The organism is Candidatus Propionivibrio aalborgensis (assembly GCF_900089945.1).
Taxonomy (GTDB): Bacteria; Pseudomonadota; Gammaproteobacteria; order Burkholderiales; family Rhodocyclaceae; genus Propionivibrio; species Propionivibrio aalborgensis.
In genome coordinates this window covers 1-46,090 of record NZ_FLQY01000112.1, presented here as the reverse complement: position 1 = coordinate 46,090, position 46,090 = coordinate 1, and the positions used below count along the sequence as shown (strand labels likewise).

Sequence of the window (46,090 nt, the reverse complement as noted above, 5' to 3'; positions counted from 1 at the left end):
GCTACTTCCAAGACCGGCGCGTCAGGTATGCCGCTTAATACTTCATCGGGCCGAAGCAATAGAAACTTATCTGAAAGCAATCGACTCAGATCCTTGCCTGACGGAGGACTGATTGGAGGCGTCGGCGAAGTTGCTCCGAAAGATGCACCAGCACCAAGAAAGAGGATCGTCTTGCCAGCACGAATCTGCTCTATTAGGTGATGAGGTATATCCACTGTGTCCTCCCAAATTCTTGTTCTCGCTTCAGCACCCTGAGGAGGCGCAGCCAGTCGTCCTAATTGTACGTCAGGACGTGATATTGGTTCCCGATGGAAGACTGGGCGGCATGGGTCGGGTCCGGCTGTAGCCTGATGTGCCACGAGGTCAGTCGGTGTGACTTCCCGCCCTGTGACTGCTGACCTGCCCATTGCTGACGGTATCGGGCCGGATTTTTGATGGCGGTTCAGGTCGAGGAACGGGCCGACCTACTACGGACTGAGCGGCCGTTATCAAATCAGTTATCTGCCGTTCGCGAAGCTCGATTCTTCGGAGCTGCTACGGCTGGCCATGGCCGAAAGTGACGGTAGGCAATGCGTCCGATAACGGACCTTCGCTTGAGGAGCTAGATTACTCCATGTCGGCTTTACGGAGCAATGACGTAAGCGTACTATCGGCCACTAGCAGCCATCCAAGACTTGGCCCAACAGTAGTCATTGAAGCTTACTGGGAGTATGCCTATGCTCTGTTTGTGTGAAAGCCGCTTCTAACGGATTCTGGTCCTGTATGAGAACAGTTGCCAAGCGGTGAAAAACCACTTGCGAAGGGGCGTTCCGCGCAAATGTGACGGCAAGTTTTGGAGCAGGCGCCGGAGTCATATAGCAAAACTGCTACCGACAAAAAAGTCACCGATGTTCGGCGTAAACCTTCCCGGTGTTCAACAGTATTTTGAGAACAAGAAATGACCAATCAACGCGTATATCCCTCAAACGACTATATGCAACCATCGGAAGGTGAACCGATTCGTTCAGTTATCGTCGAATCAGAACACTCAACTATTGTGGCTTGGCACGTCGAGCCGGGACAGAGAATCGCGCCACACACCCATCCAGAAGGTCAAGACACTTGGACAATACTTTCTGGGCAAGGTCTATATCAAGTCGACGCGCAAGGCCTCACTGTTTCAATTGTTACTGGTGATGTTGTCGTTGCTCAAAAGGGTCAAGTGCATGGTGTTCTTTGCACAAGCGGTGATCCATTGCGTTTCATTTCAGTTGTTGCCCCGCTTGCTGCGGGCTATGAACCAATTTGAAGGGTCAATCGCTCGCTTTTGTGCATCGCAAATCTAATACCGTAAGCATGTCACAGCATTGAAACACACACTGCTGTCTGAACTGGTCGTTTACCTCTTTCAGTCGCTGGGCGCCGCTTTTCTGACCGTCCGCTTTCCCATACCGCGAACTTCGGCTTTGGGTCGGATCCGGCTGTAGCCTAAAGTGGCAAACGGTCATTGACCGCCATCAGCATCTGTACGGCAGGTAACCGTCGCATTGCCGCCCGACACAGACCGCAGGCTCACGGTCGGCTTTGGCCGACTACGGGATATCGGAACACTATTCAGTTCTTCAAGAGAAGTCCCTGTTTATGAGCGCAATCCGACAAGCTAGAGCTGGAGGCTAGTTGCTGGTGTCTGCCTCGTTCTTGGTATTGAGCCCCACCGTGTAGTGACCGCCCTCCGCCTTTTTTAGCGCCAAAAGGTCGTAGGTCTTGAGCATATCCAGCAATCCGGAATGCCCATAGGTGGTTGGAGAAAATGCGGGATCCGTGCGCTTCAAATACTGACCCAAGGCACTCAAACCAACTTTGCCTTCGGATGTATCGCTGGCAAGCAGGGACACTGCCTCAACGACGAATTTTGGCCGACGTTTTACAACGGGCACAGGTGGAGCCTTTACTGGATCAGGCTTCGCTGTAGCGACTTTGTTTCCGTTATGTTCGCTCCCATCTGAAGCCGGCTCGGAGGGCTGCCACTCAAAAAACTGATCGGATGCATTTCGTAGAGCGTCAGGAGTCTTGATCTCGCCAACGATGCAAACAGTTGCCCCCCGCTCGCGGAGTTTTCTGCACAAGTAAGCGAAATCGGAATCGCTGGTTACCAGACAAAAGGTATCAGCCCGGTGATCAAACATCGCTTCTATCGCATCGAGAGCCAGAGCAATGTCTGCAGTATTCTTGCCCGAGGCGTACTGATATTGAAGGCAAGGCGTGAAGGCCAATCGAACGAGAGCCTCCTGCCATTTATTCGCGAGCGTGGAGTGGTTTCCGTAACCCCGGCGCAGCACAACGCGGCCGAATTGCGCAACAACCCGAAGTGCGAATTCGAGAATTTCGGGGCTTGTATTGTCACAATCGACCAGAACAGCAACGCGAGACTCGCCGGGGAGGGTAGACGCAACCATCCTTCATACTCCAAAAGATAGAACTGTCATGATATACGTCAGTGTTTGAACGCGGAAAAAATCCATAACATAAGTGCCCGATTCAGATGCATTCGTTCTCAAAAAGGGATCGTTCCTCCCATACAGCTGCCAGCATGCGCGGCAAACCGCCATGAGCACGGATATTGAGCATATCCAGATCCTCAAGCACATGCCGCGCATCGACCTCGATCCACCAATAACCACTGAGGTCTTGCCGTTTCTCCACGTTGACCGCATTCGAGTGGCAAACCTCAATCAGCAACACAGGTATTCCCTCGCCATCGAGGAGAGCCAAATCAGCCCGACGCCCCGATTCCGGACATATCCATTCATCAAGAACGCGGCAGGCTCGTATAAACGGCGACACCAGGCGGGGTCCGCTTGGTGTTGAAAACAGGAACAGTGGCATGGGCACATGTCCAGCCATTGCTTCAGAAAAACGGACCGCCAAAAGGCGAATCGCAGTCTGATGAACGCTCGTGCCGTGACGGCCGAACACACAGCCATCTGCACCACTGTTCCGAAAGTGTTTGAAGTGTTGGCGACCTCGCTTGCTTCTGGCAACGGTGAGCTCTCGATCACAGTGTTTGTCAGTACAGCGGTACCGTCCACGCTCACCCCGATACTCCGCACGATCGGCTCTCAGCCAATCGCCGGTCTTCATGTCGATGGCCCACGGAATCCTCATGGCAGATCTTTCCGCAAGAGACGCCCGCGGGTAGCGAGATCACTTCTTACGCGTGCCACGCTCGGTTGTTTGATCACCCAGTTATTGAATTCGGCCTGCCAGTAGCCGCAGCCCCGACAGATCGGCTCGACAATTGCGCGGATACCTTCGTTATAAGGATGCCAAACCGCCATGTCGCCCGAGGGCAAAGTCCGCGTATAAACTGGAACACTTTGAATCAGATACACTTGATGCATAATTTTGACTCCGTTGTTGAACACGAAGTCAGGTTAGGAAGAGGTTGCAACGAATATCACTGACAAACCCTCTCCTTACCCTAATAGAGAGGGATTTATGTCACTAAATCAATGCACTACGGATTCAGAGACGCCGCCCAAAAAATCTAACCTAGAGCAGGTTGCCCGTTGCCTTCTCGACTATCTGAATGTCCACGGCAAAAACTCACAGATTTATCAAGTGCTGCGATTCCTTGCTGAGAACACGTTGAGTCGCCTTGCCGAAGGGAAAGATGCGCGATTTAACTACTACAACATCCGGGAAGGTGTGATTCGGGAAACGGAAGGCGATGCGAGCGCCTGGTTCAGCCGCCACTGGAAATCATTGAACGGTGATTTCCGGCAGCGCTGCGAAGAGGGAATGCAGAAATTCGCAGCCGACCAAGGACTCGACGTTTATCCGTGGGTAGAGAAGCATGAAAGCGATGGCGGTGCCGGAAACCAAGCTTTGATATCTCTGATCGCGTTGCCGATCCCTGGTATCTCAACTTCCATCGACGCGTGCGCTGACACAGCGCCTCATGACATCACTTATATTCCGGCGGAAAAGCTCAAGCTATCGTGGTGGGCCCGCTGGTTGTTTGACAAGGATCAGGTAGCAGAAGGATGGCGAAAGTGGCTGCTAATCTGGCCGACGATTTTGTATGTGGCGCTTACCGCAGCCGGGAGCGTATTCGTCCTTTTCGCTCTATCGCTCAGCAAACACCCGGTCACGACCAGCGATCTTGCAGCGATGCTCATCATTGTTTTGTTCAATTGGCCAGCCTATCGATCCCTGCAGCAATTTATTCGATTGGTCGATGATCGGATCATCATGGCATCGGACTCCATGCTAGGGTTTCGTGAATTCGGCGCCTGCCTCGAACTTTTCAGGCCGAATGCGCGGGAAGCAGGAGCGCCGAAGAAAGCTCGTATGATTAAGTACGCTGCACAATGCCCAGTCTGCGCCGCCCAGGTGCTACTCGACGCGGGCGAACCGGACTTCCCCCGCCGAATTGTCGGGCGCTGTCAGGAAAGCCCGAGAGAGCACGTGTTTAGTTTTGATCGGGTTACCCGCGGAGGTTATCGATTGCGATAGTCGCTTCGCCATGTTCGAACTGTCGCAAGAGCGGATCGCTCTCTATCGGACAGGCGCACGACTGGGCGTGCTCAGATTTCTTCTAGACCCTAACACTACACGTCGCTAGCCGGCTAGCGGCTTTGGCCAAGTCTTGGTCGTCGGCCTTATGTTGAGCTCCACATAAGGCCGAGATCCAGTCGATCATACTTGCCCCGTGCGCGGTCAAGCAGCCCATCAGCAAATCTGGACTTAGGCTATTTCAGTCTGACCTGAATACTAGAAAATCTGCTGTAAGAGAAGTCCTTACGGCGCCGACGCGCTCACGGGTGTAGAGGCCGGTCCCCGGAATGCCCGTGTTCAGGTACGCGCCGCGCCGACCGCCGAAGGTCATGGAAGCACCCCTGGGGCCAGCGGAAAGACTCAGCCCGCTGCCGCTGAGATTGAGATTCAGACCTGGCGCAAGCTTGATGCGTCTGCGGAACCTAATACCCATGCTGTCCCCTCCCGTTGTCGACCGTTTGCTAGCTGGGCGGTCTTATTGTGGGGGACAATTTGCGGGAATGCCGAGGGTACGTCCACTGGCGCTTCTGGACGGATGATGCTCATACGCATGCTGGGCATCAGAAGCCGAACAGGCGATTTCCCTTCGCCAAAACCACTGTCGCAGCCCCCAAGCTGTACGCCCCCGACGACTGGATATCACCTAGCCTTCTGTCAACTTCCGACCGTTCTGCTTAAGCAGATGGTCACCGCCCAAGCGAGTGTGAGCAAATTCATCTCTTCAAATACTCCGGGGGTCTCGCGACCCCTGGATCAAGCTGCTCGCGTGGTTTTGTCCAAGGCGCGGCGGCAGACCTACAGGTGCCTCGGGGCGAGGTTTTGGTCAAACATGCGACAAGACAATTATCTTGTCGCAAGTTCGATGCAGATCCGAGCATCCACATTCGCCTCTTACCTCTATGCGCACTTCGTGATAACGCTGTTGCACTTCAGACTTGAATACGCCCCGTATTCCGTCCAAGCGGGAGCGGAATAACCTCAATCCAGTGCCCAGCCTCGTCCGCTATAGCGCGCCAAAACCCTTCTGCTGCAAGGATTCCAACGTTTTCAGTGTTGGCCCAACCCTTGGGCCAACCCTAGCGAGCCTTACTGACTCCCTACACACGACGTTCGGCTCATGATTTGTCAGGATTCAGTCTCAGCATCAGCGTCATCGGATGTAAAGGCGACGACTGAAACCCGTAGTGTTCGTAGAACTCCCTGGCGCGGTCGTGCAGTGCATGCACCAGCAGCGCTCGGATTCCGACGTTTTGAGAAACGACCACGACGCGATTTACGGCGTCTTGCAGCAACGATGCGCCAAGCTTGATGCCTTGGGCGCGCTCGTCAACAGCGAGCCGTGCCAGAATCATCACCGGAACCGGGTCGGGCATGTTCCGACGCACAGAACGGGTTGCCATCTGGTGCAAGACGGCGCACGCAGCCATTGCGTAGAAGCCGTAAACGCGGCCGTCTGGATCTGCCACTACAAACGTCCGGCTGGCCCCGCTCCATTGGTTGGTCATTGCGCGGCGCTTGAGCCACTCGTCGAGAACGCCCTCCCCGCACTCAAATCCATCCAGTAGATGGCTGGCAGCGAGCGGCTGCGGCGCGCTGAGTTGCAAGCTTATGCCTTGCCAGATGCCCAGGGGGGCGTCACGGCCATGAGACGCTCAAGCCCTGGATTGGCGCTGGGCGGACCGTCGAGCATGGCCGTGAATTGCTTGAATCTTTCGGCATCCAGACTGAAAAAGACCTGATCAAGCACCACCGCCTGCGCTTTGTCGCAGGCGGCCTCAAGCATGAAGTCCGAGCGGTTCTTGCCCAACAGGGTCGCAGCGTGATCAATCAAGTCTCGCTGCTCGGGCAATGCCCGCAGGTTGATGGCGGCGTCGCGCATAGGAATCCCCTTTTGCTGCATACACAATAGATACACGGAGCGTAGTCGCCTGTGTAGCTGTTGTCAACACGCCATTTGCCTTGATCAGTATGGCTGGCGGTCGCCCCTCCCCACCCCGTTATTGCAGCATGAAGGTTTCGTACTCGAGCCGGCTCAGGCGACGGTCGAGGAGTGCCAGCGCAGTGGCCAGGGTGACGAGTACGGAAAAGGCAAAACCGTAGCCGTAGAGCGCAGCCCCCCACCATAGTGACACCCCGGTGAGCAGGATGTTCAACAGCAGGAATTCGCTGCAGAGCAGCAGGATGATGCGGCGCTGGTCAAGATAGAAGAATACGTTGAGCACCGACAGCAGCACGACCTGCAGGCTGGCGCCGATAACCTGAACGTACAGCAGCGGCAGATACAGCTCGGAGATGTCGAGCGCCTGTAGCAAGAGCGGCCCGGAGACGAAAGTTACGAGTACGGCGAGCGTCTGGATCTTGCCGATCTCGGCCATCCCCTGCTTGATCGAGTAGACCATTTCGTCGCGCATGTCCTCGATGTATTCCAGCGAGCCACCACTGCGCACGGCATCGTAGAACTTGTCGTAGTACTCGACGAAATCGGTTTCGATGCGCACCATGAATACGGCCATGCCGGGGATGATCGACAGGTAGGCGAGGAAGACCGGCAGGTCGTAGATGATCGAGGCGCGCAGGGCGCCGATGATCGGTTCCGAGGTGTCGGGGAAGAACCAGAACATGAACTTGTCGGCCCAGATGCCGAGGTTGTAGAGCAGACCGATGGCGAGCAGGCTGGAAAACATCGCCCCGCGTTTGGCGAAATCGAAGGCGATCAGCTCCTGCGGACGAAACTCGCGCATGGTCAGCACCCACATGCCGCCGAGCAGGGCGCTGTGGCCGATGACGAATCCGGCCATCAGCCCTTCCAGCCCGAGCGGACGCAGCAGCAGCGCCAGCGATACCGTGATGGCATAACCGATGGCGAATAGCGCGACGATTGCCTTGTAGCGCTTCATGCCCGACAGAAAGATGGTAACGATCCAGATTGCGCACATCAGCACGAATGCGGCGAGCATCAGGATGCGATAGACGACCCCTGTTCCGGGGAGCAGCACGAACAGCCCGATGATGCCGACGACCGATGCGGCGATGATGACCAGCAGAAGGATCCCGTTGAGGTTCGGCGAGATGACTTCGTCCTTTTCTTCGAACAGGCGATCGGAGACGAAGCGCGTGAAGCCCAGTTGCAAGCCGCCGGTCAGGATCAGGCTGATGGCGATCAGATAGGTTACTGAAGTCTGGAACTGCGTCACCAGGAACGATGGCACGACAACCGTGCTGCTCAACAAGCCGATGATCAGGATGCCGAGGATGGACAGCACCCAGGGGCCCGAGCCGATGATGCCGGCGAAGGTGTAGGCCTGCAGCAGCCCGACCAGCGTGTCCTTCTTCAGCAGCTTGCGCAGTTCGAAGCCGATGCCCGCCATCAGTCCGCCCCTCCAGCCGCCAGCGCCCGCTCATAGACCCGGCGATAGGCGCCGAACATGAGGTCGTCGGTGTAGTAGCGCTCGACGCGGGCGATCCCCGCCCGGCTCGCGGCGGTCCAGGCCTCGGGGTTGCCGAGCAGAGCGAGTGCGGCATCGGCCAGCGCCTGCGGGTCGGCGATATTGACGACGGCACCGGAAACGCCCAGTCCGCGGTCTTCGTCGTCCAGCCCTTCGATCAGTTGCCGGCACGAGCCGACATCTGTGGAGATGGTGGGAACGCCAGCGGCGTAGCCTTCGAGGATGACCAGCGGCAACGCTTCGCTGATCGACGAGAGAATGGTCAGGCCGATCTTCGGCATCAGGTTCTCGATCTTCTGGAAACCGAGGAACTTCACCTTGTCTTCAAGGCCCAGGCTGGCAACGAGATTGCGACACTCCTCGGCGTAGGCGGGGTCTTCGTCCTCCGGGCCGGCGATCCAGCCTTCCGCCGCCGGCATCTGGTTCGCCACCCGGCGCATGGCGCGGATGAAGGTCTTCACGTCCTTGATCGGCACCACTCGTCCGATCAGGCACAGTACCGGTGGCGGCATTTCCGGCCGCAGCGCGCGCAGGGGTGCGAAACGCTGCAGGCTGATACCGTTGGGGACATTGAACGTCCGCTCCGCCCGCGCTCCGTCGGCGATCTGGCGCAGCCTGTTGGCTTCGTAAAGCGCAATGATCGGATCGGCCGATTCGTAGCAGAGCCGTCCCAGCCATTCAAAGAAGCGAATCCACATCTGGCGAAAGTAGGAGAGTTCGGTCGGGTCGCGCTGGAAGATGTTGCGGTTGTCGCGAATCCACTCGCTCTTGAACAGGTCGATCTTCCGCTCCTTGGTGTAAATGCCATGTTCGGAGAGGATCAGCGGCCGCTGTCGCGTCTGTCGCAGCATGGCGCCAAGCAAGCCGGCATAACCCGTTGAGACCGAGTGGAAAGCCTTCACGGGAATCAGGTCATGGGCAATGCGGGCAAGCGTCCAGACCGGGGCATGCATCATGCGCACGGTCCAGAAGAAGTCGACGAATGAGGGATCGGTGCAGTTCTGGCGATAGCGGTCGCCGATGATGCGCCAGGCCTCCTCACTGTGCAGAAAATCATCTTCCGGCAGGCGTCCGCCGGGCATCAGATCCCGGATGATTTCGCTGAACGCAGCGCAGGCGCCAGCCGGTGCCTCATCGCGCAGGAAGCCGTCGTGCAGTCTGTCGGAGAGCGCGAAGGCATCTTTTGCTCCTCGTCGTGGTTTCGGCTTTTCTCCATGACCGACGAAGTCATAGAGGTAGTGCGCCTGCATATGAACGACGTTCTCCGGCAGGGCGTATTTCATTTCACCGTAGTCTTCCCGACGGCTGCCGATGAACACGATCGCAAAGCGCAGTTCCGGAAAGGCAAGAATGATCTGGTTGACCCAGCTCGATACACCGCCGCTGACATACGGGAAGGTACCCTCAAGAAGCAACGCGATATCGGCTTCGCGCGCCTGCGGGAAAGTCATGCCCGACTCCAGTAAGCGATCACCGGCTTGAGGCGCGGCAGGGACTGCCAGTTTCCAAGATCGGACATCAACGCACGCACCTCCTCGTAGCGCCCGGTCTCGAACGCCACTTCCGCGAGATACGGCACGATACGGGTTTGCGGCATGCCCAGCGCCAGCGCCCGGTCGTAAGCCAGGCGGGCTTCCTCCGGCTGGCGAAGCGCCTGCAGCAGGCGGCCGAGGCGCAGATGCAGTGCCGCATCATCGGCCGATTCGGCCGATTCGGCGAGAGCGATCCGGGTGTAGCGAAGCGACTCGCGCAGGGCGTGGGTGCGCAGATCCCCCTGCGCCAGTTCCTGATAGACAAGCTCCCAATACAGGTCGGCGAGCCGCCGGGCGCCCTTCCACCGGGCATCGCTTCCTTCAACCGCCGCCTGATAGCTTTGCGAGGCACGGTGGATGTCGTCGTTGATCACCTTCTCCTTGCTGTCGAGCATGCCGTAGGCGAGCAGGCGGATATCTTCGGAAGAATCGGTGAGCACGTCACGCAGAAGCGGCGAGGCAACGTGCCCGGGTATCTTCTGCAGAGCAATGAGTGCGCGCTGGCGGGCCGCCACAGGCGCCCGTTCGTTGCTGATGAAGGAGCGCATGCCGGCCTGACGAAAACCCTTGCCGGCTCGCTGGTGGGGGTCCATTTTCGGCAGGGACACCGCCTCGAACTGGCCTTCCGGTTTGGCTGGCGGCAGCGAATGAAGCATGACGACGCCGAGGATGACGGCGACAAAACCGAGGATGGGGACGGCGAAGCCGGTAGCGGAAAGCAGCAGCAGAACGGGCACTCGCCTGCGGCGCAGGCCGGCGGGCAGAAAGGCGATCATTGCGAGGCCAAGCAAAAAGCTGGCGGCCGCATGAGCGGCAAGATAGGCAAGCAGCGCCGCATCGCTGGTGCTGCCGAGCAGCAAGCCGACCCAGGCCGTCGACTCAAGCGTCAGCGCGTAGAGACCGAGCTTCGGCTGGAACATTGCAGATTTCGAACAACTGGTTGAGCAGCGGCAGCGGTGCTATTTCGTTGACATGCAGAACGTGCGGGAAGACACCGGCCTCGCTCAGCGAACTGCCGCTCATTTGGCGAACCCACTGCTCGATGCGGGCGATATAACCTTCCGACTCCGCCGCACCTGCCAGAGGCATCAGCGTCACCAGCACCTTGCGCTGTGGGAGATCGATAAGCCAGGTGACGTCCAGGGAGCGGCGCTGCCGGCCGATCTGGAAGGCCAGATCGTCAAGCTCCGGACGCGGCAGAAATTCGAGAACGGTGATGCTGCTGCCGGTCAGCGACCCTTGCCGGACACGCCACAGCCGCTGCAGCTCTGCGGCAAAATCGTCGGGGCAGGCAGGGAATTCGCTCTGGATCTCTGCCGCCAGTTTCCGCGCGTCGAGTCCGTCGACGTAGTAGCTGACAAGCAGATTCAATGTCTGCAGCATTTCTTCGTTCAGCGCGAAGAAAGGCACGCGCTCGACGGCCAGCAGGCCGATCAGCTCGTCATCAAAGGTTTTCATCGGTACGGCTATGGCATAGCTGCTGGGCGAAGCACCGGCGGCCAGCGCAGCAGCCAGATGCGATAGCGTGCCTGCTTCAACGGCATCGCGAACCAGAGGATCGTCAGTGTCGAGCCGACCATTGTTTCGAGCCTGGCCGATTGTCGCGAGCGGTTCGGCCTTGATCTCCCCGTCTGCTGCGGAATGGATCGTCGCAATCTCCAGCTGGCAGTATTGCGCCAGCAGCCGCAGCAGTCCCTGGGCACCGGGCAGGGGCGATGCGGCGGCGCCGGGTTCGTCCCTAATCAGTGAATGCAGCGTCGACAGCGCATCACGCATGGCCATCGGGCGGCCGATCAGATCCTGCTCCAGGCGGTCGTGCGACAGGCGTAGCAGGTAGTACTGGTGCGTCAGATATTCCAGCCTCTGGTCGAGGTACATCTGGATGCCCTCGGCGCGCCGGGCGCGTGCCAGCCAGATACTGGAAAACTCGCCGGCGACCATGACCAGGATCAAGCCGCCCAGGTAATTCAGTTTCGGGAATTCGCCGACGATCCAGCCGGACGTGTTGAAGGCGAACCAGGCCAGCAGCAGCACACTCGCCCCTCCCAGCCCGGCGAATGGTCCGTAGCGCATGGCGAGAATTACCGGAGCAAACCAGGCCCACGGAAAACTGGCCTTGATCCACAACGGGTCGAGCGGATTTACCCAAATGCCGATGGCTACCGCCAGCAGCGGCAGTATCAAGGTTTCTCCGGCGACGGCCCAGGGGTTGCCGAACGGGCCGAGATGACGGAGCAGCGAATCCTTGACGGTCAAGACTGCTTTTCCGCTCAGTCCTTGCGCGCCGAAAGGCCATCGCCGATCAGCTTGCGCATCAACTGCTGTGCAACGGCTGCAAGCGAATCCCGGCTCCAGCCGGCCTTTGCCCCGACACCGCTCCACAGGGTTTCCCCGGTTGGCACATCGATGATGGACACGGCAATGCCAACGGCAGGCTCGCCGTCGACACCGACTTTGTAGCGCCACTCCTCGACGCTGCCAGTGAGCGCGTAACGCGCGCCCTCGGCGCGCGCCCATTCAAGCGCCGCCTCGTACTGCTTGCGATCGCCCGGTTCGAAAAGCGCTTCCTGCTGCAAAGCAGCCGGGTAGCGACGTAGCTTCGCGACGCCCTGCGCACGCAGCACGCCTTCCGCAACCGCCTCCGCCCGACTGCCGGCCAGTGGTGTTTCGGTGAAGTTGGCGAAAGGCAGCAAGACCCATTGTGCCTTGCTGCTGAGGACGGGTGCCTCGCTACGGTCGAGCGTGGAGCATGCGGCGAGAAGCAGGATCGCTGCCATTACGGCGAAGCCTTGGACAGTGCGTTTCATGGTGAGCCTCCTGTGGTTGATCCGTTTAATCCGTTCGTGTTCGTTCTAGTCTAGAAGTGCAAGCGATAGTTGAAGCCGAATTCTCGCACCAGTCCGTCGGTGTTGGCGCCACCGCGACTCAGTCGCCAGCCGAGATTGAGGTGATCGGCGCCGAACACACTGCCGGCGATACCTGCGGCAAGGTCGTAACCCGGCCCTTCGTCACTGTGCCAGGTGCGGGCAATACTGGCATACGGGCGCCACGCACGCGTGTAGTCCTCTTCGAAATTCATGTCCGTCGACAGGCGGATTCCCTTGAAGTTGAAATTGGTCGGAACGAAGAAGGTGCCGACACTCGACGGGCTGTACTCACCCGCCGGGAACAGCGGGGCCAGTTGCGGGTCGTTGACGTAGGATTTCTGGCTGTAGCGGTGTTGCGACCAGAAGACGCTGGCCTCCAGACTGCGTGGCTCGGTGCGCAACGCATGGCCGTATTCGAATTGCCAGACATGCCCGCTGCCAAGCTCGGCACCGGTCTGGGCATAGAAACGATCATAGCTGCGTTCGACCATGAAGCGGTCGAAACGAGTCAGATGGTAGGCAAGCGATACCGAAGCCATATCCTTCATGCCGCCGACGCGCAGCGCGGTCGACTCGTTGGCCGGCTGGTCGTGACCGAGCGCGAAGGATGCCGTCAGCCGCCTGTCCAGATTCTGCTCGTGCTCGATCAGCAGCGGATGGTACTTCTCGAAGCTGTTGCGTTCGGCAACGGTGAGCTTCGTCTTGCCTTCGTCATGCAGCCACACCATCCGCGCACTGCGAGAAGTCTCATCCGGTGTTTCCCCCATGGTCGCGGGATCCCGGTTGTGGCGCGTGATTTTCCCCATTTCGAAATCCATCGTCAGGCGCGGCGAGATGGCGATGTGGGCGCTGACACCGCTGTTTCGTTCGTCGACCGAGCCAATATCGTTCTGCCAGACACGGCCACCCACGTGATGCGAGTGTGCCAGCAGCGTCTCGCCCAGTTGCAGGTGCAGCGGATCGTCTGCCGGCAAGTCGGTCTGCGCGTCGAAGGCTTCGCTCTGGGCCAGCCGCACATCGCCGGCCAGGCGTGCGGCCTCGATGCGGTCGTTGCGCGGAATGAGCGGCGCAAAATCATCCAGCAACTGGCCGGACAGCGCGCGGTCGCCGGATTCTAGGGCGAGGCGCATTTCCCCCCACAGTGGCCGTGCCGCCGTTTTCGCATACTGCTGCCAGAGCCAGCCGCGCGCCGCGTCGTACTGCTCGGCGTCGAGCAGCCAGGCGAAGGCCGCATCGCGCGCCGATGGCGACAACTGGCCATCCGCAGCACGATCGAGCCTGAGCATTTCGCGTAGCGTCGCATAGGCCGGGTCACCGGGCCTGGCTTGCATCAGCAGTCTTGCGCGCGCAGCCCGCCGTAGCGCGACCATCTCTCGTGGCAGTTGTTCGGCAGCGGCCTGCTGTCGTTCGCGCATCTTTTCATCGAGCAGCAGTTGCTTGCGCAGTCGCCAGGCACGATCCAACTCCTGATTCTGCTCAAGCGCATCGGCATAGTTCATCAGCCACAGAAAATCGTCGCGGTGCGCGGCGAGCCTGGGGGTCAGATAGCGGCGCAGGGCAACGTCCGGAATCGACAGCGCGAGATTGGCGGCCGCCAGTACATCGTGCATCGCTGGGTCAGGCTGCCAATCGCGTTCGTGCGCGGCCATCACGTTGCGCAGGCGCTTCCCTTCACCGCTCTCGACCAAGAGCCAAAGCAACGCCTGCTGGACGTCGGCGTTGTCCGCGGAGAGCGCAAATGCCGCATCCAGGTCGGCCAGCGCGAGGCTACGCTGACCGATAGCCATCCGGTACTGGGCCGAAAGGCGGAGGAAGCTGGCCTGTTGGCGAAGCTGGGCGGATTCTTCTGCCGACAGCGTGCTCATCAGCTTGCCCATGTCCTGCCAGCGCCCCGCCGTGGCATAAAGACTGAGCGCCTGCAACAGCAGGTTCGAGCTACGGAAGCGCAGCCAGCCGTCACTGCTGACGCGGGCAGCTTCGAGCGGGTACTCGTCAAGCAGCAGTCTGGCCAGATTCTCGTGATCGCCGGCAACCGCCTCCTGCCCGGCAAGCACATGACGATAGGCGGCGGTGGCCTTCTTGTCGTCACCGAGCCGCGCAGCGATGTCACCGCGCAGTCGCCAGTAGGCGGTGCCGGCAGTGTCACTCTCGTCGGCATCGTCGGCGCTTTCAAGTACCGCCAGTGCGCTGGCCTGCTCGCCGCGTATCAGGTAGAGCGTCGCGACGTGGACCGCCTGCGCCGCTGTCAAGGAGTCCGCGGTCATGAAGCTTTGCCAAAGCTCCAGCGCCGTCTTGTCTTCCCCCATCCGTCCGGCCAGTTCAGCCATGACGGCCAGCAGTTCCGGCTGTTTTCGCTGGCGGTATAACTGCTCGAGAACGCGCATCGCCCCCCTGGGGTCGCCCAGGCGTTCGAAGGTCGCGACCAGTTCCACTGCCAGTGCCGGATTGGCGGGTTGCTGGCGCAACTGGTGTTCAAGCGCTATCAGCAAGGCATTGTCGTCAAACAGCCCGGGGGAGAGCCGCAGTATTGCCTGCCACGCTTCGTCGCTGCCGTTGGCGCGCGCCAGATACAGCCAGTGGGTGAGCGCGAGCGCCGGACGCCCGGTCCATTCCGAAACACGTGCCAGCCGTTCGCGCCAGGCCAGATTGTTGGGCGCCTGGCGCACCGCAGCGGCAGCCACCTGCCAGGCATCCTCGAGTTTCCGGTTGTCGAGGAAGGCTTCAAAGCCAAGGGTGTAAATGCGGTCATCGAACGGCAGTTGCGGGCCACCCTTTTCGCTGACGGGTTGCCAACGGATACCGTAAACCTGCGCAAGCTGCTGCTGTTTCCACTGTCGCAGTAGCGACAGACGAAGGAGCTTGCGTGCATACTTGTCGGCCAGGTCCGGGCGTTTGACCGAGCGCGCAAAGCGCACCAGCAGTTCCAGCACCTGCGAGCTTTCACCCAGGGACGGCGTCACGGCCAGCTCCTCTTCCGCAAGGGCCAGCGCCTCCTTCACCTGATTGCCGGACTGGAGCGCGAGCATGCCATCAATGAAAAAGTTTCGTTGTTCGACGGACAGACTCGTACGCCGCACCGCGATCAGGAAGAACTTGCCCGCCGCAAGGTATTCGCCACCAGCCAGGGCGGCGCGTGCTGCCTCCGCGTACCAGTCGGCAGAACGCCCCTGACCGCTGGCAGCGATCCGCTGCAGCAGTTCGATGCCAAGCTGGGTATCGCCGAACTGCAATGCCAGGCGGGCAATCTCGATGGTCCTGTGCTCGGGCCAGTCAAGGGCGGCCAGTGTACGCAGCCTGGTGCGCAGCTGCGCCATTCTGTCGGCCTGTTGCAGTGTCCCGGCGTCCATGCGGTGAAAGCGCTGCTCCGCGGCGCGCCAGCTCAGCCACGTCGCTTCCAGGCGGGTTTCCTCGTCGGGTGACTGGAGCAACCTGTCCAATGTGATATCCAGCTTGTCATAGAGGCCGCTGCCCAGTTGATGGCGGGCCAGCGTGAGGCCGAGTTGCGGGTTCCCGGAATCGGTTCGCAGCAGATTGACAAGATACGAATCGGTGAGATCATTCTGCGGTGCTTCGATAATGCGGTTGACCAGTGCCTTGTGCGGATAGATGGCGACCAGCACGGCAAGCACCAGCGTGCCCAGCAACGCGATCGACCACGGCGGCGCCAGCCGCGGGCGCTCAACGGTCGCGGCAGCGAGTTTCGATCGTTGCAGCAGCATCGCTGATACCGAAGGATTGAACGCCGCCGGAGCTCTTCCGTGGCGTCAGCGCTCGCCCATTGGCAAGTACACTGCAGCGGCTGGCGTTGGCCAGAGAAAACTCGATGGCTTGATATCCCTTGAGGGAGAAGCGCAGCCCGGCCCCGAGCGACTGCCAGTCGGACACTCGGGCGTTGGCGTCGGTAAGATGGACGGCGCCGGTCCGGGTTGCAGCAAAGCGCAGAAACGTGTCGCCACCGGCCAGATGAATATAGTTGCCCTCGTTGCCGGCGACATACCCGGCGACACCCTTGGAGGCCGGGCGGTCCGGGTAGCCCATTGTTGGCGGCGCGCGCAGCGTTCGCAACTCACCGTTGCCGCGGACGCGCCAGCCGCCGTCTTCCCGTGCCAGTACGATCGTCTCGAAATCGAGTGCCTTGCGGATGAAGTCGGAGGCATGGATCAGGTTGGGCGACTGTGCCAGCGACCAGTCGTAGACCTTGTGCAGCGCTTTCAGCGACGCCTGCTTGCTCGCCGAGTAAGTGTGATAGTAGATGTCGATCGGCTTCAGCCGTCGCGGGAAATCGGTCATCTGGAACGTCTCGATGACCCGCTCGAAGCCATAGAACGGGCCTCGCCAAAGGTTGGTGTAAACGTTCTCGTTCATCACCGGTGCGAAGGTCTGGAAGATGCCGTCGATTGCATAACCGAGAGGGGAAACGGCGGTCAGGCTGGGGAACGAACGGGTGATGACGGTATTGCCGCCGTTCATGTTCAGCAGGCCGGCATTTTCGGCTATACGCAGCGCCTGCGCCTGCGGTGCTGCGTCGCCGCTCCACAGCATGATCCGTACGGGTTTCCCGGGCGGCACCAGATTCTTGCGAATGTAGTCGACGGAACCGACGATTTCCCGTTCCAGATTCATTTGGTAGCCGGGGATCTCCAGATGGTAGCTCTCGTCGTCCTTCTTCTTGGGCGCGGCCAGCTCGGCGCGACTCCAGTCGAACGGGTGCGAAAAACTGTGACTGGCGATCTCGATGTAGGGCAACGCGAAGGTGCGCCGGGCAATCGCCTCCATCTCGGCGGAGAGGGCCGGGTACAGTCCGTCCGGCGCAACCTCACCTTCGATCACCGACATCGTCGTCGGCAACCGGTAGCGCTGCAGTACTTGCGTCAGCAGGGCTTCGCCGGCCAATGGTGTGCCTGGCAACTCGGCACGAGATGGGTAGCCGTCCCCGTCGATGTGAATGAACATCAGGCGACGGCCGTTCTCGGTCGTCGTATCGGGCAGCGGCAGATCGGGCAGCGCCAGCGCCTGCTGCATAAAGGCAAAGGGGTCGACGATCCAGCGCGACTGTTCGGTGCCCGGCAACCCGACCACGGCGTAGGGGTCGAGGACGTACCCACCCCAGCGGGTTAGCGCGGCGGCGTCGAAAGTCTGCCCCCGAGCGTCGGCCAATTTCAACAGTGATCGACCTTGTTCGTCGGCCAACTGCAACGTCGTCAGATTGCGACGGTCGGGTTGGAGGGGCGCCTCAAAACCCATCATCGCGTCCTGGCTGGCGACCGTCAGACGGCCGGGAGTTCCCGATACCGCCACCGATCTCAAACCAAGGCGGCTAGCCAGCCTGCCTTCTGCGGCAAAGGGAAAGCTACTGAATATGGCGACTTTCATGCCCTGATCGATCTGCTGTTGCAGCCAGTCTGCTACTTGGCGGCCACGCGCAACCGGAGCATTGGCCCAGATCACGATGCCGGCGTAGCGCGCCGCTAGCGAGCCGGCGGGCAGCGGCTTGTTCAAGTCCCGGAAATCGATCGTGTAACCCATGTGCTGGATCGGCATGGCGGCAAAACGCAGCGCCGGGTGCTCGATCAGCAAGCCTCCAGGGCTGCCGTCGTAGAGCATCAGCATGCGTCGCGGCACGATTTCCCGGCGCCCGATGCCAACTGTGCCGATCTGCCCGTCGGTGACCCACGGCTCGATGCCGAGCGCGCGTATGCGCTCGGCCGTTTCGCGCATCTGGCCGCGCGCCTGTGGTGGCAGATAGTCGATGGCCAGCACCGGTACGCCGAACTCGTCACGCACCCGACGTAACTGGCCGAGTAGCCACTCGCGATCACTGGCCGGTACCTCCACGTAACGGCGCGCGGCCGCGTTCCAGCCACGAAACAAGGACTCGGCGGCGACCATGCTTATCTTGTCGCGAACGGCCGGCACGATCTCGAAACCACGGTTGAGAATCAGGCGAATGCCCGGAAAACGCCGATGCAGTGTTTCGATAACGGCAATCAACCCTTTCTGTTGCGCCGCTTCGTCGATGCCGCTGACCAGGCGGTAGGAATCAAGCGTGTCGAGGAAAAAGCCCCGATAGCCCTTTTCCCAGAGCGGGCTGACGATCGCGTCGGCGACGAAAACCGGCAGCTCCGGCCAGCTCAGGTCGATGACCTTGGACCCCCAGTCCGTATTGGTGGTCAGGAGGCGTTTGGCCGGGATCGCCGCTGCATAGTCGCGCGAGGGCTGCACTTCGCCAATGGCGATGTAGGCATATAGTTCGCTGTAGGGCTTTCTATAGCGCTTCGGGTCAAATCCGTGATCCGGTTCGACGACGACGATATCGAAGGCTTTGAGCTCTTCCAGCGGCGCGTCGGCACCGTAGTGCAGCGCGACAGAAGGAGAAGCCGCTTGTACGCAGACCAGCCACCCGAACAGGCAAGCGGAAAGTGCGCACCGAAGCAGCAACCGCACAGAACCCGTGGTACGGGGTGCGAGGTTGCCGAGAACGAGGGCATTCAGCTCAGTTGGCAAACGGTACCTTTCCCGAAAAAAGCTTCCGGCGCAGCGGTTGGCGGTTTTCAGGCGCTTGTAGCCGGAAATTCTAACGTGAAACACCTGAATCGGTGCAAGTTTGCACCGATTCAGTGCTGGCCCCGCCCATAGGTCGCCGGACCTTCTGCCGCATTGTTCACGGATTCACACGCGCTTCGAAGCGACCGCGCGGGCGAGATATAGAAAAACCACGCTGAACGCTACACGCCGCGCGAATAGATTTCCTTGGGATTTTTCAATACCGGATCGGCCGGAACCCATCGTTCGCCTTGCAACTCCAGAAAGAAGCAGCTTTCCCGGCCGGTGTGGCAGGCGATCCCGCCGACCTGCTCGATAGAAAGCAACAATACATCGCCGTCGCAGTCGGCGCGGATGGACAATACCTTCTGAAAATGCCCGGATTCCTCGCCCTTGCGCCAGAGCCGCCCGCGCGACCTTGACCAGTACACTGCGTTGCCGCTGGCAACCGTTTCCCGCAACGCATCCCGGTTCATCCAGGCGCACATCACCACCCGGCCACTCGTTGCGTCCTGCGCGATGGTCGTAATCAACCCGCTCTCGTCCCACTTGAGCGCGTCGAGCCAGTTCAGACTGGTGTCCAGATCGCTCACAGGCGCACCTCGATACCGCGCTCGCGCATGAACTCTTTGGCCTGCAGAACGGAGTATTCGCCGAAGTGGAAAATGCTGGCCGCCAGCACCGCATCGGCATGGCCTTGTGTCACTCCATCGGCGAGATGCTGAAGATTGCCGACACCCCCGCTGGCGATCAACGGGATATCGATGGCATCGGAAACGGCGCGGGTCAGCGGCAAGTCGAAACCATTCTTCGTTCCGTCGCGATCCATGCTGGTCAGCAGGATTTCGCCGGCACCGAGCTGTTGCACACGGCAGGCCCACTCGACAGCATCGAGGCCGGTTCTTTTCCGCCCACCGTGGGTAAATACTTCCCACCGGCCCGGCGCCACTTGCTTGGCGTCGATGGCGACGACAATGCACTGGTTGCCCACCTTGTCCGACGCCTCGGCAACGAGGTCGGGATTTTCGACTGCTGCGGTGTTCATGCTGACCTTGTCGGCGCCTGCATTGAGCAGACGACGCACATCAGCCACGGTGCGCACGCCACCGCCAACAGTCAGCGGAATGAATACCTGCGCTGCGCAAGCCTCGACAATGTGCAGAATGATGTCGCGCTGGTCGGACGATGCCGTGATGTCGAGAAAAGTGACTTCATCGGCACCTTGATCGTCATAGCGACGGGCTACCTCGACGGGATCGCCGGCATCGCGCAGATCGATGAAATTGGTACCTTTGACAACCCGACCCGCGGTTACGTCAAGACAGGGAATAATTCGTTTAGCGAGGCCCAAAGCGGATTCCCCTGCTTTCGTAGGAAAGGTGAAACGTTGGTTGTGAAGCGTCAGATCTGCGTCGCGCGGTCGGCCTCTTCCTGCGCCTCTGCGAAATCAAGCGAGCCATCGTAAATGGCTCGACCGGCGATGGTTGCGAAAATGCCTTCATGCTCGACCGCGCAGAGCTGCCTGATGTCTTCCATGCTCGACAAGCCGCCGCTGGCGATCACCGGAATCATCAGCGCTTGCGCCAGTTTGACCGTTGCCTCGATGTTGATTCCGGAGAGCATTCCGTCACGACCGATATCGGTGTAAATGATGCCTTCGACGCCATAGTCTTCGCATTTCTTGGCCAGATCGATGACATCGTGCCCGGTCAACTTCGACCAACCATCGACCGCCACCTTGCCATCCCTGGCGTCGAGCCCGACGATGATTTGCCCCGGAAAAGCGCTGCAGGCATTATGCAGAAAACCCGGATTCTTGACCGCGGCTGTCCCGATAATGACGTAGCTGACGCCATCATCCAGGCAACGTTCGATGGTATCGAGATCGCGGATTCCACCGCCGAGTTGAATCGGGATTTCATCGCCGAGCGCCTTGACGATTTCCTTGATCGCGCTTTCATTTTTTGGTTTGCCTGCAAAAGCGCCGTTCAGATCGACGACATGCAGGCGGCGCGCACCCTGTTCAAGCCAGAGTGCTGCTTGTTCGCCAGGAGACGTGTTGAAAACGGTGGCATCGTCCATGAGCCCTTGTTTGAGACGGACACACTCCCCGTCCTTCAGGTCAATCGCAGGAATGATCAGCATTTTGAAAAGTGAAAGGTAGTGAAATTAAAGAGTCAACGAGAATGGTGCCGGCGTACCCGTTCAGGGCTTCCATTGAAGGAAATTGGATAACAGGGCGAGCCCCGCTTTGGCACTCTTCTCCGGATGGCATTGGATGGCGAAGATATTATCTCGTGCCACCACACTGGTAAAGGGGGTACCGTAGTCCGTCATGCCGGCGATGCAATCGGCATCGCCAGGAGTCACGCAATAGCTGTGCACGAAATAAAAGCGCGCGCCGTCGGGAATTCCACTCCAAAGCGGGTGTTGTCTGATTTGCCGCACTTCATTCCATCCCATGTGCGGCACCTTCAGCTTTTCGCCTGATGCGTTAACCATCCGTTCCGCTGCGAAACGGCGAACATTCCCGGCAAATACACCCAGACCGGACACATCGCCCTCGTCGCTGTGTTCAAAGAGCATTTGCAGGCCAATGCAAATTCCAAGAAAGGGCTTGGTCCTTGCCGTCTCCAGCACGACCTGCCGCAAACCGCGCGCATCGAGCTCGCGCATGCAATCAGGCATGGCGCCCTGACCAGGGAAAACCACCCGCTCGGCCGCAGCGACTACCGCCGGGTCGGCGGTAACGACCACGTCACGGCCATCGGCCACATGGACCAGTGCCTGCCACACCGAGCGCAGATTTCCCATGCCGTAGTCGATCACTGCAATACTGCCCGCAGTTGATGCCATCAAAGGCTTCCCTTGGTTGAAGGGATGCTGCCCGCCGCCCGCGGATCGGCTTCCACCGCCATGCGCAAGGCGCGGCCGAAGGCCTTGAAAACCGTCTCGGCCTGGTGGTGCGCATTCTCGCCGCGCAAGTTGTCGACATGGATGGTCATCAGGGCGTGATTGACCAGCCCCTGGAAGAACTCGTGGGTCAGATCCACATCAAAAGCGCCGACCATCGCACGTTTGAAGTCGACGTTGAATACCAGTCCCGGTCGTCCGGAAAGGTCGATCACGACGCGCGACAACGCTTCGTCAAGAGGCACATAGGCGTGCCCATAACGTCGCAAGCCGTTCTTGTCACCCCACGCCTTGACGAGGGCCTGACCGATCGTGATGCCGATGTCTTCAACGGTGTGATGTGCGTCAATGTGCAGATCGCCCTGCGCCTCGACCTCAAGATCCAGCATCCCGTGACGTGCAATCTGGTCGAGCATGTGATCGAGGAAGGGGACACCGGTCGCCAGACGGCTTTGTCCGCTGCCATCAAGGTTCAATCGAACCGTGATCTGCGTTTCCAGGGTGTTTCTGCTGATTTCGGCTTGCCGCATGTAATTTCCGTCGCAAAGTGGCAAAAATCGATTAATCCGACCATCGGTTTGAACCGTTGAGGCTCGCTCCGGCCAGATAAAGCCAGTGCTTGCGCATGATACCATTTACCGCTTCCGCTGCATTCGACCTTGCGAGCCTTTGATGAATCCGTTCTGGAGCACCCTCGTTCACAACCTGTCGCCCTACGTTCCGGGCGAGCAGCCCAAAATGCCCGATCTGGTCAAACTGAACACCAATGAAAACCCCTATCCGCCGTCGGCCCGCGCGGTCGATGCGATGCGGGAGGAATTGGGAAGCGACGGAGCCAGCCTGCGACTCTACCCCGACCCCAACGCCGACCGGCTCAGGGGAGCAATCGTCAATCACTTCGCAGATCAAGCGCTCACGCCGGCTCAGGTTTTTGTCGGCAACGGCTCCGACGAGGTGTTGGCGCACGCGTTCATGGCGCTCCTGAAACACGATGCGCCGATCCTTCTGCCCGACATTTCGTACAGCTTTTATCCGGTGTATTGCGGGTTATACGGCGTGGATCACATCACCGTTCCGCTCAACGAACGCTTTGAAATTTGCGTCGACGACTTCCGGCAAGGCAACGGTGGCATCGTCATCGCCAACCCCAACGCACCGACCGGCCACCTGCTGCGGCTGGCCGAGATAGAACGTCTGGTGGCTGCTCATCCGACGTCAGTCGTGGTCGTCGACGAAGCCTACATCGACTTCAGCGAACAGGTCGTTCCCACGGCCATCGCGCTGATCAATCGTTACCCGAATCTGCTGGTGATCCGGACGCTTTCCAAATCGCATTCGCTGGCCGGACTTCGCGTCGGTTATGCCGTTGGAAATGCTGCCCTGATCGACGCCCTGGAACGCGTCAAGAACAGCTTCAATTCCTACCCGCTCGACCGCCTGGCCATTGTCGGCGCCACCGCCGCACTGGGCGACAAACCACACCTTGAGCAAACGCGACAAGCCGTCATGCAAAGTCGTGCCTCACTGACCGACGCCCTTGAAAGACTGGGCTTCGACGTTCTGCCTTCGGCGGCCAACTTCATCTTCACGCGGCATCCGCAGCACGATGCCGCACAACTGGCCACCGAACTTCGCCAGCGCAAGGTCATCGTCCGTCACTTTAAATTGCCGCGCATCGATCAGCACCTGCGCATCACGGTTGGAACCGATACGCAGTGCCAATTGCTGGTTGATGCGCTTAGGGAGATTCTCGGCTAAGCGCCAAGCTCGTTCACCGGAACGCCCAAGGCATTGGCAACGCCTTGTCCATAGGCCGGGTCGGCTTTCAGGCAATTGCGGATGTGGCGCAACTGAATTTCCTTTGGCGCCCCACCCACCGAGCGTGCCGTATTCTCGAACAAAACCTGTTGCTGTGCCGGGCTCATCAGGCGGAAGAGATTGCCTGGTTGCGAGAAGTAGTCGGTGTCTTCGCGGTGGTTCCAGTGATCGGCCGCGCCGTCGATGCTCAGCGGCGGCTCGGAGAAGTCCGGCTGCTCGGCCCATTCGCCCTGGTCGTTGGGTTCGTAACCAAGCGTACCGCCGTGGTTGCCATCCACCCGCATACTGCCGTCGCGGTGATAGCTATGGACAGGGCAACGCGGGGCGTTCACGGGAATCTGATGGTGATTGACGCCCAACCGGTAACGCTGCGCATCGCCGTAGGAGAAGAGACGCGCCTGCAGCATCTTGTCCGGCGAGAAGCCGATCCCCGGCACCACAGCGGCCGGATTGAAAGCTGATTGCTCGACTTCGGCGAAGAAGTTTTCCGGGTTGCGGTCAAGCTCCATCACACCCACTTCGATCAACGGGTAATCCTTGTGCGGCCACACCTTGGTCAGGTCGAAGGGGTTGTACGGTACCCTTGCGGCATCCGCCTCCGGCATGATCTGTACGTACATCGTCCACTTTGGATAGTCGCCATTTTCGATGCTCTCGAAGAGATCGCGCTGATGACTCTCGCGATCCTGGCCGATAATCGCTTCGGCCTCGGCGTCGGTCAGGTTCTTGATGCCCTGCTGCGACTTGAAGTGGAACTTGACCCAGAAACGCTCATTTCGCGCATTGATCAGGCTGAAGGTGTGCGAGGCAAAGCCGTGCATGTGACGATAGGTCGCCGGCAGGCCACGGTCGCTCATGACGATGGTCACCTGATGCAATGCCTCGGGTAGCGATGTCCAGAAATCCCAGTTGTTCTTCGCACTGCGCATGTTGGTGCGAGGGTCGCGTTTGACCGCGTGGTTGAGGTCCGGAAACTTGAGCGGGTCGCGCAGAAAGAATACCGGCGTGTTGTTGCCAACCATGTCCCAGTTGCCTTCTTCGCTGTAGAACTTGACGGCAAAACCGCGGATATCGCGCTCGGCGTCGGCGGCGCCTCGTTCTCCGGCCACCGTAGTGAAACGGGCGAAAAGATCGGTTTTCTTGCCGACCCGAGAGAATACCTTCGCCCGGGTGAATTTCGTAATATCGTTCGTCACGGTGAACGTGCCATAGGCACCAGAACCCTTGGCATGCATGCGCCGCTCGGGAATGACCTCGCGGTCGAAGTGCGCCAGTTTTTCGAGCAGCCAGACATCCTGCAACAGGACCGGCCCGCGCGGTCCCGCAGTCATGCTGTTCTGGTTGTCAACTACCGGGCAACCTGCGGCAGTGGTAAGTTTGTTGCTCATATCGAGACTCCTTTCGAGGTTGAAAACGGTGATAGCTCAAATGGGCAGGTCGTCGAGACGACGTGTTCAAACTCACTGTAGACAATGTGGCTATAATTCCTAAATGAATAATATTTTGACTGTTTATCGAATATCTCAATAACGCGCCGAGCACACCATGATGCCATTGCCATCGCTCAAGCAACTCCAATACCTGGTCGCCCTCTCCGAGCAGCTCAATTTCACACGCGCGGCAGAAGCCTGTTTTGTAAGCCAGCCAACCCTGAGTGCCGGACTCAAGGAGCTGGAAAATATTCTCGGAACGCAACTGGTCGAGCGCGACAGGCAGGTTGTTCTGATGACCCGCATCGGGCTGGAAATCGCTCGCCGGGCACGCGTCATACTCGCCGCAACGCACGATCTGGCCGACCTGGCGGCCGGGGCGTTGGAGCCGATGACAGGGCGACTGCGCCTCGGCGTCATCCCGACAATCGCCCCCTTCGTGTTACCGCTTTCCCTGCCCTTGTTGCGCGAACGCTATCCTGAGTTGCAACTGGCACTGCGCGAGGATGTGACGGCCAATCTGCTGCTGCGTCTGGAAGACGGCCAACTCGATTTTGCCCTGATCGCCCTGCCGTATGACACGGCAAACCTGCTCGTAGAGACGCTCTTCGACGACGCCCTGTGGCTCGTCGGGCGGAAAGACGATCCGGAAGTTCAGCCGAAAACGATCCGTGTGTCGCCATCACTGACCGATCACCTGTTGCTCCTCGAAGAGGGGCATTGCCTGCGCGATCACGCACTGTATGCCTGCGGAGAATCAAGCCATCAATCGTCAACGGACATGGAAGCGACCAGCCTGCTGACCCTGGTGCAAATGGTCGAATCCAGGCTTGGTATCGCGCTAGTGCCGGAAATGGCGATAAGGAGCGGACTGGCGAAAAGCCCCGGTCTGGTCGCACGCCCGATGAGCGAGCCCAGCCCCAAGCGCACCATCGCCCTCGTCGCGCGGCGCTCCACCTCGCGCATGGAAGAACTCAGAATACTGGCGGATATTATACGAACAGCATTCTGACGTTTCTGGTGCGACCGGCTCCGACCAGCATGAAGTTGCCTGCCGGAAGGCCTGCTTCTTCTGTTGCGCAACAGAGGCTGGTCGATTGAAACACCTTCCATCACGCGCGTTGGAATGAGTAATATTCTTGCTTGCCTAAAGCAATTGCCTGTCTGATAATCCGCCGATGCATCCCGTTCGAGGGATGCTCATGCGACACGCGTGGCGACGTCCAAGACGAAGGGCAAAATCCAGGGCTATGAACGACTACATTCTTGAAACGGATAATCTGGTCAAGGAATTCAAGGGATTTGTCGCTGTCGATAACGTCAGTCTGAAAGTCAGGCGCGGGCATATTCACGCGATGATCGGCCCGAATGGCGCAGGCAAGACCACCTGCTTCAACCTGCTCACCAAGTTTCTCCAGCCCACCCGCGGCGCCATCCGATTCAACAACATCGACATCACGGGCGACCCGCCGGCAAAGATCGCGCGGCGCGGGATCGTCCGTTCCTTCCAGATTTCGGCGGTATTTCCGCATCTGACCGTGCTTGAGAACGTACGCATCGCCTTGCAGCGGAAGCTCGGCGGTTCATTCTATTTCTGGCGCTCGGACAAAACCCTGTCACGCCTCGACACGCGCGCCATCGAATTGCTGGCCGAAGTGGGCCTGGATGCTCAGAACCGGATGGTTGCCGTCGAGTTGCCCTATGGCCAGAAGCGCGCTTTGGAAATTGCCACGACACTGGCTCTGGAACCCGAACTTATCCTGCTCGACGAACCGACCCAGGGAATGGGCCACGAGGATGTGGACCGCGTAATGCAACTGATCAAAAAGGTCTCGGCGGATCGCACCATCCTCATGGTCGAACACAACATGAAGGTCGTTGCCGGCATCTCGGACACGATCACGGTTCTTGCGCGCGGCTCCGTACTGGCCGAAGGGCCCTATGCCGAAGTCGCCAAAAATCCGCAGGTTATCGAGGCCTACATGGGGACGGCCGAGAATGAGGCTTCCGGGAGTCAGGCGTGACGTCGGCCGTTGAATATTTGCGCATCAGCGACCTGCATGCCTTCTATGGTGAATCGCATATCTTGCATGGCATGGATTTGCGGGTGAACCGCGGCGAGTGCGTATCGCTGCTCGGCAGGAATGGTGCCGGCCGTACCACCACGCTGCGCGCCATCCTCGGCCTCACCGGCAAAAGAACGGGGTCGATCATGCTCAATGGACGCGAAACCGTCAGCATGGCAACGCACCGCATCGCACAGCTAGGCGTAGGTTACTGCCCGGAGGAACGCGGCATTTACGCCAGTCTGAGTTGCGAAGAGAATCTCCTGCTTCCGCCCAAGGTTGGCAGCGGAGGCATGCGTCTGGACGAAATCTACGCAATGTTTCCGAATCTTGCCGAGCGCCGTCATAGCCAGGGCACACGCCTGTCCGGCGGGGAACAACAGATGCTGGCCATGGCGCGCATCCTGCGCAGCGGTGCGCAACTGTTGCTACTCGACGAGATTTCGGAAGGACTTGCACCAGTGATCGTGCAACAGCTTGGACAGGTGATCGGCGACTTGAAAAGCAAGGGGTTCACGATTGTTCTGGTCGAACAGAATTTCCATTTTGCGGCGCCGTTGGCGGATCGCATGTACATTGTCGAGCATGGACAGATCGCTGCCGAAATTGCTCAAAACGAGATTGAAACCAAGCAGGAATTGTTGCAGGAGTATCTTGGAGTCTAAGGCGTTTCAACTGTCGGATTGCATTATCCGGCGCACAACAACCACAGGAGACAAAACCATGAAATACAAACTGCTTAACGTCGCGCTTGCAGCGCTACTGATTCCGGCCGCCAACTTCGCCTCGGCAGAGGTGAAGCCCGCCGCCATGAATATCTCGGGCAACATGGTCAAGATCGGCGTGCTTACCGACATGTCCGGCGTCTACTCCGACCTTGGAGGTCAAGGCGCGGTTTCTGCGGTGCAGATGGCGATCGACGACTTCAAGGCGCAGTACAAACCGAAGTTCGCCATCGAGATGGTTTATGCCGACCACCAGAACAAGGCCGACGTCGGCTCGAACAAGGTGCGCGAATGGTACGACACCGAGGGCGTGGACATGGTGACCGACTTGCTCAATTCCGGCGTGTCGCTGGCCGTTGGCAAAGTGACGCAAGAAAAGAAGCGAATCGCGATATTCGTCGGCTCCGGTTCGACGCGGCTGACCGATCAGGATTGCACGCCAAATACGGTGCATTACGCCTATGACACTTATGCGCTGGCAAACGTCGCCGGCAAGGCGATCGTCAAGAATGGCGGCGACACCTGGTTCTTCCTAACCGCCGACTATGCCTTCGGGCACTCGCTGGAGAAGGACACCTCTGACGTTGTCAAGGCCAACGGCGGCAAGGTTCTGGGCTCGGTACGGCACCCTCTCAATGCCTCGGACTTCTCGTCCTACCTGCTGCAAGCACAGGCATCGAAGGCCAAGATCATCGGTCTGGCCAATGCCGGCGGCGATACCATCAATTCGATCAAGGCAGCCAGCGAATTCGGTATCACCAAGAATCAGCAACTCGCCGGACTCCTGATGTTCATCACCGACATTCATGCCCTTGGTCTGCAAACCACCCAGGGCATGCTGCTGACTTCGGGCTTCTACTGGGACAAGGATGACGAAACGCGCAAGTTCAGCAAACGCTTTTTCGACAAGACCAAGCGCAATCCGACCATGGTGCAGGCGGGAGACTACTCGGCGGTCACCACCTATCTGAAGGCGGTCATGGCAGCCGGGACGGATGAAGCGGCAGCGGTCATGGCGAAGATGAAGTCAACTCCGATCAATGACTTCTTCGCCAAGAACGGCAAGATCCGTGAGAATGGCCGCATGATCCACGATATGTATCTGATGCAGGTGAAGAAGCCGTCCGAGTCGAAGTACCCCTGGGATTATTACGACATCAAGGCTGTGGTTTCCGGCGAAGATGCGTTCCAGCCGCTGTCGGCATCACAATGCCCGCTTGTGAAAAAATAACAGTCTTGGCGACACGGCGTACTTCGCCGTGTCGCCGTGATGAAACGCCATGACTGCACTCTTCGACATACCGATCCAGGCGCTGATGGGCCAGCTGATGCTGGGCCTGGTGAACGGTTCGTTCTACGCCGTACTCAGCCTCGGTTTGGCGGTTATCTTCGGCATGCTCAACATCATCAACTTTGCCCACGGCGCCCTCTACATGATGGGCGCATTCCTGGCCTGGATGGGTCTCGAATACATGGGAATCGGCTACTGGCCTGCGCTGATCCTGGCTCCTCTGGCCATCGGCGTGTTCGGCGTTCTGATCGAACGCGGCATGCTGCGCTGGCTCTACAAACTCGATCATCTCTATGGCCTGCTGCTGACCTTTGGCCTGGCACTGGTCATTGAGGGCTTGTTCGTCAATGCTTATGGCGTCTCGGGACAACCGTACCAGATCCCCGCTCAACTCGCGGGCGGCTTCAACCTGGGCTTCATGTTTCTGCCCTACTATCGTGGCTGGGTCATTTTCGCTTCGCTGATGGTCTGCTTCGCCACGTGGTACGGCATCGAGAAAACCCGCCTGGGCGCCTATCTGCGCGCCGCCACCGAAAATCCCCAGCTGACCCAGGCCTTCGGCATCAACGTGCCGATAATGGTAATGCTGACCTATGGCTTTGGCGCAGCGCTGGCCGGGTTCGCCGGCGTGCTGGCAGCGCCGGTGATTCAGGTCAGCCCGCTGATGGGCTCGCATCTGATCATCACGGTCTTCGCCGTGGTGGTCATCGGCGGCATGGGCTCTATCCTGGGCTCGATCATTACCGGCCTCGGCCTTGGTGTGATCGAAGGGATAACCAATCTGCTCTACCCGGCGGCGTCCAACACGGTGGTCTTCGTCATCATGGCGATCGTGCTGATGGTACGACCGGCCGGATTGTTCGGAAAAGAGAAATGAACCGAACGGTAATCGCTTACCTCGCCCTGCTTGTACTGGGCATCGTCTTGCCATTCTTTGTCTACCCGGTCCTGGTCATGAAGGTGCTCTGTTTTGCGCTGTTTGCCTGCGCCTTCAACCTGCTGCTCGGCTATACCGGGCTGCTCTCATTTGGTCATGCCGCCTTCTTCGGAACCGCCGCCTATGTTGCCGGTTACGCGATCAAGGGGTGGGGTTTCCCACCCGAACTGGGAATTCTCGCTGGCGCTGCCGCATCTGCCCTGCTCGGCTGGGTGGTCGGCAGCCTGGCGATCCGTCGTACCGGAATCTATTTCGCCATGGTCACGCTGGCGCTGGCGCAGATGGTGTATTTCTTCTTTCTGCAGGCGCCCTTTACCGGCGGAGAGGACGGCCTCCAGGGCGTTCCCAGGGGCAAGCTCCTCGGGCTGATCAGTTTGGCCAACGACCTGAATCTTTACTATTTTGTGCTGGCGATTTTCGTCTTCGGTTTCTGCCTGATCTATCGCACTATCCATTCGCCTTTCGGCCAGATCCTGAAGGCGATCCGCGAGAACGAACCGCGGGCGATATCCCTCGGCTACGATGTAGCGAAATACAAGCTGCTCGCCTTCGTCCTTTCCGCCGGGCTGGCCGGTCTGGCCGGTGCGACCAAGATGCTGGTGTTCAAGTTCGCGACGCTTACCGACGCCCACTGGCACAGCTCGGGAGAAGTGGTCCTGATGACCATCCTCGGCGGCATGGGCACGGTGCTGGGCCCAGTAGTCGGGGCTACGGTGATCGTGAGTCTGCAGAACGAACTTGCCGACAAGGTCGGCTCGCTGGTCACCGTCATCATGGGCACCATCTTCGTGATCTGCGTCCTGCTCTTCCGCCGGGGGATCGTCGGCGAAATATCGGCGCTCTACAAGCGCATGGTTGGCTCATAGAAAGGCAAATCAAACGCATGAGCGACGCCAACACGGACCGGACATCTTCCAATCGGGCCGCTTGTCGCCACCTCCATCACGATTGCGAACTATCCGGCCCGGCCGTCGCAAGTCATGCTATTTTGCCTGCCCCTACCCGGAAGCACTGCGCGTGACGCTTAATCACCTGATCAACATACTCGCTCTGACCACCCTGTCAGGCACGCTGACTGCCTGCTCGTTGTTTGGGTCGCAGCCGGCGACATCTTCTACCCGCTACGAAGTCGTCAAAGGCCGCCAGCAGCAGTTGAATTTCAAGCTCGCCAGCGGTATCTATCGTTGCGAGCTCGGGCAAAAGGTTGAAGTTCAGCGCGATGCGCGCAATGCCAACCTGATCGAAATCGATTGGCAGAGAAGTCACTACACTTTGCAGCGCTACGACTCCACCTCCGGCCTCCCTCGCTTCGAGGACCGGAAGAATGGTTTGCTGTGGATCGACCTGCCCTGGAAAAGTGTCTTGATGGACACCAGTAGTGGTCGCCCCTTGGCCAATGAATGCAAGGCGATGACCAGCTGATACAGACTTGCTGGCGGGCACATGCGGCCTCGGAATAAAGTTCAGTCAAACCAGTGCCGACCGGCCAGATGTGCGCTAAACTGAATCAGCCGTAAGGCTTCCAACACAGTATCTCAGCTCATAAAGGTATCCCGAATGAACCTATCCGTACGCAATGTATTACAGTTTTCCGCGCGCAGCCTTTCCGTGCTTGCACTTTCCGTGGCGCTTGGCCTGGGGTTATCAACAGGCGCGAGCGCTGATGAAGCAGATGCCAAGCGACTGCTCAAGGCCATGTCGGACTATCTGGCCGCACAACAAACCCTCTCGTTCAACTACGACGCTACCCTTGAGGTCGTTACCGCCGAGGACCAGATTCTCGGGATAGCGAGTTCGGGCATGGTCGCACTCAAACGGCCCGATAAGCTTCACGCTACTCGCTCAGGAGGATTTGCGGATGTTGACATGACATTCGACGGAAAAACGTTGACCATCCTGGGCAAGAATCTGAACAAGTACACGCAGATTGAAGCGCCTGGGTCTATTGGGCAACTGGTTGATTTGCTTAGGGACAAATACGGCCGCCCCCTTCCCGCTGCTGATCTTCTCCTGACCAATTCATACGATGAGTTGATGCGGGACGTCGTTGATATAAAGGATCTTGGCAGTGGCGTGATCGGTGGCGTCGAGTGCGATTCACTGGCCTTCCGAAGCAAAGAGGTCGATTGGCAGATCTGGATCGCTCATGGCGACAAGCCCTACCCTTGCCGGTATGTCATCACTTCCAAGAGCATGCCCAATGGGCCGAGTTACAGCATCCAGATCAGGGATTGGAAGACCGGGAAGGCCGTTGCCGCAAGCAGCTTCGAATTCAAGAATACGAGCAAAGCCAGCATGGTCAAGCTTGAGGATCTTAAAGGTACGGGTGACTTGCCCGAGCACTTCACCAAAGGAGAAAGAAAATGACCAAGCTGAAACCAGTGGCAATTCTCGCGATTGCCACCGCAATCATCATTCTCGGATCTGAACTGGGCGAACAGCTCTCGGTGCCCGGGATTCACGGCGTCATCCCAAGCGCCGAAGCCATCGTCGGCAGGCCTCTTACGCCGGTGAGCTATGCCGGCGTGGCCCGTCGTACCGTGCGACGTTGCGCCGTTGGGGTCTATTACTGCTAGGCAAGCAACTCCCGAAGACGGAGCGCCGCATCACGCTACTCCACCTTCGGCAAGGCAGGCGCCACGCGCAAGCTGGCCAACGGTGAATCAGCCAGCACAACCCGTCCCGGACGGAGTTGTGCCACGCGTCAAGAGGTCAGAAGGTGGGTTCAAAAGGGGCTGGGTTCGAACCAACCAGGGGTCGCCAGTCGGGACGACAAGAGCATGCCTGAGAACCGCATTATTTCCGGGTGCGTTGCCGTACAAATTGGCGGTCTCCGTGTAGCGCGGCTGCCAAGGAATGGTCAGCGAAGCTGATCAGGCCGGGGTCGCTCGCAACGCTGGGCGCAACGCTGGGCGCTTGCTCCAGCTCGCTCAGCGATGTATGCTCTTTCAATCGCACACGGCTCAATTCTCGCCGAAGCTCACAAATATAACCCGACTTGCTTCAGCAGTATTGATCACTATCAAATACAGAAATGCGCGTCGCTGGTATACCTCTCCAAATCGCTTCCAGGGCAAGCACCGCCTACTGCTTGATTGAGGTATTCATTTTCGATCACACCGTGACTCCCGAGTGGCAGCAGCCCAACCTGGATTCCGGTCCGCGTGACCTGCCTGCATGAAATCACTACCCTTTACCGGAGCCAATTGTGACCACTAAAGAGCGCCCCTCAGCCGAGCCCGTCCAGGAAAAGCCTTCCCAATGCCAGGCGCAACTTGCGTCAGCCGATCCTTCCGCACCTGGCATAACGACCACTCGCCGCAGCTTTCTGAAAGCGGGCGGAGCCCTCAGCATGTCGTCGCTGATGGGTGCTGCGGCACTGATGGTCCAGTCCGACGATGTCGAGGCCGCCATCGAATGGGCCGAGCACTTCCAGAAGAACTATCGTCTGATGACGCCCGAGGAGAAAGCCGAAGCGCGCGCCCGGCTTGAAAAGCGGTATTCCGCTGAGTACGACAAGAAGGTCACCGTCGATGGCACCGAGGCGCAGCCGGGCGTACTCATGGGCTACGCGCTGAACATCCGCAAGTGCATCGGCTGCCGCCGTTGCGTGCATGCCTGCGTCGAAGAGAACAACCAGTCGCGCGGCACGCGGCCGGGCGAGAAGATCGAGTGGATCCAGGTGCTGCGCATGGAGCGCGGCGAGTTCTCGCAGGACAAGATGAACCACGGCTATCCCGAGGGCCTGGGCATCCAGGTCGGCGGCAACGCCTACTCCCCCGCCGGCCAGGTACTCGAAGGGCAATACTACTACGAGCCTGAAGCGGTCCCGGAAAAAGACGCTACATACATGCCGATCGCCTGCATGCAATGCGAAAAGCCGCCCTGCGTCAAGGTCTGCCCGGTACGCACAACCTTCCGCGAAGGGGATGGCGTGGTCGTCATCGACTACAACTGGTGCATCGGCTGCAAGATGTGCATGAATGCCTGCCCCTACTGGGCGCGCCGATTCAACCTCACCACGCCCGTCCTGCCGAAGCAAGCGATGAACCCGGTGACGCACTACATGGGCAACCGGCCGCGCATGCGCGGCGTCGTCGAGAAGTGCCACTGGTGCCTGCAGCGCACCCGCCACGACCGCTACCCGGCGTGCGTCGAGGTCTGCCCGGTCGGCGCCCGCAAGTTCGGCAACCTGCTCGACCCGGAAAGCGAAGTGAGCCTGATCCTGGCCAGGAAGAACGTATTCCGCCTGAAGGCCGAGCTCAATACCTTCCCGAAATTCTTCTACTTCTACGACTGAGGAGCGAGCCGTGCAACAACTGACCAGTTTCGCTGCAGATTACACACGATACGTCCTCAAGGGAGGTACGAAGTTCTATGCCTGGATGGGCTGCCTCGGGATGCTCATGCTCGCCATGATGTACGTGTTCTACCTGCAGAACACCGACGGCCTGATCGTCACCGGCATGACCAGCCAGATCAGCGACGGCCTGTACTTGGCCAACCTGGTGTTCCTGGTGGGTGTGGCCGCCGGGGCGGTGACCATCGTCTTCCCGGCCTACGTTTATCATCACGAAGGCATGCACAAGGTGGCCGTTCTGGGCGAGATGCTGGCTATCTCGGCGGTGATCATGGTGATGGTGTTCGTCTTCGCCCACATGGGCCGCCCCGACCGCCTTTGGCACATGATTCCACCACTGGGCATCTACAGCTTTTCGTCGATGCTGGGCTGGGACGTGCTGGTACTCAACGGCTATCTCGTTCTCAACGCCATCTGCGGCTTTTACTACCTGTGGTGCAAGTACACCGGCAAGCCGGTCAACAGCAAATGGTTCATCCCCCTGGTCTATGTCGCCATCGCCTGGGCTCTGTCGATTCACACCGTGACGGCCTTCCTGATGGCCAACAACCCGGCGCGCCCGATGTGGTTCCATAGCATGATGCCGATCCGCTTCATCGCCACCGCTTTCGCCGCCGGCCCCTGTCTGATCATCCTGATCTTCCTGATCATCCGCAACAACACCAGATTCTGGGTCGACGACAGCGCGATCAAGCTGCTCACCACGATCGTCCAGTTCTGCCTGGGTATCGCCATCTTCCTGACCATGTCCGAAGTCGTCGTCGAGCTCTATGCCCGCACCGAGCACGCCAACGGCCTTTACTACCTGATGTTCGGCCTGCACGGCCTGACCGGGCTGGTGCCATGGTTCTGGAGTTCGGTGGTCCTGATGATCGTCGCGTTCGTGATGCTCTTCATGCCGTCGTTCCGCAATGACTTCAACAAGCTGCAGATTCCCTGCACGATGGCCTTTGCCGGCATCTGGATCGAGAAGGGCATGGGCTTGATCGTCCCCGGCTACATCCCCTCGCCGATCGGCGAAGTCACCGAGTACCACCCAAGCTTCGTCGAGTGGCTACTGACCCTCGGCATCTGGGCCTTCGGTTTCTTCATCCTGACCATCCTGTTGAAGGGCGCCATCGGCATCCTTCTGGGCGAAATAAAATACGGCGGCACCCAGGCCGTTGCAGCGAAGTGAGGCAACGATCATGAAAAAACTTGCTATTTATTCTGTGGTTGTCGCGCTGTGCGGCAGCACCCTCTACGCCGTCTTTGCTGCGGAAAAACCGGCAGCTGCAAAAGAGGCCGCGGCGCAGGCGGAACCCGCCAAGGAGGAAGCTGCGAAAGAGCCGCTGGTCTGCTTCGAAAGCCGCAAGGGCGCCTCCGAGATCACCCAGAAGGACGTCAAGCCCGGCTGGCCCAACGTCAAGTGCTCGCCGACCACCGGCGCCGCGCTCTGGTACGGCGACCCCTTTGATAGCACCGTGCCGAAGGACAAGAGGCCGGCGCCGATTCCGACCATGGCCGCAATGGTGCCCGACCTCGCGAACTTCGAGCACGGGCGCGGCCGCATCTGGTGCATGGACTGCCACCACACTACGCAGCGCAACAAGCTGGTCGACCACTTCGGCGATCCGATCAGCTTCGACCAGCCGCAGCTCTTGTGTGGCAAGTGCCACGGCGACAAGCTGCGCGACTGGCGCGATGGCATCCACGGCAAGCGCATCGGCGAGTTCACCAGCACCGGCAAGAAGCGCTGGTTCACCTGCACCGAGTGCCACAACCCGCACAACGTGCAGGATGGCGCGCGCAATCGCGGCTTCGTCAAGCTGCAGCCGGAGCCGCCGCCCCAGCTGTCGAGGGGCATGAAGGACGCCGGGCACGAGAAGCTGCATCCGATTCCGCACTGATGTAGCGCTGATGTCGGACTCATCCGAAAAACCGGTCAGGGGCGACCCCACCTGGGTTGCCCCTGCCCTTACGAAGTCGGCAAAAACCAGAGTTGTCGGAAAGACCAACGTCTTCTTCGGGCCTCCGCTCGCGATTCTCGCGGAGGGGCAAAAGAACACCATGGAAATCAGCGGCAAGCTCAACCGCACAGCCGAACGATACATGGAAATTCTTAAGCATCACGGATTGGAACTCACCGAACCCGAACGTCTGTGCCTTGCCCATATCTGCCAAATTGGTTTCATGTCGCCGCTGGAGATCAGCGAGCTACCATTCGAGGTCGGTCTGACCAGATTCGAATGCGATGGGCTGGACAAGGTGGCTCTGGCAACAAAGCTCGAAGCCGTCAGCTTCGCCGACCTCGTCGCCGTGGTCGAGTCGCTTGGATTTTGACGAACGGGAGATTGGCCGTGCCGAATCAAGTGCAATGGAATCCACGCTACAGCGTGGGGAATGAAATTCTCGACGATCAGCACCAAGCGATTCTGGCGCAATGCAATGCCCTTGCCGACCACGTCGTTGGCACCGACCCGGAGAGCGACCTGAAATTCCACACGCTCTTCAACGAGCTTACGGCTCGAGCGCGCGAGCACTTCTCGAGCGAGGAAGACTTGCTCGTCGATTGCGCCTGCCCCACGCTCGAAGAGCACAGGAACGAGTGCGACGAATTCGAATATCTGGTGGCCGAGATCGTCACGACGGATAACTTCGACAAACTCGAACTCCAGAAATTTCTGATTTTCTGGTGGGTCGGACATATCCTGGACTCCGCCGAGAGGTATCGCGCCTGCGCCGCCAGTTCGCCAACCGACTAGAGCCCGCGGCGCTGAAAAAGCCGCGCCCGAAACAATCGAGATGATCTACGCCGCAATTGCCCACGGCGTTCTGGGCTCGGTACAACTGCTATCCTCGTGGTCTACCGTAGCGCACCTACGCCGTTTCATCGCGGCAAGTCCAAGCCAGTGAAGCATTTCCCGACATCCAACTCGTTGCCGGCCTTCACCGCCTGATACTTCTCGAAGAACGAGTTGTCGATCTCGCGCAGGTCGGCTCGCAGCTTCGGCTTGCTGATGCGCGTCAGATGACCTGGCCCACCGTTATAGACCGCGTAGGTACCACGGGCGAGATTATCGGCATCGCCGACAGCGGTGTGCTCGCGCTTTCCGATCGCGTAGTCGCGCAAGTAGTGATGCAGGATTTCGGCGCCTGCGCGACCGTTATAGCCGACGTCGGTCTGCAGCCCGGTGACATCGTAAAAGCCGCGCCAGACGACCGGGTATACCTGCATCAGCCCGACCGCTCCCACTCCCGACTGGATCGGCTGCACCTTTCCCTTCCGGCGCACGAACTGACGCCAGCAACTCTCCTGCCAGGCCGTGGCGAGCACCAGATGGCGATAGAGCGCGTGGAACGGCTCGGCAAGCGCGCGCCCCGCACTCTCGCGCTGCTTGAGCGTAGTATCGGCCGTGCGCTGTAGCAGTGTGCGCATCTCGAGCAAATAGTCAGGCAACTCGCTTGGCGTCGGCAGCCAGTTGTTCAGACGCTTGGCCAGAGCAGCCGTCTCAGGGTCGAACGGCAGCGGAGCTGCGAGTGGCGCCGCGAAGGCCGTCGGCATCAGCCAGCTCAAGGGGTTGCTCGGTAGCGAGGGCAGACTGACGCTGAGCAGCAGGCTTGGCTCGGCAGGCGGTAGCGGGGCGCCGAAGCCGAAGACGCGGCGCAGCTCGGGGTCGAGAGCGAGATCGTAGGCGAGCGGGTCGCCGGCCTTCGCGGGCAGGACCAAGCGGGCCAGTTGGCGCAAAGTTTCCGGTGTAATGTGGATGCCCAGAGAATCGCCGAAACCTTGCGCCTTCTTCAAGGCATCACCGGCTTCCGCGAGTGCCCGAAAGGGATTCGCCGCTTTCGCGTCAAGGTCGCCGGCTAGATTCCGAAGGGCCGGTGCGAGTCGATCCCAGCTCAGCACAAAAAGCTCCCGCAGCGGGTCGGAAACGGGGGCCTCGCTGGCCAGCATCGACAAGCCGTCGTATCGGCCGCTGAGCAAGACGAACAGGAACTCCTGGCGCCGGCTCGCATCACCCGACTCGCCCGCAGAGCGCTTGACCACATTCGTCAGAAAGGCATCCCACAACTCGGACGCCTCGACCTTCGAGACCGGCGCGGCCGGGCGCGCAGCGTCCACCGGTGCCGGCTTGCCCTTGCGCAGCACGTCGCCAAGCACCTCCCAGGGATTTGGCCCGGCGTCGCGCGCCTGACCAGGCGTCACCAGACCCAAGAGCAGAACGAGGAACAGCGGAACGAGAGGCTTCATGGCGATATTCCCAGGGTCAGTAATCTCACGGCCGCGTCACCATAGTGGTAATTTCAGGGCCCGGCCCTGAGTATTCTCAAACACCGGACCCCGGTCAATTTCTGTTCGAATTGAGTATCATCGACCGCCGTGCTCCGGTCAATGTCTCGTTTCAACTCAAAATCCCCCATGGCGTCTGAATCACAACCCACTTTATGGTAATCGCTGATCACCCACCCCTCTTCCGGAGCCAAGTGCCGCTAAACAGCCAGATCAACCTGTTGCAGCGTACCGACGCTGCCGTCTTCGCACAGGTAGATGCCGCTCGCGCGGATCTGCGCAAGCGGCCGGTTGTCGCTGTCGGTGAGCGAGAAGGGCGTCTCGGCCGAACCCAGATAGAGCGCGCCGACACCCTTGTCACGCAAGGTACTCAGCATATCCTGCCTGACGCCATCAGGCTGCCAGATGCGCAGAGTGGCGAACGCGGCGTCGGCCTCGTCGAGCCAGTGGTTGCCGTCGCCGTCGAAGGCCGCAAGGTCGGCAAAGCCGTTTCCGGAGCGGGTGCCGAACAGTTCACTGCCGTCATTGATGCGGCCATCGCCGTTGCGATCGATGGCCAGGTAGCCGCTGCAACTGCCCAGAGTGTCAATCGATTCGCTCTTGCCATCCGCGTCGAGGTCGAACGCGAAGCGCTTCCCCGACAGCTCGGTGGCCTTGCCGTCGAAGTTGATCACCAGGGGGTCGCGCAGTACTACCGCCTTGCCGCTATCGACAGCCTTTCGCTCGCACTCGAAGTTGCGACACATGGCCAGTTCGAGCTTGAAGTCGAGCGAACGGCCATCGGCCGTACGGATTTTGCCTGTCGATGAAAAATCGGAACGCTCGTGTTCGCGAAAGATTTGGGTGAATTCGTTATTCCATTCCATCTCGAGCGCCCGTAGCGGACGTCCGGCGCCGCCTTTCGGTATCTCCGTTCCGAGCAGCGCGCACACGTCGCTCATCAATGAATTATGCTTGCCGGAAATCAATGCCAGTAGTCGGGCAAGAAGGGCCTCGATCATCATTAGGAGACGAGTCTGGCGATCCGTTTCGCCACTCGCCGGCGATTCTCCGGTCTGCGCCACGCCATCGAAAAGAGTGCGGAAGCTGATTCTGGATTCGAGCCTGGCCTCGTATTCGCTGGTGAGCCGATGGTCGGCATTCATCGACACGGCGGATTGTTCGATCTTCATTTCTCACTCCTTGCTAGTCAGGGGAAACAGACTGCTGCAAGGTGCATGCCATCGCTTGAGCCATCAGGAAATCATGGCCCCGCGCAGGTCAGGCGATAACGTGCGGCAAACTTCGCCGGTCGGGCGGCAACGGCGGCGGGATCGGTGGCGAAATACACCGTCTGCAACGTGCCGATCGCGATCAGACCGGCAAGAGGAGTGGTCGTTCACTGAATCGCCGGATTGAGGTCGTTTGCCCCTGAGCGGCTGGTGACCGTCTTTACGAGCAGGGTTTTCGTCGTCTACGTCTTCGTGATGCTAGGCAGCCTTCGGCAGCGCCAGCACCACTCGCAATCCGCCCAGCGGTGAAACCGCCAGCGCGACCCGCCCGCCGTAAAGGTGTGCCAGATCGACGCTGATCGCCAGACCGAGACCGGATCCGGGCACGCGTTCATCCGCCCGCTCGCCACGGTTCAGGACTCGCTGCTGTTCCGCTTCCGCGATGCCGCGACCGTCGTCGTCGATCATGATCAGGAGTTCGTCAGCCGCGACTGCCAGCGACACGTCAACGCGCTTCGCCGCCCACTTGCAGGCGTTATCGAGCAGGTTGCCCAGCATCTCCTGTAGATCCTGTTCTTCTCCGCGGAAGTCCGGGAGCTCGTTGTGTGGGCGTACGATCAGTTCGAGGTTGCGCTCCGCATGGATTCGCCGCATCACCCGCACCAAACCGTCGAGCACGGGCACAACCGACGTCCGTGCGCCGGGAACGCGTACCGAAGCGGCCAGTCTTGACCGGCTCAGATGATAGTCAATCTGTTTTCTCGCCACTGCGACCTGCTCCGAAACCAGTTGCGCCGTGTCGTCGGCACGGGAACTGGTTGCATTGGCGATAACGCTCAACGGCGTCTTCAGAGCATGCGCCAGATTTCCAGCCTGCGTTCGCGCCCGCTCAACCACTTCGGCGTTCTGCGTCAGTACGCTGTTGAAGTCTTCGACCAGGGGCCGGACCTCCTGCGGGAATTGGCCTTCCAACCGGTTTGTTTGCCCACTGCGCACCGCCGCCAGGGCGCCCTGCATTCGCCTGAGCGGCAACAGCGCGATCAACACCTGAATCACTGCGGAGAGCGCCAGTCCGCCGCCCAGCAGACCCAGCGCCAGCCAGAGCATTTGGTCGAAGTGCTCTATCGGCTCGGCCATCTGGTGTTCATCGGCGGCAACGATCAAGCGGAACGTTTTGGCGGATTGATCCGGCGCGTCGGCAAGGGTAATCACGCGCTCGACCATGCCCAGCATTTTCTTTCCGGGGCCGGGAACGCGATGCTGATGAATCTCGCCATCGGCCAGAGTGTCGGACGGCACCTTGAGCACCTCGTCCCAGAGCGACCGTGAACGCAGAATGCCCGCGGCACCGCCCGGCATGACACCGATTCGATCGACCTGCCAGTACATGCCCGAATGCGGTTTGCTGAAGCGCGGATCGCTTGGCGTGGCAGGCAGGGACAACTGCCCTGCCTGATCGACCGCAAGATGTGCCGCGAGCTGATCGAGATGCGTATTGAGTTCGGTGTGAAACTGCCGCGCCACGTGTTGCCTGAACAGGCCACCCAGCATCCAGCCGGCGACGATGATCGACACGGCGATCCAGACCAGTGTACCGAGCAACAGGCGCAGGCGCAGCGAGCCACGCAACGCCATTGTGTTGTATTTCACACCTTCGCCCGTACTCGCACCCTTCATGGCACGACGAGACGATAGCCGAGACCACGCACCGTTTCGATCGCGTCTGCGGGCAGTTTCTTGCGCAATCGAGCGATGAAGACTTCGACCGTATTGGAATCGCGATCAAAGTCCTGGGCATAAATGTGTTCGATCAGATCGCTGCGCGAAACCAGCTGTCCCGGGTGATGCATCAGATAGTCCAGAACGCGGTATTCGTGGCTGGTCAGCGTCAGCGCTAGCCCACCCACGGTGACGCGACTGTGCCGGGTGTCGAGCACGATATCGCCGCACACCAGTTCGGCGCTGGCGTGGCCGCCTGCCCGACGAATCAGCGCACGCAGTCGAGCCAGCAGTTCTTCCATATGAAATGGTTTGGTCAGGTAATCATCGGCGCCGGCGTCAATCCCGGCCACTTTCTCGTGCCAGTTGTCGCGCGCGGTGAGAATCAGTACCGGCATGCTTCGCCCGGCGGCCCGCCATTTCTTCAGAACGGTGAGCCCATCCATCTGCGGCAGGCCCAGATCGAGAACAACTGCATCAAAAGGCTGGCCCTCGTCGACCGCCTGCCAATGCGCATCGACTCCATTGTCCGCCACATCGACCGCATACCCGGCAGCAGTCAGTGCCTCGCTGAGCTGTGCCGCAATGCTGGGCTCATCCTCAACAACCAGAATGCGCATTCGTCCGTATCTCCCGATCAGTGATTTGCACGCGGACCATAATCCCGCTGCTTGATGACCGTTCCATCACGGGCATCAACCAACAGCTTGATCAAAACGCCACCCGAACGCAACAACCGGATTTCATACACCCAGCGCCCGTGCTCGCGTTCCAGCTCGACCTCCATGACGCGGCCCGGTGTATCCCTGGCAACCCTTTCAAGCACCGTATCCAACGGCAGAATCTCGCCGGCTTCAAGCGCCCGGCGTGCGCGATCATGGTCGCGCCGACCGTCGCGCCAATCGTCGGCGTGGCCGGGCAGAATCGGGGCAAGGAGCAGTCCGGCCGCCAGCGCCGCCAGTACCTTTCTGCATTTGCCTGTCGCTCCCATCGCGCCTCCTGAATTGTCGATCAACTGCCCCCTTGTAACCCGGCGAAGCTGAACTGCTGATGAACAGACAATTCAGCCTGTGTTCAGGCACGGCACGGCAAAGTACGTACAACACCATGAAAGGAGTACCTCTTGAACCCAGCATTTGTCACCGTCGCACTGATTGCCTTGATGCTGCCTGTCGCCGGTCTTGCCTCGCCACGCGAAGAACTGTTGAGCCAGTATGCCGCCGCAGCCAAAGCGGCATCGCCGGGATTTTCGGGCTTTTCTGCGTCACGTGGCGAGAAGCTTCATTTCGCGACGTTTCATAGCGGCAAGCCGGATACGCCAAGCTGTACGTCCTGCCACGGCAACGACCCGCGCCGTGCCGGGCGAACGACAACTGGCAAGCCAATCGATGCAGTCGCCATCTCGGTCACGCCCACCCGTTACTCCGACCCGGCGAAGGTTGAAAAATGGTTCAAGCGCAACTGCAATGACGTTCTCGGCCGCGAATGCACAGCGCTCGAAAAGGGCGACTGGCTAAGCTACATGATCAGTCAATAGACGAAAGGAAACCACCATGAATATTCCCTATCGCCCCATCGTTCTTGGTCTTCTTGGCATGGTCTGCTCGGGGATTTTCCTGCAACGGGCGCTGGCTGGAGGCGAGCATTACTTCCCGCCGGTGACCGACCCGGTCGTGCGCGAGGAATGCGGCAGTTGCCACCTCGCCTATGCACCGTCAATGCTCCCGGCCAGTTCCTGGAAGCGCATGATGGGCGAACTCGACAAGCACTTCGGCACCGATGCCAGTGTTGCTCCAGCCACCGCCGAACGGATCACGGGCTACCTCGTCGAAAATGCCGCGGATACCGGCGGCCAGCGCTATGGCGGAAAACTGATGCGTGGCGTGTCCTTGGAGAATCCTCCATTGCGCATTACCGAGCTGCCGAAGTGGGTGCGTGAGCACAACGGGATTTCAACCCGGACATGGAAGCGCAAGGACGTGCGCACCAAGTCCAATTGCCTGGCCTGTCATGTCGACGCCGAGCGCGGTTACTATGACGAATAACAAACCTGAATAAGAACACACAATGAAGACCATCCTTATTTCCCTGCTGGCGGTCGTTGCTGCCGCCTGGGGACTGGCACTGACAGTAACGAATTTTCCGGAGCACAGCGCTCTGCCATGGATCCTTCGTCAGCAAGGACTCTATCTCACAGGGCTGTTCTCGATTTTCCTGATGTCGCTTTCCATGCTTCTGGCCACCCGCCCGGACTGGCTGGAAAAGCCGCTCGGCGGACTGGACCGCATTTATCGACTGCACAAGTGGTCGGGCATCCTGGCCATCGGTTTTGGCGCCAGCCACTGGCTGATCAAGCAGTCGGGCGGATTGATCAAAACGCTTATCGGCGCGCAAGGCCGCTTGCCGAAAATCAGATACACCGGATTGCTCGAAGTGTTGCGCGAGTTTGCCGCCGACCTCGGCGAACCGGCGCTGTACATCGTCCTGGCGATGCTGGTCATCACCTTGTGGCGCCGTTTCCCTTACCACATCTGGCGTCACCTGCACCGGATCATGCCGGCGCTGTACCTGATGCTGGCCTTTCACGCGATGATGCTGGCACCGCCCGCCTACTGGTCGCAACCGGTTGGCGCGCTGTTGGCCGTTGTGCTTGCGGTCGGCGTGGTTGCCAGCGTTATCGTGCTGGCCGGATTGATCGGGCGTCGCCGCCAGGTCAATGGCTCCGTAGTCTCGGTCAAGAACGAAGGCGATGTGACCGAACTCACCTGCCGCCTCGATGAACAATGGAAGAGCCATCGTGCCGGGCAGTTCGCCTTCGTCACCTTCGACTGGATCGAAGGCGCGCACCCCTTCACCATCGCCAGCGCCGACCGGGGCGACCGGGTAATCACCTTCTACATCAAGGCGCTGGGCAACTACACGCAAGATCTTGCGCAACGAGTTCGCGCCGGCCAGAAGGTCAAGATCGAAGGGCCTTACGGCTGCTTCCAGCTCGACCGCAACAACCCCGGCAGCCGTCAAATTTGGGTGGCCGGCGGAGTTGGCGTAACGCCCTTCCTGTCCTGGCTGGAATCGCTGCAAACGCATCCTGCCGAAGCACGCGATGCCGACCTCCACTACTGCACGCGCAATCGCGAAGGCGATCCGTTCGTTGCCCGCCTGCAAGCACTATGCGCCGCGCTGCCCGGCATTCGGCTGTACGTTCATAGCGACAGGCACGGCGATGTCTTGACGGCTGACTCGCTCAAACTTGCCGAAGGACAACAGAAGAAAGCCGAAGTCTGGTTCTGCGGCCCAAGCGGACTCGCCAACGCCTTGAAGAAGGGCTTGCCGGATTCCTGGAACGGTCGCCTGCGCTTCCATCAGGAAGCTTTCGAGCTGCGCTAGTCGGTCAGCTGGATGCCATTCCAATCCCAGTTCGAAAGTGAGACAAGGCGGAGACAAATGAGCGACAAAGACAGTGCATTTGGCACGGCTAGGAGCGAATTCGAAAGCCAACGCAATATCACTGATGAAATGGAATTGGAATCATCTGCGGCTCGGTAAAGGCGCGACTCTACTGCAATGCAGCGATGCAGGCAGGCTGGGCGATTGCCCCTTGCCAGGTCATCGGACATCAACGGAATTCAAAAGCCACCCTAATCCGGCGGCCTTCACCTGGAAGACACAGACTCGCTTGCTGCCATCCGCAGCATCCAGACGCCCATCGCTGCCGTCATCACGAACATCCCGATCCAGATCCACAGCAGACACGCGAGCCAATCCACGCGATGCACCTGGAGATCGACGATCACCAGCGCAAGAATCGGCAGCAGCCCCCAGGCCAGTTGCGTGATGCCCAGCGTAAACCAGTCGATGCGGGTCGCTGACCGTAACAGCGACAGGGCGCCGACCGCCGGGGTCAGGAAGGTGACGCTGTAGAGTTGGGCATGAAAGGCGTCAATCTTCCACGGCCAGAGACGGGCGGCCTGTTCAGGGATGATCAGAAGCGCGAGCCCGTAGGCGCCGAGCACGAGGGCTTGGGCGAGCAGAGCGGCCCACGAGCGGGACGCCGGCGGTCGGCCTGCCGCCGGAACGCTGCGATACCACCAGAGATGCGCACCGGCATTCAGGCAAACGCCAATGTAGAGAGCGAACCAGACCCAGGCTTCCGCCTTGGCGGGATCGAAGCGATCCCGGTGCAGGAAGGAGCAGACCGTCACCACCAGCGTAAAGACGAAGATCATCGTCGTCACTGTCCGGGCCGGCGCCCACTTTCCGTACCAGGACTGGAGGAAGGCCGCCAGCAAAGCGGCGGTGTATAGCGCCCCAAGGAAACGCAGATTGAACGGCGCCAGCGACCACGGCCAGATACCGACTACAAGCGGATGCGCAATCAGCAGACCGCCACCGGCAACCACGAGCACGGCAACTTCCAGCC

Annotated in this window: 45 protein-coding genes; 20 read left to right on the top strand and 25 right to left on the bottom strand. The window is 59.7% G+C overall.

Features of this window, described 5'->3' with window-relative positions:
• A partial coding sequence (locus PROAA_RS18850; protein ID WP_222102142.1) for a hypothetical protein occupies positions 1 to 215 on the bottom strand: 215 nt, incomplete at its 3' end.
• 722 nt (positions 216 to 937) lie between these two features.
• Here PROAA_RS18850 and PROAA_RS07150 point away from each other — a divergent pair.
• On the top strand, positions 938 to 1,288 hold the full coding sequence (locus tag PROAA_RS07150) for a cupin domain-containing protein (RefSeq protein ID WP_186410684.1): 351 nt from the start codon (positions 938 to 940) through the stop codon (positions 1,286 to 1,288).
• Between the two features lie 364 nt (positions 1,289 to 1,652).
• Here the strand turns inward: PROAA_RS07150 and PROAA_RS07145 are convergent, their stop codons facing one another.
• The gene (locus PROAA_RS07145; RefSeq protein ID WP_186410683.1) at positions 1,653 to 2,435 is read right to left on the bottom strand and encodes an NYN domain-containing protein; all 783 of its coding nucleotides are present in this window, start codon (positions 2,433 to 2,435) and stop codon (positions 1,653 to 1,655) included.
• Positions 2,436 to 2,517: 82 nt separating this feature from the next.
• The gene (locus PROAA_RS07140) at positions 2,518 to 2,865 is read right to left on the bottom strand and encodes a hypothetical protein (protein ID WP_186410682.1); all 348 of its coding nucleotides are present in this window, start codon (positions 2,863 to 2,865) and stop codon (positions 2,518 to 2,520) included.
• Between the two features lie 612 nt (positions 2,866 to 3,477).
• On the opposite strand from PROAA_RS07140, the gene PROAA_RS07135 reads away from it, so the two are divergent.
• Positions 3,478 to 4,497 (top strand): hypothetical protein, encoded by a 1,020-nt coding sequence (locus tag PROAA_RS07135; RefSeq protein WP_186410681.1) that lies wholly within the window; start codon positions 3,478 to 3,480, stop codon positions 4,495 to 4,497.
• A 241-nt stretch (positions 4,498 to 4,738) separates the two neighbouring features.
• On the opposite strand, the gene PROAA_RS19375 is transcribed toward PROAA_RS07135, so the two are convergent.
• The 15 genes from PROAA_RS19375 to hisB all read right to left on the bottom strand — a co-directional run bounded on the left by PROAA_RS19375 (position 4,739) and on the right by hisB (position 22,370).
• Positions 4,739 to 4,972, bottom strand: coding sequence for a DUF4236 domain-containing protein (locus PROAA_RS19375; RefSeq protein ID WP_186410680.1), 234 nt, complete (start codon positions 4,970 to 4,972; stop codon positions 4,739 to 4,741).
• Between the two features lie 682 nt (positions 4,973 to 5,654).
• Positions 5,655 to 6,143 (bottom strand): GNAT family N-acetyltransferase, encoded by a 489-nt coding sequence (locus PROAA_RS07125; protein WP_245664200.1) that lies wholly within the window; start codon positions 6,141 to 6,143, stop codon positions 5,655 to 5,657.
• A 2-nt stretch (positions 6,144 to 6,145) separates the two neighbouring features.
• Positions 6,146 to 6,418, bottom strand: a complete 273-nt coding sequence (locus tag PROAA_RS07120; RefSeq protein WP_186410679.1) for a type II toxin-antitoxin system TacA family antitoxin — start codon at positions 6,416 to 6,418, stop codon at positions 6,146 to 6,148.
• Positions 6,419 to 6,536: 118 nt separating this feature from the next.
• Positions 6,537 to 7,907: an exopolysaccharide Pel transporter PelG gene (gene pelG, locus PROAA_RS07115; RefSeq protein WP_186410678.1), complete on the bottom strand. Its 1,371-nt coding sequence runs from the start codon at positions 7,905 to 7,907 to the stop codon at positions 6,537 to 6,539.
• Positions 7,907 to 9,436, bottom strand: coding sequence for a GT4 family glycosyltransferase PelF (gene pelF, locus PROAA_RS07110; protein WP_186410677.1), 1,530 nt, complete (start codon positions 9,434 to 9,436; stop codon positions 7,907 to 7,909). Before pelF ends, pelG begins: the two co-directional genes overlap by 1 nt.
• Positions 9,433 to 10,437 (bottom strand): hypothetical protein, encoded by a 1,005-nt coding sequence (locus PROAA_RS07105; RefSeq protein ID WP_186410676.1) that lies wholly within the window; start codon positions 10,435 to 10,437, stop codon positions 9,433 to 9,435. Before PROAA_RS07105 ends, pelF begins: the two co-directional genes overlap by 4 nt.
• Complete coding sequence (locus tag PROAA_RS07100; protein ID WP_186410675.1) at positions 10,397 to 11,773, bottom strand: PelD GGDEF domain-containing protein; 1,377 nt, start codon at positions 11,771 to 11,773, stop codon at positions 10,397 to 10,399. Before PROAA_RS07100 ends, PROAA_RS07105 begins: the two co-directional genes overlap by 41 nt.
• A 14-nt stretch (positions 11,774 to 11,787) precedes the next feature.
• Complete coding sequence (locus PROAA_RS07095; protein ID WP_186410674.1) at positions 11,788 to 12,324, bottom strand: penicillin-binding protein activator LpoB; 537 nt, start codon at positions 12,322 to 12,324, stop codon at positions 11,788 to 11,790.
• Between the two features lie 50 nt (positions 12,325 to 12,374).
• The gene (locus PROAA_RS07090; protein WP_186410673.1) at positions 12,375 to 16,103 is read right to left on the bottom strand and encodes a tetratricopeptide repeat protein; all 3,729 of its coding nucleotides are present in this window, start codon (positions 16,101 to 16,103) and stop codon (positions 12,375 to 12,377) included.
• Positions 16,063 to 18,888: a bifunctional glycoside hydrolase/polysaccharide deacetylase family protein gene (locus tag PROAA_RS07085; protein WP_186410672.1), complete on the bottom strand. Its 2,826-nt coding sequence runs from the start codon at positions 18,886 to 18,888 to the stop codon at positions 16,063 to 16,065. The genes PROAA_RS07090 and PROAA_RS07085 overlap by 41 nt, the downstream gene beginning before the upstream one ends.
• A gap of 221 nt (positions 18,889 to 19,109) precedes the next feature.
• Positions 19,110 to 19,511, bottom strand: coding sequence for a phosphoribosyl-AMP cyclohydrolase (gene hisI, locus PROAA_RS07080; RefSeq protein ID WP_222102143.1), 402 nt, complete (start codon positions 19,509 to 19,511; stop codon positions 19,110 to 19,112).
• 5 nt (positions 19,512 to 19,516) lie between these two features.
• Positions 19,517 to 20,278, bottom strand: a complete 762-nt coding sequence (gene hisF, locus PROAA_RS07075; protein ID WP_186410670.1) for an imidazole glycerol phosphate synthase subunit HisF — start codon at positions 20,276 to 20,278, stop codon at positions 19,517 to 19,519.
• A gap of 50 nt (positions 20,279 to 20,328) precedes the next feature.
• Entirely contained in the window at positions 20,329 to 21,072 is a 744-nt protein-coding gene (gene hisA / locus PROAA_RS07070; RefSeq protein ID WP_186410669.1) for a 1-(5-phosphoribosyl)-5-[(5-phosphoribosylamino)methylideneamino]imidazole-4-carboxamide isomerase, read from the bottom strand.
• Positions 21,073 to 21,132: 60 nt separating this feature from the next.
• Entirely contained in the window at positions 21,133 to 21,783 is a 651-nt protein-coding gene (gene hisH / locus PROAA_RS07065) for an imidazole glycerol phosphate synthase subunit HisH (protein ID WP_186410668.1), read from the bottom strand.
• Complete coding sequence (hisB, locus tag PROAA_RS07060; protein WP_186410667.1) at positions 21,783 to 22,370, bottom strand: imidazoleglycerol-phosphate dehydratase HisB; 588 nt, start codon at positions 22,368 to 22,370, stop codon at positions 21,783 to 21,785. Before hisB ends, hisH begins: the two co-directional genes overlap by 1 nt.
• A gap of 142 nt (positions 22,371 to 22,512) precedes the next feature.
• Between hisB and hisC the strand changes: the two genes are divergently transcribed.
• Positions 22,513 to 23,598: a histidinol-phosphate transaminase gene (hisC, locus tag PROAA_RS07055; protein WP_186410666.1), complete on the top strand. Its 1,086-nt coding sequence runs from the start codon at positions 22,513 to 22,515 to the stop codon at positions 23,596 to 23,598.
• On the opposite strand, the gene PROAA_RS07050 is transcribed toward hisC, so the two are convergent.
• On the bottom strand, positions 23,595 to 25,046 hold the full coding sequence (locus PROAA_RS07050) for a catalase (RefSeq protein ID WP_186410665.1): 1,452 nt from the start codon (positions 25,044 to 25,046) through the stop codon (positions 23,595 to 23,597). The genes hisC and PROAA_RS07050 overlap by 4 nt on opposite strands.
• Before the next feature lie 157 nt (positions 25,047 to 25,203).
• Between PROAA_RS07050 and PROAA_RS07045 the strand changes: the two genes are divergently transcribed.
• The 14 genes from PROAA_RS07045 (at position 25,204) to PROAA_RS06980 (ending at position 37,211) form a co-directional block, all read left to right on the top strand.
• The gene (locus PROAA_RS07045) at positions 25,204 to 26,100 is read left to right on the top strand and encodes a hydrogen peroxide-inducible genes activator (RefSeq protein WP_186410664.1); all 897 of its coding nucleotides are present in this window, start codon (positions 25,204 to 25,206) and stop codon (positions 26,098 to 26,100) included.
• A gap of 238 nt (positions 26,101 to 26,338) precedes the next feature.
• A complete protein-coding gene (locus tag PROAA_RS07040; protein ID WP_186410663.1) occupies positions 26,339 to 27,112 on the top strand; it encodes an ABC transporter ATP-binding protein in 774 nt (257 codons plus the stop codon).
• The gene (locus PROAA_RS07035) at positions 27,109 to 27,819 is read left to right on the top strand and encodes an ABC transporter ATP-binding protein (protein WP_245664199.1); all 711 of its coding nucleotides are present in this window, start codon (positions 27,109 to 27,111) and stop codon (positions 27,817 to 27,819) included. The genes PROAA_RS07040 and PROAA_RS07035 overlap by 4 nt, the downstream gene beginning before the upstream one ends.
• A gap of 58 nt (positions 27,820 to 27,877) precedes the next feature.
• Positions 27,878 to 29,110: an ABC transporter substrate-binding protein gene (locus PROAA_RS07030; protein WP_186410662.1), complete on the top strand. Its 1,233-nt coding sequence runs from the start codon at positions 27,878 to 27,880 to the stop codon at positions 29,108 to 29,110.
• A gap of 49 nt (positions 29,111 to 29,159) precedes the next feature.
• On the top strand, positions 29,160 to 30,047 hold the full coding sequence (locus PROAA_RS07025) for a branched-chain amino acid ABC transporter permease (RefSeq protein ID WP_186410661.1): 888 nt from the start codon (positions 29,160 to 29,162) through the stop codon (positions 30,045 to 30,047).
• Positions 30,044 to 30,973, top strand: a complete 930-nt coding sequence (locus PROAA_RS07020; protein WP_186410660.1) for a branched-chain amino acid ABC transporter permease — start codon at positions 30,044 to 30,046, stop codon at positions 30,971 to 30,973. The genes PROAA_RS07025 and PROAA_RS07020 overlap by 4 nt, the downstream gene beginning before the upstream one ends.
• A 151-nt stretch (positions 30,974 to 31,124) precedes the next feature.
• Positions 31,125 to 31,529, top strand: a complete 405-nt coding sequence (locus PROAA_RS07015; protein WP_186410659.1) for a hypothetical protein — start codon at positions 31,125 to 31,127, stop codon at positions 31,527 to 31,529.
• Positions 31,530 to 31,664: 135 nt separating this feature from the next.
• Complete coding sequence (locus tag PROAA_RS07010; protein ID WP_186410658.1) at positions 31,665 to 32,474, top strand: DUF2092 domain-containing protein; 810 nt, start codon at positions 31,665 to 31,667, stop codon at positions 32,472 to 32,474.
• Positions 32,471 to 32,683, top strand: a complete 213-nt coding sequence (locus PROAA_RS07005) for a hypothetical protein (RefSeq protein WP_186410657.1) — start codon at positions 32,471 to 32,473, stop codon at positions 32,681 to 32,683. The genes PROAA_RS07010 and PROAA_RS07005 overlap by 4 nt, the downstream gene beginning before the upstream one ends.
• Before the next feature lie 776 nt (positions 32,684 to 33,459).
• On the top strand, positions 33,460 to 34,407 hold the full coding sequence (locus PROAA_RS07000; protein ID WP_186410656.1) for a 4Fe-4S dicluster domain-containing protein: 948 nt from the start codon (positions 33,460 to 33,462) through the stop codon (positions 34,405 to 34,407).
• A 10-nt stretch (positions 34,408 to 34,417) separates the two neighbouring features.
• Positions 34,418 to 35,644, top strand: coding sequence for a sulfate reduction electron transfer complex DsrMKJOP subunit DsrP (gene dsrP / locus PROAA_RS06995; RefSeq protein WP_186410655.1), 1,227 nt, complete (start codon positions 34,418 to 34,420; stop codon positions 35,642 to 35,644).
• Between the two features lie 10 nt (positions 35,645 to 35,654).
• Positions 35,655 to 36,356 carry a hypothetical protein gene (locus tag PROAA_RS06990; RefSeq protein WP_186410654.1) on the top strand — a complete coding sequence of 234 codons (702 nt, stop codon included), beginning with the start codon at positions 35,655 to 35,657 and terminating at the stop codon, positions 36,354 to 36,356.
• Positions 36,357 to 36,366: 10 nt separating this feature from the next.
• The gene (locus PROAA_RS06985) at positions 36,367 to 36,789 is read left to right on the top strand and encodes a hypothetical protein (RefSeq protein WP_186410653.1); all 423 of its coding nucleotides are present in this window, start codon (positions 36,367 to 36,369) and stop codon (positions 36,787 to 36,789) included.
• Between the two features lie 17 nt (positions 36,790 to 36,806).
• Complete coding sequence (locus PROAA_RS06980; RefSeq protein WP_186410652.1) at positions 36,807 to 37,211, top strand: bacteriohemerythrin; 405 nt, start codon at positions 36,807 to 36,809, stop codon at positions 37,209 to 37,211.
• A gap of 125 nt (positions 37,212 to 37,336) precedes the next feature.
• Here the strand turns inward: PROAA_RS06980 and PROAA_RS06975 are convergent, their stop codons facing one another.
• The 5 genes from PROAA_RS06975 to PROAA_RS06955 form a co-directional block, all read right to left on the bottom strand.
• Complete coding sequence (locus PROAA_RS06975; protein WP_186410651.1) at positions 37,337 to 38,701, bottom strand: lytic transglycosylase domain-containing protein; 1,365 nt, start codon at positions 38,699 to 38,701, stop codon at positions 37,337 to 37,339.
• A 239-nt stretch (positions 38,702 to 38,940) separates the two neighbouring features.
• The gene (locus tag PROAA_RS06970; protein WP_186410650.1) at positions 38,941 to 39,912 is read right to left on the bottom strand and encodes a hypothetical protein; all 972 of its coding nucleotides are present in this window, start codon (positions 39,910 to 39,912) and stop codon (positions 38,941 to 38,943) included.
• Positions 39,913 to 40,209: 297 nt separating this feature from the next.
• Positions 40,210 to 41,601: a sensor histidine kinase gene (locus tag PROAA_RS06965; RefSeq protein ID WP_245664198.1), complete on the bottom strand. Its 1,392-nt coding sequence runs from the start codon at positions 41,599 to 41,601 to the stop codon at positions 40,210 to 40,212.
• A 23-nt stretch (positions 41,602 to 41,624) separates the two neighbouring features.
• On the bottom strand, positions 41,625 to 42,290 hold the full coding sequence (locus PROAA_RS06960) for a response regulator transcription factor (RefSeq protein ID WP_186410649.1): 666 nt from the start codon (positions 42,288 to 42,290) through the stop codon (positions 41,625 to 41,627).
• A 17-nt stretch (positions 42,291 to 42,307) separates the two neighbouring features.
• Complete coding sequence (locus PROAA_RS06955; RefSeq protein WP_186410648.1) at positions 42,308 to 42,661, bottom strand: PepSY domain-containing protein; 354 nt, start codon at positions 42,659 to 42,661, stop codon at positions 42,308 to 42,310.
• Between the two features lie 132 nt (positions 42,662 to 42,793).
• On the opposite strand from PROAA_RS06955, the gene PROAA_RS06950 reads away from it, so the two are divergent.
• From PROAA_RS06950 to PROAA_RS06940, 3 genes are read left to right on the top strand one after another with little or no spacing between them, the layout of a single operon-like run.
• Entirely contained in the window at positions 42,794 to 43,207 is a 414-nt protein-coding gene (locus tag PROAA_RS06950) for a DUF1924 domain-containing protein (RefSeq protein ID WP_245664197.1), read from the top strand.
• 16 nt (positions 43,208 to 43,223) lie between these two features.
• The gene (locus PROAA_RS06945; protein WP_186410647.1) at positions 43,224 to 43,715 is read left to right on the top strand and encodes a diheme cytochrome c; all 492 of its coding nucleotides are present in this window, start codon (positions 43,224 to 43,226) and stop codon (positions 43,713 to 43,715) included.
• Positions 43,716 to 43,737: 22 nt separating this feature from the next.
• The gene (locus tag PROAA_RS06940; RefSeq protein WP_186410646.1) at positions 43,738 to 45,057 is read left to right on the top strand and encodes a ferredoxin reductase family protein; all 1,320 of its coding nucleotides are present in this window, start codon (positions 43,738 to 43,740) and stop codon (positions 45,055 to 45,057) included.
• Positions 45,058 to 45,323: 266 nt separating this feature from the next.
• On the opposite strand, the gene PROAA_RS06935 is transcribed toward PROAA_RS06940, so the two are convergent.
• A partial coding sequence (locus PROAA_RS06935) for a hypothetical protein (RefSeq protein ID WP_186410645.1) occupies positions 45,324 to 46,090 on the bottom strand: 767 nt, incomplete at its 5' end.

Excerpts from the sequence above, each read along its gene's own strand:
- PROAA_RS06985 (WP_186410653.1), top strand. The coding sequence starts at position 36,367 with ATGTCGGACTCATCCGAAAAACCGGTCAGGGGCGACCCCACCTGGGTT.
- PROAA_RS07105 (WP_186410676.1), bottom strand. The coding sequence starts at position 10,437 with ATGTTCCAGCCGAAGCTCGGTCTCTACGCGCTGACGCTTGAGTCGACG.
- PROAA_RS19375 (WP_186410680.1), bottom strand. The coding sequence starts at position 4,972 with ATGGGTATTAGGTTCCGCAGACGCATCAAGCTTGCGCCAGGTCTGAAT.
- PROAA_RS07140 (WP_186410682.1), bottom strand. The coding sequence starts at position 2,865 with ATGCCACTGTTCCTGTTTTCAACACCAAGCGGACCCCGCCTGGTGTCG.
- pelF (WP_186410677.1), bottom strand. The coding sequence starts at position 9,436 with ATGACTTTCCCGCAGGCGCGCGAAGCCGATATCGCGTTGCTTCTTGAG.
- hisB (WP_186410667.1), bottom strand. The coding sequence starts at position 22,370 with ATGCGGCAAGCCGAAATCAGCAGAAACACCCTGGAAACGCAGATCACG.
- PROAA_RS07030 (WP_186410662.1), top strand. The coding sequence starts at position 27,878 with ATGAAATACAAACTGCTTAACGTCGCGCTTGCAGCGCTACTGATTCCG.
- PROAA_RS06955 (WP_186410648.1), bottom strand. The coding sequence starts at position 42,661 with ATGGGAGCGACAGGCAAATGCAGAAAGGTACTGGCGGCGCTGGCGGCC.
- PROAA_RS07040 (WP_186410663.1), top strand. The coding sequence starts at position 26,339 with ATGAACGACTACATTCTTGAAACGGATAATCTGGTCAAGGAATTCAAG.
- PROAA_RS07045 (WP_186410664.1), top strand. The coding sequence starts at position 25,204 with ATGATGCCATTGCCATCGCTCAAGCAACTCCAATACCTGGTCGCCCTC.
- PROAA_RS06975 (WP_186410651.1), bottom strand. The coding sequence starts at position 38,701 with ATGAAGCCTCTCGTTCCGCTGTTCCTCGTTCTGCTCTTGGGTCTGGTG.
- PROAA_RS07150 (WP_186410684.1), top strand. The coding sequence starts at position 938 with ATGACCAATCAACGCGTATATCCCTCAAACGACTATATGCAACCATCG.
- PROAA_RS07090 (WP_186410673.1), bottom strand. The coding sequence starts at position 16,103 with ATGCTGCTGCAACGATCGAAACTCGCTGCCGCGACCGTTGAGCGCCCG.
- PROAA_RS06940 (WP_186410646.1), top strand. The coding sequence starts at position 43,738 with ATGAAGACCATCCTTATTTCCCTGCTGGCGGTCGTTGCTGCCGCCTGG.
- PROAA_RS06990 (WP_186410654.1), top strand. The coding sequence starts at position 35,655 with ATGAAAAAACTTGCTATTTATTCTGTGGTTGTCGCGCTGTGCGGCAGC.
- PROAA_RS07050 (WP_186410665.1), bottom strand. The coding sequence starts at position 25,046 with ATGAGCAACAAACTTACCACTGCCGCAGGTTGCCCGGTAGTTGACAAC.
- PROAA_RS07135 (WP_186410681.1), top strand. The coding sequence starts at position 3,478 with ATGTCACTAAATCAATGCACTACGGATTCAGAGACGCCGCCCAAAAAA.
- PROAA_RS07120 (WP_186410679.1), bottom strand. The coding sequence starts at position 6,418 with ATGCGCGACGCCGCCATCAACCTGCGGGCATTGCCCGAGCAGCGAGAC.
- pelG (WP_186410678.1), bottom strand. The coding sequence starts at position 7,907 with ATGGCGGGCATCGGCTTCGAACTGCGCAAGCTGCTGAAGAAGGACACG.
- PROAA_RS06970 (WP_186410650.1), bottom strand. The coding sequence starts at position 39,912 with ATGAAGATCGAACAATCCGCCGTGTCGATGAATGCCGACCATCGGCTC.
- PROAA_RS07025 (WP_186410661.1), top strand. The coding sequence starts at position 29,160 with ATGACTGCACTCTTCGACATACCGATCCAGGCGCTGATGGGCCAGCTG.
- PROAA_RS07145 (WP_186410683.1), bottom strand. The coding sequence starts at position 2,435 with ATGGTTGCGTCTACCCTCCCCGGCGAGTCTCGCGTTGCTGTTCTGGTC.
- hisA (WP_186410669.1), bottom strand. The coding sequence starts at position 21,072 with ATGCTGATCATTCCTGCGATTGACCTGAAGGACGGGGAGTGTGTCCGT.
- PROAA_RS07005 (WP_186410657.1), top strand. The coding sequence starts at position 32,471 with ATGACCAAGCTGAAACCAGTGGCAATTCTCGCGATTGCCACCGCAATC.
- PROAA_RS07020 (WP_186410660.1), top strand. The coding sequence starts at position 30,044 with ATGAACCGAACGGTAATCGCTTACCTCGCCCTGCTTGTACTGGGCATC.
- PROAA_RS07010 (WP_186410658.1), top strand. The coding sequence starts at position 31,665 with ATGAACCTATCCGTACGCAATGTATTACAGTTTTCCGCGCGCAGCCTT.
- PROAA_RS06960 (WP_186410649.1), bottom strand. The coding sequence starts at position 42,290 with ATGCGCATTCTGGTTGTTGAGGATGAGCCCAGCATTGCGGCACAGCTC.
- PROAA_RS06945 (WP_186410647.1), top strand. The coding sequence starts at position 43,224 with ATGAATATTCCCTATCGCCCCATCGTTCTTGGTCTTCTTGGCATGGTC.
- hisH (WP_186410668.1), bottom strand. The coding sequence starts at position 21,783 with ATGGCATCAACTGCGGGCAGTATTGCAGTGATCGACTACGGCATGGGA.
- hisC (WP_186410666.1), top strand. The coding sequence starts at position 22,513 with ATGAATCCGTTCTGGAGCACCCTCGTTCACAACCTGTCGCCCTACGTT.
- PROAA_RS07095 (WP_186410674.1), bottom strand. The coding sequence starts at position 12,324 with ATGAAACGCACTGTCCAAGGCTTCGCCGTAATGGCAGCGATCCTGCTT.
- PROAA_RS07000 (WP_186410656.1), top strand. The coding sequence starts at position 33,460 with ATGTCGTCGCTGATGGGTGCTGCGGCACTGATGGTCCAGTCCGACGAT.